A 57,671-nucleotide genomic window follows, 5' to 3' on the forward strand; every position below is an offset into this window, starting at 1 on the left:
GTCGCCTTTGGAGAGGAGTGGGCTAACTTCAGCCAATACAGCGTCTACCACGTTGTGAGGAACCATGATCCACAATACACGTGGGGATTCGAGCGAAGCCACCATCTCTGCGTAAGAAGATACGCCTTCAGCTCCGTATTCTTTCATTTCATTTACTGCTTCAGCATTCAGGTCAAAAGCAACCACTTCGTGTTTGTGATCAATCAGGTTTCTACCCAGGTTCAATCCCATTTTTCCTAATCCGACAAGTCCAAGTTTCATTTCAAAATCCTCCTGTTATGAACAATGTTTAAATTTCATTTGCGTTCAAAATTAAAAATAAGTGCTTAACGTTTGGCGAAGTATCCGTTCCGGTCACGAATCGTTCTTTTGATCGCTGTTATCCCCAGATTTTTTGAATCTCCTATATAGGAGAAAATCCGGGGATAAAGGCGAACGCTTTGCTTCTACAGAATCGATTTCGTCCCCTACACTACATTCTCAGCGTTCAAGCCAACCGATTTTCAAAACTGAACCACTAATCTATATTCAAAAATTTTCACGGCCTTCCGGCAAACATAACCGGAAGGACTTATGCAAAATTGGAACGGTATGATTCGTAATAGTTACTGTATATATCAGTATTTTGCATCAATCCAAACTCGCTTAAGAGTACTAGCAGCTCTATGGGAATAAAACATTTCGTTTTATATCCTGTTGACTTGGAAAGGTTTGTTTGGATTTGTGCAAATGATTATTTGTGAGCAGAACGGATCGTACTGTTGTTTTTACTGTTTTGTTCTTTTATGCCCACTCTTTCGTTTCACTTACCACCAACGGTAGCCGTCTGCTGCTGTCAGGCGATCTGCTGACTCTGGTCCATGCGAACCTGCACTGTACGTATCCAGTGGCACGTTGCCAGCTTCGAATGCTTCCTGAATCGGTTGCACCCATTGCCATGCCAGCTCCACTTCGTTCCAGTGAGCGAAGAAGGTGGAATCTCCACGCATCGCATCAAAGATCAGATTCTCGTAGGCTTCAGGGATGTTACGTTTACCTGAGTTGAAGGTCATATGCATTGGTTCCACTTCACCATGGTTCAATGGATTTTTCGCATTTAATTGAAGGGAAATACTTTCTCCCGGACCAATTTCAATCGTAAGCAGGTTAGGTTCCGTTGTATTCTCGGATTCATGCCCCGTTTTGAGTGGAGACTTGAATTCAACAACGATTCTGGTGGATTTCTCAGCCAGGCGTTTACCTGTACGGATATAAAATGGAACCTCACTCCAGAATGGATCATCGATCCAAAGTCTTGCGGCAACATAGGTCTCGTTCTGAGATCCGGCTGGGATGCCAGGCTCGTCCAAATATCCAACAACCGAAGTCCCTTGCAGGTCACCTGCTGCATATTGCGCACGAACAACTTCAGAAGCAATATTTTCTTTTGTCAACGGACGAAGTGCTTCAGCAATTTTTTGCTTTTTGAATTGAATTTCTTCCGGTGTGCAGCGTTTTGGCAAATGCAAACCAATCATCATCAGCAACTGAAGCATATGGTTTTGGAACATGTCACGAAGGGCACCACTTTGGTCGTAATACGCGGCACGTTCTTCAACACCCACCGTCTCGCTTGCCGTAATCTGTACATTGGCAATATAACGGTTAGACCACAACGCCTGAATCACCGGATTTGCATAGGTGAGCGTCTCAATATTTTGAACCATCGGTTTTCCGAGGAAATGGTCAATGCGATAGATCTCTTCTTCTGCAAAGGTATTGCTCAGTTTTTCGTTCAGATCACGAGCCGATTGCAGGTCGTGTCCAAATGGTTTTTCGATAATCAGTTTTTTCCAGCCTTTGGTGTTACCCAGGCCACTTTCTTGAATGTTTAATGCGATTGGCTCAAAGAATTCCGGTGCCACCGACATGTAGAACATGCGGTTTTCGGGAATGTTAAGCTCTTGTTCACGCTGTTGAACCAACTCCAACAGTTTGGTGTAATCTTCAAGCTTCGTATTATTTAAAGAACAATAACGGAAAGCTCCAATGAAATCACGAACTTGAGATGCTTCTTCCGGCGTCTGACGTGAGAATTCATGCAGTGACTTTTCAACATTCGCCTGGAAGTCCGTATCTGACAACTCACGTCGTCCCAAACCAATAACGGAGAAGGATTTCGGCATTTTCTGATCCATGTACAAGTTATATAATGCAGGATAAATCTTGCGTTTGGCTAAATCGCCTGTTGCCCCGAACAGGACAAATGTCATTGCATCCATTGGAGTGCCTCCTGTGATCTGTGCAGTATAGTATATGATGTTGCAAAATGTTCAAATCCAAGCATGACAAAAGACGGAATAAGTGGGTATGGTCCCCGCCTTGCCTCCGTTTATATAACGCACCTGAATTCAACCATGGAACATACCTTCTCTCCACAACCTGTGTTTAGGTTATAAATTGTAACCATTTAAATTAACGTTACCCATATTACACCTGTCATCACAATTCGTCAACAATCGTGTCGAACCTGTGAACTCCAGTGTTTATAGGGTATTTATTTGATGATAACGCTTTATGTGGTAACATTAAGAACAATTGGTATGTGACATTTTACACATATGGCCTGTGGACAAGTAGGTTACAATAAGTATACTAATGATATTACAAGCAATACTAAATCAAAGGAGTACAATCATGAGCGATGATGAGAATGCCAAGCAAATATGCACAAAAGTGGAACAATCTTATCAGATCATTGGCCGAAAATGGGTAGCCCTCATTATCCATGCGTTGATGGAGGAGCCCAAACGCTTCAGTGAGATTCACGCTTATATCCCTGACTTGAGCAAACGTGTGTTAAATGAGCGAATGAAGGAATTGGAGGAAGAAGGACTTGTGGTTCGCCATGTGGTCACGGAACGTCCAGTTCGAACTGAATATATGTTGTCACGAAAAGGAACGGAACTGGGGAGAGCGCTAAGCGCCGTGGAACGCTGGGCTGATAAGTGGCTGTAACAACTTGAGAAATCCTAAAGGTTTATTTAGCATGAAGGTTACCGATGTGCAATCCCGGAGGTGGAGTATCGCATTTAGCAACTGGCTAGTGCAATCCGCATCCGGGATTTTTTTAATTCAAACGGTAAATACTAATTGTGTATATAGAGACGTAATAACGCTATTATTTTGCAAACTAAAATAATGCTTGCTGCACCGTTCAAATTGTTGCCGATAAATACATCGGGCTCGTCCCGGCAGATTTGCGAAATAACTGGATGAAATACATCCGTTTGGAGATCCAGTGCGTTTGCCAATCTCCTTCACCGCAAGTGTTGTTATCTCAAGGAGTAAGAAGTCCTGCCCAACCTTCGAGCTTTGACGTGTTCCGTAACGCTGCTACCTGTCTCTTGATGAAAACGCAGGAAGCATTCGATTTGGTTAAGTGAACATCTGCCGCCATCTGGTCCAATCTGATCTCATATTTGAAATGCTCTTCAATCCACTGTATCATCTTCTCCGAGGTCTCAGATGACGTGAATCCGCTAGCTGCGAAAGCGTTTCATCTACTCCCTCTTTCTGTTGATTATCGTCAAAGGGATTATTATCTGGAAGCGTTCTCGAAGATAATCGGATGAAGGTTCCGGGTTAATTGATTTTTGGAGTTGTAGACGCAACAAACGTAGCAAAAAGATGCCACCTCACTATTACGTGAGGTGGCATCTTTAGATACTCATAACAATGACTTTTTTTTTTGGATTAGATCATTATTTCAAGATTAAAACAAATTTTTATGTAAAAATAAAAATCTCAATATACTTTTAATAGCTTCCATCAGCATCCTTTATTCTCTTGATCGCATCTAACATTTCTTGTTTTTGTTTGAGGAGTAACTGTGTCCGAGTATCCAGCTGATAGAAGAATACTTCCACCTTGATTCTAAGTTTATCGGCTGATTGTCCCTTCCAGGTGTTCAACTTCCCATACAATACACGTGCTTCTCTCTCGTTTTCTCTCAATTCGTTAAGGATAAGATCCAACTCTTGTTCTGCCTGTAATAACTGATCCAAGTCCATGGCTATACTGCTTCCACTCATTACATTTTCCTGCCTTTCTACCCATGTTCGTTAAGCTACTGTTCCACTATCGGCCTGGATAAATAGATCCGCCTTGTTCTGAATATAATCTACAAGATCAGTGGTATGTTCCAGATGCCATTCATCTAACTGCTTAATACTCATCTGAAGATCCCATACAATCGGCACAAGCCGCTGACTATGACTGCTCTCGGTGTACTCAAAAAAGTTCCGTTGGATTCGCTCAACTTGAGATAGACCTAACGAGTCTTCTATTCCTTTAGAAATTTCCTTTTCCAATGGAAATCGGAGATCGTCAAATGCTCTATTGATCGTTGCTCCAATTTCAGGAAAACCTATATTTAGAACATCCGCTTTTAAATCAGGAGCTTTTCTATCCAAGGTACTGGAGCCTTCCGTTCCTCGGAAAGCAACGACCGCTTGTTTTGTATCAGGATTATAAAAGGTCACTGCATCCATGCCAGATGAATTGTGTTTTTGGTCGAGTACTTCCCAGCCCGTTAAACCTTCAATTTCAATTCCTTTCTCAAAATCGTTATAAGCTGCATCGGACATTCGTTGATAAACCTGATCGGTTATATTTCTATTGTTTAGATCATCCTTACTCATTTAATCTCCCTACCTCACATTTAACTGTAATATCAAAGATTATATCCTTTTACTAATAATGCTTTCTTAAATTCAGGACTATACGCAAACATCTCTTTCAAACCAGTTTCATAATTAATCGATATTATGAACGTTTGATCTTCGTTTCCCGTTATATAACCATATATTGATACACGTGACATTGCCATCTTAGGCTGCATTTGCCTCCTTGTGATGGTCACGTCTAAATCATAAGTTTCTTTTAGATAATCAATGGCAATGGTCTCCGAACGCTCTATAATTTCTTGATCCTTTTTGTCCACTCCAGAACATCCTCCTATTACTCCAACGATCATTATGGTAAATGTAATTATCTTTATTATCCGGGACACAGCCATCCCTCACTTTATCGATATAGGTGTAAAACAGAAGAAATCCTCTAGTAAAAGGATTTCTTCTATCCAGTAACTGATTGTAATACTTACATTTATTTCTTAATGCGGTACCTGCGCACTGAAATCATCCCGGCTGGAGCGATCTGCATGGTAAAAGACCACATCTCCGTCCCGCAACGTAAAGCTGTTTCCGTAGCTATCCTCTACCTCACGCTGGAATCCTTCTAGCAACCATTGATTCATCAGCGGGGCATGGATATACTGCAGATGCGGTGCTGCCAGATTTCCCTCTCGAATGGACTCAAAGTTTAAGTTCACCACGACATACCCATCCTTCAGGAAGATCGGCGATTTAGCATCCAATCCGCCATGCGTACGTCCATACTCAGCCAAGTTTGTTCCCGCTTGTACCACATAGGGCTCAGCAGGTAGACTGTATTCCCCGTACCATTGTTGAATGGCTGCATTCGCACGCAGGACATCTGCACTGGCGGTGGTGGGAATATTCGTTTTCGGACCGATAAATGTCCGCAACTGTTCTGGTATCAAGAGTAGGCTGTATCCGCCTACCGGAGTTTTCATTTTCGTGAACTTGTCTCGATAGTACTCTTGATACGCTCGTTCACTCATCATCCCCGGATGGATTTCACCATATCGGTTGTATTTGTACGTCGCTGTATCTCGTAGTTGTTCGGACGGAACTTGACGTAGCCGATCATTCAGAATCACAAATCGTTTCACTTGATCTTCTGTCGAACCGATGCGAATAAAGTTCCGTTGGTTGGTGGAGTAATACAGATCCACGGGCACACGCGTACTTCCATCCTTACTCACAAAATCAAAGGTTGGCGTGAGACGAATGCCATCTCGCGGGCCGAACATGTTGCCTTTTGTTTTAAAGTCAAACTTGAAGTGATATCCCGTCTTCACCGCCACATTCTGGTACCCTTGCAGCGGGTGACTGCCCGGACGAATTGGGACGGTAAACTGAGGTTTGTTCCCCCGCTTATCTCCGTCAATATCCTGCGTGCCGGTCCAGTAACTGATCCAGGTCGGCGCAAGGCTATTTTTGAAACGGCGGAAGACCAGCTCCCAATTATAATCGGCGATATCGGTAATCTCAAAGTCGTATAGTCGCCCAATGACCTCCACAGATACTTCGTCCGAAGCGGCGTGATAGTACAGGTCTGTGTTGGCATCGGGCTGGGCGTCGATCTTCGGCTGGGTGCTAAAATTCGACGGGGCATTTTCAGCGATATTCCGGAATTCCACTTGGTAGTCTCCTTCATCCACCCACACCGGCAGATAGAAGGTCGTATCCAGTACCGGGACCTGAACATCAATCCACGTATTTCGTGGATAAAATTGCGTTCGGTCGGCACTGTACACGTCAAAAGGAAACCGCACTTGTTTGATCCGATAATATTTAGCGTAATCCCGATCGCCATATCCCGGGTAGGATCCCGCATCCAGATGTTGTCCGCTGGTCGGGATGCGAACTGTGAACGGTCGCTCCAAAATGAGCGCAGACCGACTCATGTTCGGCACCGTTTTCTGGTTATGTGGCTGATCATCCGAGACAAGCGAGTAGTTCACAACCGGGGTATGGACGGTGACCATGTTAATGGAATTGATCGGAAAAGTCATTCCTTGGCTGCCTCCCAAGGTTGTAGGATGAAGCGCATACTCAATCTCCCCCGTCGACTCTGTATTCGCCCTGTTCAAGCGGTCCTGGGGGATTAACAGCTGATCTGCGTACAGCACCTGCTCTCCGGTGTTTTTATACGAACCGATCTTGGTCGGTGCTGGGATTTGCGCCGGATCCGGTCCGTTTTCAACGACAGTGCTGCCATCCATTACCTTCGTGGTTGAACCTTCCCACGTAAAGTCAAGTGCATCGTTCTTCACATCAGGCGGGCCCGTTTGACCCTCAGCTATGCCTTTAAGCAGTTCTGTATCATCCGGTACTTCAGGCGGCTCATATCCATCGCCTGCCACCACGTCGGGAACGAAGCTAATCTCCCCCGTTTCCTGCGGTATCACATGAATCTCCACCTCCTCATCATGCTCCATCTCCAGGTCGGGCGCTGTATACTCCTGAGGCCAGAGCGTGATCCGACCACCATCAGGGAGAGCATAATTCTCCATTTCGGCTTGCTCAATGGAATACAGTTCAACGTTATTGATCTTCCAGTAGCTGTAATTCCTCTCAAAGCTGAACTTGTACTGGTGTGGATATTCATCGGAACCTTGAGTATCTGGTTGCGGAATCGTTGTGCCATTAGGTCCCGGTAGGGCTGGTTGTTTAACCTTCCAAGTGCGGGCATAGGTAATATCGGCGGTACAATCATAGGTAATGGTACCTTTCTGTTTGCCAAAGGTATGCTGGAACAAATAGTTCATCGCCCAGGTGTTGGCATACAGATGCTCCGAGGTTGGTATCCCCAGCGTAGCATCAAAATGTATGTCGTTAGTTGGGTCATCCGCCAGAATATGCCCTTGAGCACCCGGATCCATATATTCTACTTGCGGTGAAGCTATCTCGTTCGGTGGATTAATGTTAGGTTTGCAGGCTGCCTTCCCGTCCGGGATAGGATCATCAGGAATAACTGTCGTTACTTTACGATATACACCTACTACATTCGTACCTCCAAGATAATTCGTAAAATTTCTTTCTGATAACTTTGCATTTCTCTCTGGATCACCCGTTTGTACAAAATTCTGCTCATTTAACTTCCGTTTAGACTGAACATACGACTTCACTAGCTTATAGGTATCACCTTGAAACGGATAAGTTTTATCTAACATTACTGTATCTACTGGTTTACCTACTGGCCAATTTTTATCTACATCTTCAATGTCGCTCTCTACTTTTGCAGAATACATCTCTATGCCTTCACTAGTTCGATATATCTTGGTAACTGGATAGTATCCATTCACTTTTACAGGAATATCATAGTACTGTCTGAACTTACTTGGGTCAGCCCAACTTTCAGCATTCTTTATACTCTGAAGAGTCACGAAATCCGTATTAGGTCTAGATCCGTTAATAACATGAAATATAGAGCTTAACCAAATCTGTCCACCATTGGTTATCTTCTCGAGTCCAGCAGCTTCTAAAGCATCATTCACTTGATTAACAGGAATATTGAAATATGTAGTAACCGTTCCATTGGTGTTATGTACTTCTCCTACCTGAGTAATTCTGACTACACCATGCGGCCCCCCTTGTTGAGGGGCACAATTGGTTGAGGTGCATCTTGCATTACGAGCTATTGTGAATCCGACCGTTTTATACCGAATGGATGTGGTTGCTCCTGTTGAGGTTGTACTAAATTTAATTGAACCTGACGGCTCAAATTGAATATCATCTGCAGCATATGCTGCAGGTTTGATACTGAACACAACCAGTAATTCTATTATTAATGAAACCATCAAAAAACATAAGACGAATCTCTTGAGAAGCTTCTTCATTTCACTTCACGTACTATAGAGTTGTCACTAAATAGTGTAGCCATGCCACTGACCTTCAAATCATACGTATTTGAATTCGTAGATAACGGAATATCTGCATATCCTGCATATTTTTTTCCTTTTTTAAAGGTATCAGCATCTATGAAACGTTCATCAAATATGATGTTTTCGTATTTAATGTAAGATTTGATCTCAAAACTAAACCTAGTTCGAATAAAATAACCAGCTAACTTATCCGCATCAGTCACCATAGAAGGTTCTGCTACCAAAGACCCTGTCATGATGATTTTGTTTTCCTTAACCCACTTCACATATCGTCTCATATCCGCAAGTACCACCCTGAAAGCCTGATTGTGATATGTAAATAATGTATTGGCCCATTCTTCATCAATTGTTCTGTAGTCTACGTTAAGCATCAAGTTATAGTAATTCTCCGTTGTTTGTTTCCATTGATCCATTAGAGCCTTATTGTTAAAGTTTCTATCCATCTTGGCTAGTTGGGCAGAAGTCGTATCTACAATAATATTGGGTTTCATCTCATACATCTCATTCGGATACTCTTCCAAAATATAAGGGAAATCTTTTGCATTTTTAGGCAAATTGGTGGTTCGAATAAGCCGCCCCCACGGATCCCGCTCCGCATTCTTCGCTTTTTCTGCATTCTTTAAAGCTACTGTATCTACTTTCAGTGTCTGTCCACTTCGCACTTTACCAATTCGGTCTACAACAGTTAACGCTTGAGCACGAGTGGTTGTACCCTCGGGATCAAGCTTTCCGTTTCCCGTACCCGAAAGTAACCCATTTTTTACAGCAAGATATAGAAAATCATAATCATCTGTACCAATCTTCCCAATGGCCCGTGCCGCCACGTGTACCATTTCCATGCGCGTCATGGGTTTAGACCAATCTGAGGATGGAAAATCGGATTCAACATACAATTTATTGACTTTGGCAGATGTGACATATGGATCATACCACTGCATATTGGTCTTTGTAGGCTCTGCCTCATGGCCCAGTGAACTAACTATGAGCTTTAGAAACTCTGCACGCGTTACTTTATTTTCTGGATAAAACATGCCATTGGGATAACCACTAACAATCCCTTTATCCACCGCTGCCTGAATACTGGATACTGCCCAATGCCCTTGAATATCCTTGAATGATTTTTTTTGTCCCGCGTCACGATCTGTATTTGAATTCATTGGCTTGCTATTTAAACTACCATCCAAGGAAATTGATGTTTCCGCATGAACCTGAACTGTCGCTGCTAAAAGAGCTATTATCGTACTCATGACGATTACTTTCTTTTTCATCTGTGTTGGCCTCATTTCAATAAGAATAGTTAATTTCTTTGTTATGTAAATTCTTGCTGTTTATATGTGTATAGTGATCAAACTTTAAAGCTACTAAGCTCCCACACCACTATCGGCCTGGATAAACAAATCGGCCTTGTTCTGGATATAATCTACAAGATCCGATGTATGTTCCAGATGCCATTCATCTAACTGCTTAATACTCATCTGAAGATCCCATACAATCGGCACAAGCCGCTGACTATGACTGCTCTCGGTGTACTCAAAAAAGTTCCGTTGGATTCGCTCAAAGGTACGGCTCATATCCTGTGCTTGGCGACTCCATTTCCCTGCAATCTCCTTCAGTTCCTCTGGCGTTAACTCAATGGTTCCTGCCGAGTACCCACCTACAACGTTAACCACCGACTTAAAACCTTTGGATAGGGTATCCCATGCTTCACGTGCATGATCCAGGATGTTATGATCCGAAGGTTTCCGCGGAGAGTAACTCACTCGTTCTCCCGTAATTTCATCATACAAGGTATTATCGATATACCCATCGTCATCGAAGCTATAATGCTTCATATCGTGATATGAAGGCCCTCCCAGTGTATCCTTTATTTTGTCCACAGCACCGTAACTAGCATTAAAATCGTCATAATTTTTATCAATCACGAGAGTTGAACCCACGTGCCTCTCATATCCTCCCAGCATACCACTTGCAATGAAATCCCCAGGATGAATGAAGTTGGTTACCTGACGATCGAAAGCACCTTCTTCTGCTTTCCTACGCATTTCTGGTGTTAACGATGCCACGACGGTAGGCGCACTAAACGTGACTGCATCCAGTCCTGTATACACCGCTGCATATTGTGCATTTGCCCCGCCTAATGAATGCCCCGTAAGTGTAAAGTCTGCATCGGGATATTTGCTCTGCATCTCCTTCACATAATCTTCAGCCTCATATAGCTGATTTTCAAAACGCAGCCCCTTGCTGATGTTTTTTTGAGTATCTCCTAGCCAATTCTCAACTTGAGATAGACCTAACGAGTCTTCTATTCCTTTAGAAATTTCCTTTTCCAATGGAAATCGGAGATCATCAAATGCTCTATTGATCGTTGCTCCAATTTCAGGAAAACCAATATTTAGAACATCCGCTTTTAAATCAGGAGCTTTTCTATCCAAGGTACTGGAGCCTTCCGTTCCTCGGAAAGCAACGACCGCTTGTTTTGTATCAGGATTATAAAAGGTCACTGCATCCATACCTGATGAATTATGTTTTTGGTCTATTATTTCCCAACCTGGGAGACTATCTATTTTATTAGTCTTAAAATCATTGTATGCTTCGCTCGACATTTTTTTATAGGTTAAATCACTAATGTCCCTATTTCCCACTATTTCCACCTCTATCTCTAATATATGGGTCATAGCCCTTATTAACTAAAAACTCTTCTAATTCTGTATTAAAACTGAAAGATTCCTTTTCATTCGACTCGTAATCAACTGACACACTGAAGATAAGATTCTCATGATCTGTTACATGTCCAGATACGGTAACCCAGCTCATCGCCATTTTAGGCAAAATTTTCTTTTCTATAATTGTCACATCCAAGTCATATGTTTCTTTCAAATACTGAATGGCAATGGCCTCCGAACGATCTATAATTTCTTGATCTTTATCTTTTGTATCCACTCTTGAACACCCTCCTAAAATGAAAACTATCATCATGATAAATGTAACTATCTTTATCATCCGGGACACAACCATCCCTCACTTTATTGTTCTATTTGTAAATAGATAGAAAAAATCCTCTTGTAAAAGGATTTTTTCTATCAGGGTCTAATCCTAAAACTAACTTGCTTTTTCTTTAATGCGGTACCTGCGCACTGAAATCATCCCGGCTGGAGCGGTCGGCATGGTAAAAGACCACATCTCCGTCCCGCAACGTAAAGCTGTTTCCGTAGCTATCCTCTACCTCACGCTGGAATCCTTCTAGCAACCATTGATTCATCAGCGGGGCATGGATATACTGCAGATGCGGTGCTGCCAGATTTCCCTCTCGAATGGACTCAAAGTTTAAGTTCACCACGACATACCCATCCTTCAGGAAGATCGGCGATTTAGCATCCAATCCGCCATGCGTACGTCCATACTCAGCCAAGTTTGTTCCCGCTTGTACCACATAGGGCTCAGCAGGTAGACTGTATTCCCCGTACCATTGTTGAATGGCTGCATTCGCACGCAGGACATCTGCACTGGCGGTGGTGGGAATATTCGTTTTCGGACCGATAAATGTCCGCAACTGTTCTGGTATCAAGAGTAGGCTGTATCCGCCTACCGGAGTTTTCATTTTCGTGAACTTGTCTCGATAGTACTCTTGATACGCTCGTTCACTCATCATCCCCGGATGGATTTCACCATATCGGTTGTATTTGTACGTCGCTGTATCTCGTAGTTGTTCGGACGGAACTTGACGTAGCCGATCATTCAGAATCACAAATCGTTTCACTTGATCTTCTGTCGAACCGATGCGAATAAAGTTCCGTTGGTTGGTGGAGTAATACAGATCCACGGGCACACGCGTACTTCCATCCTTACTCACAAAATCAAAGGTTGGCGTGAGACGAATGCCATCTCGCGGGCCGAACATGTTGCCTTTTGTTTTAAAGTCAAACTTGAAGTGATATCCCGTCTTCACCGCCACATTCTGGTACCCTTGCAGCGGGTGACTGCCCGGACGAATTGGGACGGTAAACTGAGGTTTGTTCCCCCGCTTATCTCCGTCAATATCCTGCGTGCCGGTCCAGTAACTGATCCAGGTCGGCGCAAGGCTATTTTTGAAACGGCGGAAGACCAGCTCCCAATTATAATCGGCGATATCGGTAATCTCAAAGTCGTATAGTCGCCCAATGACCTCCACAGATACTTCGTCCGAAGCGGCGTGATAGTACAGGTCTGTGTTGGCATCGGGCTGGGCGTCGATCTCCGGCTCGGTACTGAAATGCGACGGGGCATTTTCAGCAATATTCCGGAATTCCACCTGGTAGTCTCCTTCATCTACCCACACGGGCAGATAGAAGGTCGTATCCAGTACCGGTACTTGGATATCGATCCACGTATTTCGTGGATAAAATTGCGCTCGGTCAGCACTGTACACGTCAAATGGAAACCGGACTTGTTTGATCCGATAATATTTAGCGTAATCCCGATCGCCATATCCCGGGTAGGAACCCGCATCCAGATGTTGTCCGCTGGTCGGGATGCGAACCGTGAATGGTCGCTCCAAAATGAGCGCAGACCGGTTCATGTTCGGCACCGTTTTCTGGTTATGTGGCTGATCATCCGAAACGAGCGAGTAGTTCACGACTGGGGTATGGACGGTGACGGTGTTGATCGGATCGACTGGAAAGGTTTTTCCTCCACTACCTCCCAAGGTGGTTGGATGGAGGGCATATTGGATTTCCCCTGTGGACTCCGTATCCGCTTTATTCAAAAGTGTCCGGGGAATCAACAACCGATCTTCATACAGCACCTGCTCCCCGGTATTTTTATACGAGCCAATCTTCGTTGGTGCCGGGATTTGCGTCGGATCCGGTCCATTTTCAACGACGGTGCTGCCATCCATGACGTTTGTCGTTGAACCCTCCCAGGTAAAGTCCAGCGCATCATTTTTCACATCAGGCGGGCCCGTTTGGCCCTCCGCTATACCTTTCAGTAATCCTTCATCGTTCGGGATCGGTAGTGGGGCATAACCAGAGCTCGCCAGTACATCCGGAACGTAGCTGATTTCTCCCGTTTCCTGCGGCATGACATGAATCTCCACGTCTTCCTCATGCTCCATCTCCAGGTCGGGTGGTGTGTATCCCTGGGGCCAGAGTGTAATCCGGCTTCCGTCAGGAAGAGCATAATTCTCCATCTTCGCCTGTTCGATCGAATACAGTTCGACGTTATTAATTTTCCAGTAGCTATAGTTTCGGTCAAAGCTGAACGTGTACGTCACGTCGACCGTATCCGAATCCTCGGTATCGGGTTGCGGGATAGACGTACCATTCGGTCCTGGCAGGTTAGGCTGCTTCACTTTCCAGGTCCGGGCATAAGTAAGGTCCGCGGTACAATCATAGGTAATCGTGCCTTGCTGTTTGCCAAAGGTATGCTGGAACAGATAATTCATCGCCCACGTATTGGCATACAGATGCTCCGAAGTCGGGATCCCGCGCGTGGCATCAAAATGAATGCCGTTCGTTGGATCATCCGCCAGAATATGCCCTTGGGCACCAGGTTCCATAAACGCAGTTTCGGGTGCAGCTACCTCATTCGGTGGATTAATGGTATATGTACAGCCTGCGACTCCCCCTGGTGGGGCTGTCCCATCACCCACCGTGACTTTTAAGTAAGCTATAAGATCGTATTTATATGAATCGTCGCTTTTCCAACGAACAGAAATTGTAGCGGTTCCCGGGCTTACGCCTTTAATCTTTCCACTTGGGTTCACTTCAACGATACCTTCCTGATCTGATTTCCATTCCACACCCGAACGAGTGGAGATATCTACCCAGTTGCCAAATTGCTTAGCTCCATGACTCATCGTAGCCACTTCACCTTTGAGATTGGCTTCTTCATCTTTTTTTAGTCGCTGAGTACCTGTAAGTCGAATTTTTTTCTGCTCCGTCCACTTACTTCGCCATGTTATATTTAAAGGCGTTAAATATAAGGTACTGTACTTGATTTTTCCACTGGGATTTTTCCCATACTCTTTTGTGTATTCCTGTACATATAAATCCGAATCTTTTTTTCCTGTATCCGAAGTTAAGGTTACCACTGTTTTTGTAGGATCCAGTTCTAGTTTGGTAATAAGAGAATTTTTGCCTTGAGATCTCGTTGTCTCGACTTTTGCAATATGTGGACTTGGAATGAAGACATCTGAGGGCACTTGCTCTCCAGTTTGATCAATGTACTTATCTGGTACATATACCGGATTATCTGCCATCTGAATTTGATCTCGAACTGATGTTTTCACAGGTGCATACTTGTCTCCGTCCTCAACATAGTTCGCTGGAATATTTCCAAAAGACGTTTCTGCAATCCACTTGAGACTATCAATCTGGTACCAATACACCCCTGGATTAGCTTGTTTGACTCCTTCAAAGACTCTCACTACTTTTTGATAACCCGTTGGTCCTTCGGGAAGAGCCTTTATCGGGGAAGGAAACTCTTTTAATTCTTTTTGATCCTCGGGATCAGGACTCACAACAATTCTTTTTAAGTTCTGGGCTTCGTCATCATTCGCTGCATTTGTTATATTTTCCATTGTAAAGAGTAATAGGCTAATGAAGAAAAAGAAAAGTACACATTGTTTTAATCCTTTAATTACATGGTTCATGGAATTCTAAAGAACGTGCTGGTATCTTTATCAACTACAAATGCCACCATAGATTGGCTGACAGACGTACCTGCCGACCTATCCAATAAAAAATTCATCCAAAATGTGCGAGGCACTCCTTGTTTAAAAAATCCCGAATCAACGTACTCCTCTACCGGCAAGTTGCTTATTCCATATTTTCCAGTAGTTCCACTATTGAAATTGCTAACGGTTGTAAAAATATCTCCCACCGCTTGGACAAAGGCCAAATTCCTTAAATTATTTCCATTCGGAGTCACCGTTACTTCCATAAACACCTCATAATACGGCTCCCGTATAGGATTTGAATATTTTTCATCAATAAACAATTTCCCATATAAATTTCGAATCGCTGTCTTGGATTGAGCATCAGCTACAATCATACGATGGGCAGTTATAGTCCCTAGATTATTGCGTAGCTTCACTTTTTTTCCAATCACACGATCAAAGCTTTCTGGGGTCCCATCCTCTCTCGTAAAATATTCGTATAGTGAAGCTGTGGTCAGATTGCTTCCCGTCAGACCTACCTCACGCATTTCATTCAAATCTCTGTAAGAATCGGCCTTACTTTCTTGCACTTGATCGTAACGGGATAAGATCACAGCCGCCTCTGCTCGTGTCGTTGTTTTTCCTGGACCAAACGTTCCATCGGGGTACCCACTCATCAACCCAGTTCCTAATACGATCGAGACGTAAGGATATAATGCTTTCTTCAAGCCACCCTTGTAGAACTCAGCTACAGGCACCAACGTATTTTCTGTATCCTTTAACGCTTGCTTATAATCATCGTTTTGTGCTGCAAGCCCTGAACTGATCCACTTTGCCATTTCCTCTCGTGTCAAAGCCGTGCCTGGCTTAAACCCATTCGAATAATCCTTTACGTTAATAAATCCAAGAGATACTGCCCGATCCACTTCTTTTTGACTCCAGTGACCCGTCAAATCCTTAAACACATTAGCTTGCTCCGTTTCCGGCGTTCCTTTAGCCACTCGGGCTAGCAATGCTGCAAACTCCGCACGTGTTACTGTCGCCCCAGGCTTAAATGTACCATCACTATATCCTTTGAAATAACCTTTTGCTACCGCTGCATCGATCGATGCTTTCGCCCAATGGCTCGTAGACACATCTTTAAATGAGGTCACGGCTGCTTGACTGGTGTTTGCGGTGAAAGGGAACATTCCAATTACCAATGCACCGCTTAATATGAGTTGTGTTACTTTTTTCAAATCTTTCACGCTCCAATTTTTATTTTTTCTCTCTTGATCTCTTCATACTTATGTACATTTTTTAAGTCTGCTGTTTGATTCCGTTTATATTCGTTTTTCTTTAAGACCTTCGGTAGTTTCAAAATGTTATCCTATGCCTAGGTCATCCATAACCTAAGATCCAATCAAAAATGCCATTTATATGAATATTTTACCACTATAGACTCAAAAAATATAGGTCTATTGAATCAAATAAATCATTACTAACCCTAAGTAGGTTCTAATAAACGCTAAAATCAAAACAGAATTTTCATCATCTTACTTCGGTCATACGATAGATGGGTCTCATCTCCACTAGCACCGATTTAGCTCGTACTCCCGTACTCCCTATCCCATATCTAGCGATAGGTCACTTCATCTGCCCCTTCTTCTTGGCCTACTCGTAGTCAGGTTTCCGATAGACTGTACTTCTACTTGAACTTCTGTAAACGAATTCCCAGTAAGCTCGTATCCGTCAGGTTAAATAATTGGCTCACCTCGTCATACCCAGCTGTTCCTGACTGATTCAGATGTTGGAATGTGGTATTTTTTGAAAATTAGATGACAAAAAAACAGATTAATCATAGTAGAATTTAACTATGATCAACCTGCACGATGTAACGAGATAACTTAATTAAGAGCGAACAATGATAATTTGAATATTTATTTTTGTAATCGTAGAGTTACAATTAATTGCTCAATGCCCTCTGAAATTACTTCAAATGATTTTCGTTCGAAATCCTCAAGTTTGACTAACCCATTCTGATTATCAACCACAACAATAAGCACGTTACCCTCTATCCCTATAGGAATGTGCTCGAGTTTGTTATCGTGGTTGTGCTTGTATCCCACAAGTAAGTTGAAGTAAGATTCTATATCTGTTGTTTGCTGTAAGGACTCTAGTTTTATATAATGGTCAGTAATAAAACCATCTAAATCTGCAAACCAAAACGAATTGAAATACTCAATGACAGATACATGCATTCTAATGCCTAATTTTTCTTCTAGTGAGCTAAAATCATAAATTTCTTTTTTTTCGACAGGTCTCCAAGAGATATAATCATCCTCGTCAACTTTTCCATAATAAATAAGAGATTCTACGTCTTCATCAAATGGTGTTTTAAATAAAAAATCTAATCCTCCTTCAGCGAGGGACTTCCTTAATAAAAAATATTGATTCATCGCTTCTTTTATGGACACATATATCACCCTTTACTTATTTAAGAATCTTTCTAGCATTTCAGCATATTTGCTATCACCACCTCAAGCTAAAGCGTCTACCTCTCTCTCACTATCGCCACAGGGTAATCTAAAGTTGCGAGTAAATTGAATATAACGTATGAAGCAAACATAACAAAAAACAGGCCAATCATGGTGATCTCTTATCATAATCAACCTGTTCGTTATTTAGGTTTATAACATTAAAGCTTCTTTATGTGCGTACATCCGAAAGGGATGATGTATTTGTGTTATTCGGTGGATGATAAGTTCATTCGGCACTGGGTAGCCCCACCAATGAAAAAAACCTTGAAAGGCACGAAGTCAATCCAGGTTTTCATTAACATTAAGATTCAAATGTAGTTCTATCGGGGAAATGTCCATTTTTCCTAATGAAACAAACTGATAACCTTTGTGCTGCTCTGTCGAAATAAAATTTTGTTAAAAAGTTCAGGTCAGAAATCGGGCCTAATTCGGCAAACTTCCTCGTTATTTTATTTAATTCTCCCCATAACAATCTCATTCGGACCAAATTTATAAACAACCTTTTCCTCATCTTCCATTTCCTTAAGTAACAAAACGAATAAAGCCAATATATGTCGCCTCCTTATTATGTATTCCACGGACAACCTGATTCTAAAGTTTTATCTTGTGTCTCTTTTATTCGTATTGAGTATTCACCTAATATATAATCCATTTATCACCATTTAAACTGTTCGAAGACACGCATTAAATAAATTTAAGTTTACTTCATAATAATATTAAGAGGTAGAGTCAGTTTGCATCTAAACGAAGTTTTGTGAATGTTTTGCTCATTCCAATTACTCGCTGTGTCAATACTTAATCATATAAAGTACACGTAGGGGCACGTTTTCTTGAGAGTGTCCCCTACGTTTATGGATGTCCCTATACCAAGTTGATAATCCTAATTCGGAGATGGATCCCATACATTGTCTTGATAAGGCCATTCCCATAAATCTATATATAAACCTGTTTCCTTTATTTGATTTATTGCATCCTCACAGATTATTGAACTTCCTATATCCATATAATAATCATAGGTGAAATTCAGGAAGAACTCATTTCCGCATCTCAGTTGACAAGTAATATCTTCTCTCATACCCAATCTAACAATATGCTCAATTTGTTTACCTGAAAGAATAGCTCCATCTACTAGAGAATAATATAAACTTATTATTTCTGCAGAATAACATTCCGGATATTTCAGTGTATGTCCCAGGAAGAGCTCTTCTTTTAGTTTATTTATTAAATAAATCTCCAATTCATGAACCTGGATACTGCTAGTATAGATTTTCACCGCTTCAACATACTTATCTTCAGTAAATAAGTAATCCTCTGCTGTAAATTCTTTCCCCTCATAATACTGACCTATATCAATTATTGAGGTCCATGTAGGTATTTTTGATTTTTTCTCTTCCCCCTTTTTTATGGGAGGATATTTTCTAACTTGCCAATAATCCATTTTCAATCTCCAATACGATTTAAATTTTTGTCATAAGTCCCTGATCTAGTCTCTCTACTCATCAAGTCCTCTATCGTTTTAGCAACTTTCCATACACCACCATTATCAGTACTTCCTGTACTCTGCCTTGGAATATCTCTTGTTATATATACGCCCTTTTCTTTTGAATAGAAGACTGCTGCTTTTGCTCTGCCCCCAGTAGTTTTTTCAAAACCTAGAATATTGGCTGCAACTTCTGCTTCCTTATCAGTACGATAAGGTCCATTCGGTGGAGTTGTTTTTGCAGAAGGTGTCCAATCTCCTGTTTTATTATTGTAATCATTTGTTCTTTGAGCTTTACGCTCGTAGTATCCACCGTAGGGATCGGCAGTCTCACACTTCATCAACCCTAGCGGGTTGATATAACTCACCGGATTACCATTCACATACGCATAGCGGTTAAATGTCTGCCCATCCTGAATTTCTCCGCGAATTACGTCTCAATTCAGGAACCGCTTCAGCTTCGGATCATAGTACCGTGCTCGCATGTAATACAGTCCATTGGCATCGGTCATGACCCCATCTCGACCGTTATACGCAAACGGCTGCTGGGTTAATCCTTCATGTTGCTCCAGTTCCCCATATAGTCCGTACGTATAGCGATCCGTCACCTGGTTACGTTCATCCGTCAGCAACGTCGTACTGCCTCGCAGATCATAGTGGTAACTGAGATACGTTCCGTCGGCATCTTCACGTCCGATGAGTCCCAGACCATAGATGTAACGGGATTTCACATTCCCTTCCCCGTCCAGCTCCATCAGCACCCGGCTCAGTTCATGCGAATTGTAACAATCCTTCAGCTTACCCGCTTTCCCCAGACGACTGGGGGTATCGCATTCTCATTCAGTAGTGGTTCTGCCATCAGCCTCATACAACTTCCAGTGTGTTTATTCATGTGAATTATAAAAATGAAAAACCTTGAAAGGCCAAGCCAATCAAGGTTTTTAACACTAAGTAAACTGAACCCCTTTAATATTATTTCTTTCAAAGACTTCTTTAAGGTCATCAGATATAAGAACATGGGACTTATAATCTAGATTTCTAACTAGATGATGATTGTTAGGTAAACCGTCAAATTTATAAACTATCTTCTTAAAGTTTAATATGGAATCCGTTCCTTTAATTGTAGTAAATTCTGATTCAGTTTTATCTATTACCTCGATAGTACTTACTATATTCAAAAGATAGTAATCGGGGATTTTCTTTTCCCCTATGTAAACATTCGCCTCAAATATCTGTATATCTTCAGGACAAATTTCTTGTAAAATTTCCACTACCTTTTTTGAAACTATCAATAGAAGTCCACTATTCGGTAATACATCAGTTAGGGATTCTTCTAAACATTCAAATACAATTTTTGGGGAAACAATTTGACCAGTTAATTCTCTACCTTCTCTAAAAACAAATCTATCAGTACCACTACCCTTTACATATTCACCTATTCTTTTATTTGGGAAATTTTCAGGAACAGACCATATCCATAACAAGCATATCACCTCTTATTAATTAGCCCAAGGGCGCTTATATTTATTTAAAGCTCTGCTTCCATCTCTTAACAAGTGTCTCTCCCCACTGATTATACCAAGAAGATCATCATTATATTGTTGTTGAGTCCACCCACTTGCTCTACCATTACTCGAGAACTTCAACCATTTGATTTGCTAAATTTTAACTAACGCTATTAGGGTGTTGGGTCATCCGCCAGAATATGCCCTTGGGCACCAGGGTCCATAAACGCAGTTTCGGGTGCGTTACCCTCATTCGGTGGATTGATGGTATATGTACAGCCTGCTACTCCCCCTGGTGGGGTTGTCCCATCACCCACCGTGACTTCTAAGTAAGCTATAAGATCGTATTGATATGGATCGCCGCTTTTCCAACGTACAGAGATCGTAGCGGTTCCCGGGCTTATACCTTAGCTGACAACTCCTAATGTTGGCCAAGGTGCTTCAGGAGGACCAACGCTGTTAACAATCTCATCTCCTCGAGATGATCTAGCACCCCACTTTCCTCATCCCTTTGGACCCAATATACACCCGGATTAGCTGTCCGTCCCCCATCAACTTTTCTTACAACTTTTTGATAACCCGTTGGACCAACTGGAGATGCAAAAGAAGCAGTAAGTGGTTCCCTATCCTCTGGATTAGAACTCACAGCAATAACTTTAGTAGAATTACCCGGAGCAGAAAAAACCAACATCATCTGATAGTTACTACATACAATAAATACAGATAATATTACTATACATTTTCGCAGACCTCTAAATTTCATATGTACATCCTCTAATCAATTTGGTATATAAAATGACGTAAGGGAGTTACCGACCCTTATAGATGAACCGTTTAAAGTAACATCCTCCGAACGATATCGATTGATAGATTGGGCCATCCAATATCGCTTAGAAACCCCTTTTTTGAAAAAGCCAGATTTCACATAATCTACCCTTGGTAAGTTTATTATTCCATATTTTTTTATAGCTCCACTTGTAAAATTACTTGCTGCACCACTAGTTAAGCGATATCCAGTCGAGTTAGCTAAGGCAAGATTGCTAAGATTATTTCCATTAGGAGTAACTGTTACTTCCATAAAAACCATGTAGCGATCTTCATCAATGAATCTGTCAAAATCTTTATCGATAAACATTTTTCCATACATATTCTTCACAGTCGAAGCAGTGGGGGCGTCGGCTATGATCATTCGATGGACTATCATTTCTCCAAGATTGTTACGAAGTGAAAAAGGTTTCTCCGTTATCAAGTCAAAACTATTCAAATAGTTTGCGTTCTCATATTTACTGTAAACAAATGGCGTCGCAGAAGTCAGATTCGTTCCTGTTAGACCTACCTCGCGCATTTCATTCAGATCTCTATACGACGTTGCCTTGCTCTTCTGTACCTGTTCGTAACGGGATAAAATAACTGCTGCCTCTGCTCGTGTGGTTGTTTTCCCCGGACCAAACGTACCGTCTGGGTAACCGCCCATCAATCCAGTTCCCAATACCACCGACACATAGGGATAGGCTGCTTTCTTCAACCCGCCCTTGTAATATTCTGCCACAGGCACCAACGTATTTTCTGTATCCTTCAACGCTTGCTTGTAATCCTCATCCTGAGCTGCAAGTCCTGAGCTGAGCCAATTCGCCATTTCCTCTCGTGTCAAAGCCGTGCCTGGCTTAAACCCATTCGGATAATCCGAAGAATTCAGAAAACCGAGGGATAACGCACGATTCACTTCTACCTCACTCCAATGCCCCGTCAAATCCTTAAACACATTAGCTTGCTCCGTTTCCGTCGCCCCTTTAGCCACTCGGGCTAGCAATGCTGCAAATTCTGCGCGCGTCACTGTTGCTCCGGGCTTAAACGTGCCATCACTATATCCTTTGAAGTAGCCTTTTTCTACAGCTGCATCGATGGATGCTTTTGCCCAATGGGTCGTAGGTACATCTTTAAATGAGACAACGGCTGCTTGACTGGTGTTTCCGGTGAAAGGGAATATTCCAATTACCAATGCACCGCTTAATATGAGTTGTGTTACTTTTTTCAAATCTTTCACGCTCCATTTTGTTTTTTTGTGGAACCTTAATGCCTATGTACATTTTTTCTTGAATCTACATTTTGCTATCATCAAATATATAGGACTTATTCAAATATAATAGTTCAAAAAGCTAATCTCAACAGCGCACATCGATATTCATTCGGTTCGCGCTGTTTAAGATTAGCTTGAAATTATTTAGGGAGAATCGTTAAAGTCAATTGAAATGATGTCATTAATTTAATGACATCATAAAAGAAATCGGGTTCCATTCGTATACTATTATCACTCTGAATTTCAAAAGAAAAATTTTTCCATACAATCGAAAACGGAGAAACTATTCCAAAATTCCCAGAAAGGCAGTCCACCAAACTTGATAGGTTAAATCCATAGTATCCTCCAGGACCATGCATAGCTTCACCTAGTGCACAAAAAAAAGAGGTTGAATCTTCTACATACGTTCCATCCAGCTCATACACTCTCTCTTGATTAAGTGTTTCAATATCTCCCTTATACTCCTGATGTAATCGGGCCACTTCTAACCAACCAGCTCTCTCAGATGATGCAAGGTGGGCCCACTTGTTTTTTTTTATTGGTGGACATGTTCTCCACTTCTCCCATAATTCGAGTGCAGTTACGGATGGATGTTCTGAAAGTGTTCCAACTAATTCAATATTCTTATCTCCTGAAAGGAAGATTGATTTATGAGAAAACATAGGTTCATCAATAGTAAAGTAATATGACCCTATCGCATCTCCGTTCATATTCAGAATAATAAAATGCAAATTATTTACATAGACCTTTGTTTGTAAGCAGTATTGTTTAAATTCATCTGTTACTGTGAAATCTATTAATTTTGTCTTGCAGGTAAAGTTTTCTACATCATTCGCAATATTATCTCCGGGAAGATTAATAAGGTCTTTAAATTCACCAATAATCATATCACTCTCATCATCTTTTATTTGGAATTTGGCTACCACATTATCACCTCATATTCATCTACTTTTTCCCACCATCTGGATACCAAGGACTTGGAAACAACCTTGGCTTGGTGTAATCATGTTTCAAAACATAACCGCTCTTCCCATCTGGTCGTAGAAGAATTCTATTATTTGTACCAGGCACATCAAATTCTAATGACCCTATCCACGCGCGACCTTGTCCTTCTCTACCTTCAAATACTGTCTGCTTACCCGTACGCGGGTCAACTCTCGGTACACCTTTGTTAAGAATTATCTCCTCATATTGATCTCTTATAACTTTAGGGACAGGATTAGGATCAAGGATGAAGCGCATACTCAATTTCCCCCGTCGACTCTGTATTCGCCCTGTTCAAGCGGTCCTGGGGGATTAACAGCTGATCTGCGTACAGCACCTGCTCTCCGGTGTTTTTATACGAACCGATCTTGGTCGGTGCTGGGATTTGCGTCGGGTCCGGTCCATTTTCAACGACAGTGCTGCCATCCATGACGTTTGTCGTTGAACCCTCCCAGGTAAAGTCCAGCGCATCGTTCTTCACATCAGGCGGGCCCGTTTGACCCTCCGCTATACCTTTCAGTAATCCTTCATCGTTCGGGATCGGTAGCGGGGCATAACCAGAGCTCGCCAGTACATCCGGAACGTAGCTGATTTCTCCCGTTTCCTGTGGCATGACATGAATCTCCACGTCTTCGTCATGCTCCATCTCCAGATCGGGCGGTGTATACCCCTGAGGCCAGAGTGTAATCCGGCTTCCGTCAGGAAGAGCATAATTCTCCATTTCGGCTTGCTCAATGGAATACAGTTCAACGTTATTGATGTTCCAATAGCTATAGTTTCGGTCAAAGCTGAACCTGTACGTCACATCAACCGTATCCGAATCCTCGGTATCCGGTTGCGGGATAGACGTGCCATTCGGTCCCGGCAGGTCAGGCTGCTTCACTTTCCAGGTCCGGGCATACGTAAGGTCCGCGGTACAATCATAGGTAATCGTGCCTTGCTGTTTGCCAAAGGTATGCTGGAACAGATAATTCATCGCCCACGTATTGGCATACAGGTGCTCCGACGTCGGAATCCCGCGCGTGGCATCAAAATGAATGCCGTTCGTTGGATCATCCGCCAGAATATGCCCCTGTGCCCCTGGATCCATAAATGCAGTTTGTGGTGAGGCTACTTCATTGGGTGGATTGATGGTATATGTACAGCCTGCGACTCCCCCTGGTGGGGCTGTCCCATCACCCACCGTGACTTTTAAGTAAGCTATAAGATCGTATTTATATGAATCGTCGCTTTTCCAACGTACAGAAATTGTAGCGGTTCCCGGGCTTACGCCTTTAATCTTTCCACTTGGGTTCACTTCAACGATACCTTCCTGATCTGATTTCCATTCCACACCCGAACGAGTGGAGATATCTACCCAGTTGCCAAATTGCTTAGCTCCATGACTCATCGTAGCCACTTCACCTTTGAGATTGGCTTCTTCATCTTTTTTTAGTCGCTGAGTACCTGTAAGTCGAATTTTTTTCTGCTCCGTCCACTTACTTCGCCATGTTATATTTAAAGGCGTTAAATATAAGGTACTGTACTTATTTTCATTTTTGGGATTTTTCCCATAAAACTTTGTATAATCCTGAACGTAAAGCTCCGAATTTTTCTTTCCTGTGTCAGAGGTTAATGTTACTGTTGTTTTAGCTGGGTTTAATTCTAGCTTAGTGATTAGCGAATTTGTTCCTTGTGCCTCTGTAGTTTCAGCTTTAATGATATATGGTTTAGGCACCTTATCGGGGCTTACAGTTACTCCAGTTTGGTCTCGATATTCGTCTGGAAAATAAGCACTGTTATCAGCCATAAGAATTCTATCCTTTACAGACTTCACTTTTGGGGCAGATTCCCCTTGGTAAATAACATTATCTGCTTTTACATTGCCACCACTTAAAGTAGTTTCTGCAATCCAATCTAAACTGTCTATTTGGTACCAATACACCCCTGGATTAGCCTCTTTTATTCCTTCAAACACTCTGAGTACTTTTTGGTATCCTGTCGGACCACTAGGAGAGGCTAAAGGATCTTCAAATTCATTTATTTTTTTGGAATCTTCGGGATCTGGACTGACAACTACTACTTTACTACTTGCTGCACTAGCATGATAAACGCCTGTAACAATGAGAACCATCACAAGTCCAATAGCAAGGATTGAAGGTGCAATTAATTTCTTTCTTCTCGTAACATTCATCTTAGTGGAAGACTAAATGACGCTTTTGTATTATTATCAATGAAAAAAGTTTTCCAACTGTCTGATGAGGATCCGTCAGAAATTCTGCCCAATCCAAATCTCATCCAAAACGTTCGATCCACTTTTTCTTTAAAAAATCCAGAGCTTACATAGTCGTCAACGGGAAGATTATTTATCCCGTATTTATCCACTGTTCCACTATTGAAGTTGTTTACCGTTGTAAATACGTTAGCAACCTCCTGGTAAAATGTTAAATTCCTTAAATTATTACTACTAGGGGTTACGGTCACTTCAATGAAAACCTCATAATATCCTTCTTTAATGGGGTATCTATAATCTTTATCAATAAACATCCTACCATAAATATTGTTAATATTTGTCTTTGATTGTGCATCGGCAACAATCATCCGATGTGGGGTCATTGTACCTAAATTGTTACGAAGTTTTACTGTCTTGCCCACTATACGATCAAAACTCGAACTAATACCCTCTTCGGATTTTAGATATATGTATGGTGTTGCAGAAGTCAGATTCGTTCCTGTCAGACCTACCTCCCGCATTTCATTCAGATCTCTATACGAAGTTGCCTTAATCTTCTGTACCTGTTCGTAACGGGATAAAATAACTGCCGCCTCTGCTCGTGTCGTTGTTTTACTTGGACCAAACGTACCGTCTGGGTACCCGCCCATCAATCCAGTTCCCAACACCACCGACACATAGGGATATGCTGCTTTCTTCAACCCGCTCTTGTAATATTCTGCCACAGGCACTAGTGTATTCTCTGTATCCTTCAGCGCTTGCTTGTAATCTTCATCCTGAGCCGCAAGTCCTGAGCTGAGCCACTTCGCCATTTCCTCTCGTGTCAAAGCCGTGCCTGGCTTAAACCCATTCGGATAATCCGATGACTTCAGAAAACCAAAGGATACCGCACGATTAACTTCTGCCTCACTCCAATGCCCCGTCAAATCCTTAAACACATTAGCTCGCTCTGTTTCCGGCGTCCCTTTAGCCACTCGGGCTAGCAATGCTGCAAATTCCGCACGTGTTACTGTCGCCCCAGGCTTAAATGTACCGTCACTATATCCTTTGAAATAACCTTTTGCTACCGCTGCATCGATCGATGCTTTCGCCCAGTGGCTCGTAGGCACATCTTTAAATGAGGTAACGGCTGCTTGACTGGTGTTTCCGGTAAAAGGAAGCATTCCAATTACCAATGCACCGCTTAATATGAGTTGTGTTACTTTTTTCAAATCGTTCACGCTCCATTTTTATTGTTTTCTGTGGAACCTTTATGCCTATGTATCTTTTTTCTTGAATCTACTATTTTGCTATTATCAAATATATAGGACTTACTTAAATAAAATAGTTTACTAAGGAATATATCCCATTCCAGTTCCATGAATATTTTACCATAACACGATGCCTATTCATAGGTATTAAGACTTATTCTCCCTTGTGTAAATCCCCCTGAATCCAGATATAATGCTTCCCATCTGTCTAGCATTTTTGATATATCTCCGTGGGAGTACATTAACTTTTTATGAATACATTCAGCTTCACTTTTCAGGAGTTAACATACCTGCTCGCTCTCCCCGATTTACTTGAATACCCAAAGCTTTTATATGCTTGCCTCTCTCATCATCATAATGTAAGAAACCTTTGAATGGCTTATAAACATCATTCAAAGGTTTCTTAGTTTTGATTCTATTATTTAATTTTGATACTTTTATATTTATTAAAACTTCCCATTGCGACTAGGACTACTCAGACTTTTATTAATTGTTGAGAGACAAAGGCTAACCATGGTTCGTCTCACCAAAGGTTTGCATAGCTTCTAAGGCAGTAAAACAAAAGATTTCATTACTTTTACTCTAATAGCTTAAACTATATTTCGAGGTATTTAGTATATATTGATTTAATGGAACACAATAATTAGGTTCAATTTCTATGGTGACTCCCCCTCCAGCAACAATGGACAAAGAGCTACTACCAAAAGGCCAATCAATAGCCGAAAAAATTTCATAGTTATACCCATCACGGCCACTACTTATATTCCAATTTTTATGAATTTTGCATTTGGATCCATCTTTCTGGTGAATATGTTCATGGGGCTTAGTCTTTGTAAGAAGCTCTACTTCAATATCAATAGCTTCCACACCTTCAAATCGAATAGTTGAAAAACCAGATATATATATATTGTCATTAAACGAAAACTGGTCCTTACTTAGTCCATACTGTTCTATACTAAACATTTTTAAAGGTATTATTATGCCCCAGACATCCAAAGACAAGTTATCGGAATTTTTTAAAGGACCCATGAATTGAATAACTGACTCCGTAAAATCATAAAGCTCAAATTGATCTTCGGAAATATCCAACTTTATCATCTAATATTTCCTCCTTAATATAACTTCAAATTGTCTTTCTAATGATTTGTCTGAGAAAATTTTACCGTCAGTTGTTTTCTGTACTCCAAACATCAAATCACCAGAAGCCTTTCCTCTGCTAACTAATTCAAAACCAAATTGCTCAAAATATTTAGCATCTGCGCTCACCATATTTTTAAGAACGGATTCTTCTCACCTCCTACAACTTTAAGAATGCCTCCGTTCTCTAGTATTCTTGGCACATCGCTCTTCAAAATGTCATAGCCATGTGGATTTTGAGCAATAACTTCTGAGAAAGAACGTGTGCTGAATGGTAAATGATTTGCACTCGCTACAACATCTATCCCGTTGACTTTTCTTATATCAACATTGAGTGCTCCCTGTAAAGGATTATCACCGGAACCTAAGTTCATAGTTTTGCTTTCATTACCATATGGTAATGCCAAGTTCGTTTCAAACTTCGTCAATCCCAGTGGATCAATGTAACTCACTGGATTCCCGTTCACATACGCATACCGGTCAAACGTTTGCCCATCCTGGATCTCCCCACGGATCACATCTCGGTTCAGGAACCGTTTCAACTTCGGATCATAGTACCGTGCCCGCATGTAATACAATCCGTTGACATCCGTCATGACCCCATCTCGACCATTATATGCAAACGGCTGCTGGGTTAATCCTTCATGCTGATCCAGCTCCCCATATAATCCATACGTGTAACGGTCCGTCACCCGGTTCGCTCGTCCGTTAGCAACGTCGTACTGCCTCGCAGGTCATAATGGTAACTCCGATACGTTCCGTCGGCATCTTCGCGTCCGATTAGACCCAGACCATAGATGTAACGGGATTTCACATTCCCTTCCCCGTCCATCTCCATCAGCACCCGGCTCAGTTCATGCGCATCGTCAATGACATAGCGGGTCACTTGCCCTCGCTGGGCGAGTTAATCCCACATCCCAATACACATCGAGATCCGCACTTCAATAGGTTCCATCCGTCTGATGGGCAAATCGGTTGTGACGTCCCGCTGTCCAGTAGACATCAACGAAAGGCGCGCATTCAACTTAAGGTTTTTGTTAGTAGCATAAAGTCCTACTACATGATCTACTTGATTTTAGGCATGCAAAAAGCTCATTCTTCCTCGTTATCCGAGTTGGAATAAGCTTTTGAATTAAAATCGTCCAGTAAAAGTAACGCCATAGGAGTTAATTCGCAGGTTAATATACAATAGAACTATCAAATCTCATGCTTTCTTGTTGACTGTATTGATAACATCAAGTAAATTGTTTTTTAAATCATCAAGCATATCTTCCACATACTGAAAGTACCCGTCTACCCCTCTATGAATTATTGCATTCATTACAGGATGGTAATCTTTACTTGTCGCTTTAATCAAATCCTCGGCAAAGTCTACTGCTTGCTTTTCACTATATTTAAACTCGTTAATTAGTAATGCAATTATCAGAGCATGTGCCTGTGGTTGATTAAAATTTCCCTTCTGAACAATAGCATTTAAAGCACCAAAACAAAATGCAGAAATAACTTGTCTCTCAACCTCTGATGTATCTTCGAACCGAATACCAATTATTTTAAATAGTTTAGATGAAAACAGTCGTAATTCGTTTGCAGCATCACTTACTTCTATCTCATCAAATTTCGAGTTTAAAAAGTCAGTCATTATTTATCCCCTTTCGCGTGTATTCTAAATAAGAATTTAGTAAATAAATAGCGTGCCTTTAGGCCATCTTCCACTCCATCCACATGGACAGTGACCGAGTTTAAACACTTCTAATAATTCACTGAAAAATTGCGGACAACCTTTAAACTCAGCAAATGTACGTTCAATACCTGCATTAAGCAACAACCAACTTAATGTACCCCCAAATTCTTCTTTAACCTGTCTATCCTCTATAACATCGATAAGATTAGCAATAGCAGTTTTATACTCAGGGGACTCTCTTACTGCAATAACAGTTGAATTGAATTCTCTAACACTATAACCTAATTTTCTCATAATAAATTCTGACAGTTGATTTCTACTATTCGAAATCACATCCTCCCATTCATCCTTCTCATCATATTCTTCTGCTTTTTCCCATCCATCAACTTGTTCTACCGAACAAACTAAATCAATTTCAATTGGTTTACCACAATTTGAAAGCCATTGAATACTTACAATCTCGTTTAATAATTCCTGACTAACTTTAATCTCTTTCATTGATCATCAGTCCTACTTTCCAATAATATTGTTAAAACTCATGGTTTATAATCTCTATAAACACCATAAATTCTACCCGGAATCTTAGGTGATCCATCTTTTCCAATCTTTAAAGGAGCGTCCATTCCACCAAGTAAACCATACTTTACTCTTTGATGAATTGCTTCTTGCAAAGTTTTCTTCACCTGATTAGGGGATAGACCAGCTGCCTCTAAGGATCTTTTTAATGCTCTAGTATATTCTAAATTTGTTGGGATTTCACCAACACGTGCACCTGCGGAATATTTTTTGGTAGCTGGTCTAAATTGATCCCAGAATTTTTCCATTTCTTGGTGAGCCTTGTAGTGTGGAGTACCGATAGGTCCACTAATGATGTTACCCTCAAGTTCAATAGTCACACCTCTATCAGTTGGAATTGATGAACCGTATGCTGCATCCTGGTTTAGATGATGCTTCTGACTTCCAGATCGATCGTTCTTCCATTCTCCATACTCTTTAACCACAATATCATCTGAACTACCTGTACTCTCAGAATTCGTTTCCTTCTTATACAATCCCAGCGGATCAATGTAACTCACCGGGTTCCCGTTCACATACGCATATCGGTTAAACGTCTGCCCGTCCTGAATCTCTCCACGAATCACGTCTCGGTTCAGGAACCGCTTCAGCTTCGGATCATAGTACCGCGCCCGCATGTAATACAGTCCGTTAGCATCCGTCATGACCCCATCTCGACCATTATACGCAAACGGCTGCTGGGTTAATCCTTCATGTTGCTCCAGTTCGCCATATAATCCATACGTATAGCGGTCCGTCACCCGGTTCTGCTCGTCCGTTAGCAACGTCGTACTGCCGCGCAGGTCGTAGTGGTAGCTCAGATACGTTCCGTCGGCATCTTCGCGTCCGATTAGACCCAGACCATAGATGTAACGGGATTTCACATTCCCTCCCCCGTCTATCTCCATCAGCACCCGGCTCAGTTCATGCGCATCGTCAATGACATAACGGGTCACTTGCCCTCGCTGCGCGAGTTCAATCCGGTCTCCCTGCGGGTTGTAGCGATATTTCAGCTTGCCTGCCTTCACCAGACGGTTTCGGGCATCGTATTCGTAAGCGGAAGCGGTGTTACCATCCGTTGCATACAGCAGATTACCGTTGGCATCAATCTCCACCGGATAGTCCCCTATCCGCTGAAGCCGGTTATCCCAGGTGTAGTGCAGATGCTGCGTGGGCGAAACACTCGTGGATTCCGTTTCAGATGTTCCTACCTGTTCGGTTGTCAGGTTCCCGGATGGGTCATACGTGTAGTGTACAACACGGCCTGGCTCAGCGCCACTGCGTAGGCGCTTCAAGGTATCGTACGTATACTGTTTGTTCTCTTCCTTCAGCAGCAAGCCGCTTGGGCTGTATTCGTACTTGAATTGCTGTAAACGAATGCCTTGTCCGCTCGTATCCGTGAGGCGAGTCAGTTGGCCTGCGGCATCGTATTCCCGCTGCTCCTGGCTGCCGTTCGGGCGCCGGGTGTCGATGAGCTTCCCGCTTGCATCATAGCGGTACCGGGTCAGGCGACCGTTCCAGTCCTTCACTTCTGCCAGCTCACCCGTGGCTTGGTAGCGATACTGCACCACTTTGCCATCCGGATAGGTCAGCGCCGTCATCCGGCCTGCCGCATCATACGCATATTGCAGTAGATGACCAAATCCATCGTTTCGGGTGAGCAATCGTCCCGCCGCATCGTAGGTTCGTTCCTCATGCTGCTCGGCTTCCAGCACACGGGTCACCTGTCCATCCGGCGTGTAGCTCAGCACGATTTCGCCCGCTTCATCGGTTGCCCGGATCAGGCGGCCCGCGGCATCATACGTGTAGCGGGTTTCCTGTCCCTTGGCATCCAGCTTGGTACTTAACCAACCGCGGTCATCATAGGTGTACGCCGTCCGTGCACCTGCGGCATTCATTTCCTGCAGCAAGCGACCACTGCGGTCATACGTTAGACGGGTCTCGTTTCCACTGGCATCGGTGTAGCTCGTATTACGATCTTCCCCATCCCATGTCTGGCGATAGGTCACTTCATCTGCGCCTTCGCCTTGAATAACTTCGGTCAGACGGTGCGCGGCATCGTAGCGATAATGACGGGTATGCCCATCCGCGTCAATATCTTCGACGCGTTGATGGAGGGCATTGAACCGTAGCCGCGTCATGTGGCCGAGTCCATCCTGCCATGCCACGGGACGACCAGCCGCATCATAGGTCAGTTGCTGGACCGTCCGACCTTCGCCATCGATGACGGAGACCAGACGACCTGCACCATCATAGTGATACTTCGTGATGTGTCCTAACGCATCGGTCACGGTCTGCAATCGACCTCCGGCGTCATAAGATAACTGCGTGGTTTCGCCGAGGGCATTCGTTTCGGCGATCAGACGGTTTTCGGCATCATAGGTATACTGCCGGATGTGACCGAGTGCATCGGTGATAGTGGCGACTTCCCCGTTCGGCGTATACGTATACTGCATAGAGGCTCCAGACGGACGGGTCTCTCGAATGCGCTGCCCACTGGCATCATACTCAGTCTGCCACGTGAGGCCTAGCGGGTCGGTGACGGATGTCAGGCGATCTGCACCATCGTAGCTCCGGCGACTTACACTTCCTGCGGCATCCTTCAGTTCGACCAGTCGGCCTGCTTCATCCAAGCCGACTTCCACACGCCGACCTTCGGGATCCAGCGTATACTGCAGCTCACCTGTCTCGCTATAGGCATAGGTCCAGATGGCTCCCGTGAAGTCCTGGTACGTGGCCGTTTGTCCTGTTTCGGTGTAGGTCCACTTGCCTGTACTGCCATCTGGACGGGTCACTTCGGCCAGACGTTGTTGATCATCGTACTGGTAGCGGGTTACGCCACCTTCGGCATCCGTTTCACGCGCGACTTGGTGGTGTGAGGTATAGTGATATTCCGTTTCATGACCCAGTGGGTCGATTTCGCGGATCAGATGCCCATCCTCATCATAGACATACGTCGTGGTTTCGCCCAGCGGATTCGTCGCACTGGCCATCTGTCCTCGTGGCGTGTAGGTATAACGAGTCATACCGCCATCTTCGGCATGCACTTCGAGAAGCTGTAAGGCGTCATCATGCACGAGGATGCGCGCCTGACCCAGCCGATTGGTCACGGTAGTCCACGTCTGACCCGGATGACTCTCGGTATCATACGCCATCTGCCCTGCTACACCGGATGGGTCGGTTTGCGCAATGATTCGGTACTTCTCGTCATAGGTATTGGTAAACTGAACAACGCCAGCTTCGCTCAGCGACATCAGACGCCCTTCGCCGTCATGGGTCATTTCCGTGATCGTACCGTCCGGTTCGGTTAGACGCACCAGGAATCCTGCGCTATCATAGCCAAATGTCGCTTCACGCAAGGCATCCCTGACTGCGGCAAGGTTTCCTTCCGCGGTGTAGTCCAGTGTCAGCGCACGTCCCGTGACCCGGTCCTGCAACTGCTGGAGTTTTCCTTCTTCATCATAGACCAGATCGAGTGACAATCCGTCCTTGTTGATGTGGCGAAGTAGTACGCCATTGAGATCGAATTGGTACGTTTCACGCGGACTACGGGCTGTATAGAGCCAACCCTGCTCGGTGTAGATCAGCTCGTCATGGTTCACATCCAGGTCATCACTGCGGTAACGGCCGTCCCCTTGGTGCGTAAATCGGTTTTTCCGTCCCGGCGTCCAGCAGACATCCACGATGGGTTGGAATGCATTACTAGCTTCGGCTTCGCTCTGAGAATCCTTCGGAGTGATGTCTAACCGCAGACCATATTGATGTGTCCAAGCCGGGCCTAGCTCTCCCCGCTGCAACAGTCCCGAATGGTAGATCAGGGTGAAGGGCCACTCGGCTGCTCCGTGCAGCGTCAGTAGACGGTGATTCATAAACTGATGACCGGTCGCTGCGTGAATCGGATCCTCCACTTTACTTTCTGCATGTGATTTCTGAGGGTTCTGCGTTTCGGTGTTTCGTCCCGTAGAGGGCACTTGCGACGAAGTTTCGATATCCTTCGACTTAGGCGTCGTGGTCGTTTCTACGCCTTTGGCGCCTCCAGTATTCGGTTTTTTGTCCAATATCTTGGCTGCAGCCGCACCCGTTGTACTTGCAACGCCAGCCATGCCTGCTTTCTCCCCATCGGTGAGTCCCGTATCATGGCGTGTGGACCCGGCATCGCTTGGCGCATCGTCTGCTTTGCCCGTTGGTTTGTTACTGGTCATCGGCGCGTCACCTGTATCCCTGGAGCCGGCGGGGGCTTCGCCTGCCTTGGTCGACTTCGGCGCCGCCCCTGCAATGTCCTCCCCGGCTTCACGAGTTGAGTTCCCGGGTACCCCCGTCTTGTTAGGGCTGGTTGGCACGGCATCGAACACTTCACCCGCGTTACGACCTACGGTTTTCGCTGCATCTGTGGCTTCATCCGCAAATTTGAGAAGGGAAGTAGCTTTGTTTAGACCCTTCCCCAGCGGCCCCAGAACGGAGAGTCCCCGCTCATACCAAGCCAATTTCTCTCCCGTGACCAGATCCCGGCCAGTTATAGCCTCAATAATACCTTTCACATTGCCGACTACGGGCGTAAAATCCAGCACCGTCCCCAGTGCAAAGGTGAGGAAACTAGCCAGCTTGCCCCAGTTGAATTTTTTGCCGTCCCTGTCCGCTTGTTCATATTCTTCTCGTTTGCGCCGGGTCAACTCCGACAGCAGTTCCAGCTTGCTCTGCAAGCCGTCCAGTTCCCGCATCAGGTGGGTGAACGTACTTTGGACCCCGCCTTGGCTGAGGGTTTTGTAGCTGAGGCTGTTCATCGAACGATTCAGGTCCGCACGCAGATCCCCCATCTCATCCGCGGCACCATTCAGACTTTTTGAGGTCCGCTTCAGGTCAGATAGGCTGACTTCCAATTTCACATTGCTTCCCCCTTATTTCTTCTTCGCAGCAGCAGTGGCTGCAGCGGCTGCTGCTCGTTGTCTTTCGCGCTCCTGACGCTCACGTTCCTGGCGTTCTCTCTCTCTACGCTCTTCTTCAAGGTCCTCTTGCCTGAACTGATTGGCTAAGGCTTCCAATCGGCGTGCGAATTGTTCCATATCATTCGCAGTTGTTCTCATCCGCTGAGTTGTATCCCTGAAATCATCCATAAAGTGTTGATATACTCTACCCTTCCAGATCATGGACTGGACATTACTATTGATACTGGAGCGTTCATTCTCCAGCTTATTGCTGTTGCTGCGTAATTTGGAGGCAATGCTCTGCAGTTTACCGACGTCAGGCCGAATTGGCATATGTACATCTCCTTACTTTACTTTAATGAATCTGCCTTACTGAATCTCTCCGAAATGGCTTTAAGCTCGTCCCCTACATCCTTTAGCACAGTAGATACACTCTCCAGTTGAGCATGTGCATCTTTGTAAGAGGAGTAGAAACGCTCTTGAGATTTCCCCTCCCATTCCCCCGTAATTCCATCGATCAATGACTTCAGTTCTCTGGACAAAGCAATACTTTCCTGACTGCTGGCTAGAAATCGTGTAGCGATTTCCTTTATACGTTCAGGCTCAATTTTGATACGGTCTGCCATTTATTTGACCCCTTTCCCATCCAGTTTTTCGATTTGATCCGCAAATCGTAATAACGCTTTTTTCAATATCGCCGGCTTGTATGGCTGGAATTGAAGTGTACCCTCCGTCAATTCAACCGCCAGATACAGTTTGTCTCCCCATTGCGCATAGTGGTAATCTTCCTGATGCCACATCAGTCTATGCCTCTTCATAAACATCATGGAACCTGAACGCTCCCCATTACTGAAGATGTCTAACGCAAGCTCTGCCTGTTCTTCCGTATGCCCTGCTTGAACCAGTCTATTACGCTGGTCTACTTCGGTAAGCTGATTCCATTGATCCCACGTGCAGTCTTTGATGACCGCCTTTTTGGCTGCACTCTTATATTGAAGTGTCAGCGGAAAGAACCCCTTCATAGCTTCCAACGTTAACTGGGCATCTGCCACAGGAACAAGGACGATACCTCCTAATTCATCTACTGTTTGTTCAACAACGATTCGAGGAGTGAAATAGTAAAGACCTTCGTATTTTCCAGTGCCTTCAATCTTCTTACTCACATGCATCACATCGGCAGTGCCGCATGCAGCAATGCAATAGCCGAGCATTTCATTCATATCATAGCCAGCCCCCTCTTGCTTCGGAACCAGATACCCTTTCTCCACAAATGTCTTTTCAATCACCTTATATTCCGCTTCCAATTCCTTAGCCAGATACCCGCGATAAGGATCATTAAAGTTAGCTATATGACGGACTCCTACCAACTGAGTCAAGAAGAAAAACTCTTCAGGAGAGAGTTGGAATGACCACTCTTCCGTTAATTCATTTTCCAAGATAAAGCACTCCTTCAAACACTATTTAAATAGACCAATAACATAAATAATCAGCGCAAAAATCAGTGCACCAACTGAACCACCTATAACATAGATCCACATACGGTCATAGGCAGACTGTTTATTCTGTTGGATCAGTTGATTCCAGCCTTTTTTTACCAGGGTCTGCTTAGGTTCAGGGTTAAAAACAGTCTGATCTATGCCTTCTTGCACCTGCTCCATGGCAATAAAGATTTCAACATGAAATGGCGAACGATCGTTAAATTGCTCAATCAGCTTGCCATATTCCCAGAAGGCCGATGTCAGATTCCCCTGACGTTCCAATTGACGAGCTCGAGACAATTGATTCTCTTGGGCGTGACTCAAAGCGTTAACAGCATACTCACTAGGCAAATGAATAGATTCCTCTGCTGATTGCTCCAACTCTATTTCCATTTCAGATGTTGAAATCACCTCTTGCTGCACGAATTGCTTCGCTGAAGCAAGTGCAATCTGCCACTCTCCAAAGGTTGGGCATTGCTGTAGTTGCTCTGCGTTCCACAACCGGTCTAGCAACGCTGCTACTTCAGGGCCATACTGCTGCTCGAGCGTCGCTTGAAGAAGTACATAGCGCTCACTATGTTGCTGGATTTCTTGTGGATCAAAATAACTATCTCCCCACGCTTGCTTACATATGTCTGTACTCGACCAAGCCAGCATCTCAGCAAGCAGGATTCCACCAGCAAATCGATCCGCAAGAGGACTCCAGTCCCCATACTCTCTAAGGAAAGTTGCGGTATATCCCGTTGCACCCTCTGGCAGATTATCGGGTTCCTCCAATTGCTTAGCGTACATTCCTTCCACATCAACTAATTCAACAGACATGTCCTCCGCCTCTTGATTAGAGTTGACGATCAGCAGATTAGAAGCTGACAAGTCGGCATGGGCTATGCCAGCTTGCTCCAATACAGCCATGGTAGATACCAGAACCATTGCCAGTTTCATTGATTGTTCCCGAGATAATGCTTCTCGGCCAAGCATTAATTCACTCCATGTCACACCATCAATCCATGGCATATGTGCACCGTAAAGTAATTCAGGATACTGTCCGAGCAACTCCATATCTTCTATCGGATTCAATATCGTTCGTGACCATACGCTCAGTCCCGAGTGGACTGTGAGGTCTGCCATGAGCTCTGTTAACTTCATGACAGAGGGCTGTCGGAAGGCTGGGCGGAACACCTTCAAGGCACTGTTTTCTCCCGAGCTGTTAATAAGCTTGTATACTGTGCCTTCCCTGCCCTCCTGACCATAAGGCATGCCTTCGAATTGAGGGTGCTGGACCAGTCTGTAAACTTGGTTTCTGATTCGTAGTTCTGTATTTATATCAGGTGGAAACACGATTCTTGCTCCCCTTTGCACAAAAAATGATTCGAAATTATATTGTTGAGAAGGAGCTAACCTGCTCAATGCGCAGATAGCTTCCATCCATTGCTTTTACATCCTCCAGAGACTGCTGAAGGTCCATGCTATTCCACTCGCTTCCATCACTGCTAAGATAGTAGCGATAGTTGGATGCTTGAAACGTAAGGGCCATACCTTCATTTAATCCTTTGAGCATGGGTTCAAGTAATTCATGCAGAGGTATCGTATTAGGAAGCTCTATATCTGTCTTTTTACCAGTAGCATCAATAATTAAAGTCAATAATGTTCGATCCATGTGTTCTCCTCCTTACGGTTACATCGGTGTGGAAGCAGACATTTGCAGCCCTAGTGAAATTAGGTCTTTACTTGTACCAGGCAACATCATAAGTGCACCCTTCTGAATCGAATATCCGGATTCCATCATCATTTCGCGATAGCTTTCGGGTACAACCGAAGACATTCGTTTTAACTTCTCCGAATAGGGGTCCACCACGAAGGAATCCGGCATCATACCTTTCCAAGCTCGTGTATCCCGAATCCGGCTAGTGGAAGCATCCTCTGTAATAAAAATATTTTCGACCAGCACTTGTCCATCAGGGACAGACATGGTTTTGATCCGTTCAACAATCGGTTCAGGATCTTCCCCTGTGTAAATGCCATCAGTCATATGACAGATCAGAGGGGCAGGACAGTGCTCCATGTTACGAAGCTCAGACTGAATAATCTTCTCCGCTTGTTTGAATGCCTTCGCCGTGTCTGTGAATCGTTTCGGGTATAGCGGTGGCAGACTTCCACGATTAGCAATACGATCAATAGATTTAACACCGTCTAGTAGATCGTATACTTCATCACTGTAGGCAAGAATCGCGATTCGATAACGAGGAGACACTTTTGATCCTTTCGTTGATCGGTAGACGATCTGGCGAATAATCGTCTGAAGTCCCTCGTTAACGATATCCATCCTCCGTTGCCCTTCAAGCTCAAGTGTCATTGAACCGCTAATATCAATTAAATAGATTAGTAGAGCGGGGGTGCTTCCCGTCGCATGTACTGAATAACTCATAGGAATAACCTCACCTTTTCATACTCAGGATATAGAAAAAGCCAGGTAAGTTCACCTGGCTTCTTATGTAACTATTTTGCTTCATCTGCAAGTCTAAAGTTTTCTGCAATCGTATGTAAATTTTGGGAAACTATATCTAGCATTACAATATACGACTCCATTGTTTTCTTGTGCTGATCATATTGTTGATAAAATCCTTGGGACTGCATACCTTCCCATTCTCCATGCAGAGTTTGCATTAAAGAATTTAACTGCTGATTGAGCTGTGAACTTTGTTGGTGAGCATCTTTAAACTTGTTAGATGCTTGATCCATCTCTTCAGGTGTAATTCTAATTTTTGCCATTCTTATCTTCCCCTTTATACCATTTTTATAATTTTTAACCATTTACTATTGTATACAATGGACTATACAATTGCCAAACATTTTTTGGGAAAAAAGACTCATTTATGAGTCTTTTTTCCTTCCAACCTTAATTTGCGACAAGATTCGAGTTTTCATTTCGTACTACTACTTGCTCTTCAATCTGTGCAACACCATTAGCAAATGCATGCACCGTTTTAACATTTACGAACTTACGTTTAACATAGAAGCCTTCTCCATCTGGTAGCAAACGGCTGCCAGAAACATAAGGAACTTTGATATTGAATAACTCGGCGTCATTAGACTCAGCTGTGCCTAATAACCAGCCAATCTGAGCAGATTTGATGTCTTTAAGCCAATCATCATAGTTACGATTGATCGCATTGGCTTGTCCGGATACAATGATATACACCCCATGCTCCCGTCCATTTCGGGTGATATATTCCAGATGCCCTGTGATTGTTCGAGAAATACGCTTCGCGATGAAATCAACATCGTCAATAATCAGCACCATTTTAGGAGCAAATTCATCCGGATCAGCAACTCGCTCTTCCAGTTTGGTACGGAGAGCTTCGATCATTTCCTCCATCGTGGCCTCATTGGTTGCAAATGCCACCGTATGATGAAGGTCTTTCAACACTCCCAGTCCTTGCGGCGTACGTCTAAAGTCACACAGATAGAGTTCGAGCTCTTCCTGTATATACTTCATAGCAGACATTATGCCAATCGTAACAAGTAGCGATGTCTTTCCAGATTCCATTCTCCCTGCCACCATGAAATATGGTCCATCTGCCTCCATATCCCAGCCGAGCATGTTCAAGCTATCAATATTCATGTGCACAGGTAAAACAGGACTAGAAGCCAGATCCAGATTACCTGTCGCTTCTGGAATTGTTATTATCTCGGGCAGCACTCGAATAGACTCCGGTTTAGGCGTCGTACAAGCAGCGTCAAGTACTGCAAACTGTTCACGCAATAACTTGGCACGGGAAGACTCATTCACCGCATTAATGGATAACGCCGTTTGGAACTCGTATGGGGGGATTACTCCCTTCACAAAGGCTCTTCCTTCCGGCATCTGTGTTGGTGCTTTGGTCAGCCTTCCTACGGCATAGTTATAGTCCGCTGCATCTGCAAGCATATATGAGACAGCATTTGGGAAGTTACTACGGATCCGTTCCAACATATCGGAGATCCGATTGATCGTAGCGACAAAGTAAATACCCAATCCTGGTCCTTCACGTAGAAGCGGATCCAACTTCTCATGAAGCTTCTCGAACTGTCCTCGGAAACTAACATAGCTATCGATAATAACAAGTATGGCTGGAAGCGTATTTCCGGTTTCGGCACAGTAAGACAGTCTGGATTTCACTCCTGTTTCAGCAAACAGTGTTTTCCGCTTACTAATGGTCTCTTCCAGATAATTGAACAATCGGTTCATCTTTTCTTCCTGATCATCCTGAATGACATCCGCTACATGAGGCAACAGTGTATAATCCTTCAGCATTCTTCCGAAATCGAGCGCATAGATATTCACATCATTAGGTGTCGTTTCCATTGCCAGTGAATATAGCAAGGTTTGGATAAATGTTGTTTTCCCCGTACCTGGCATACCATATATCAGCCAATGTCCTGATTCCAGATCGATCCGAAGTGGAAATTGTCTTTGGTTCACTACATCATCAATAAGTCCAACCTGTGGATTCAAAATTTTACCTGGTTCACTTGAACTAACAGCCAGATCTTCCAAGGTCAGATGATTAGGCAGCGGCTCCAGCCAAGGACCTGGTAGACGCTGAATACCTTCGCGTTCCGCTTTCATCGCGATATGCTCAATAAGAACGTTTAATTGTTTTTTACTGAGCGTCTTTTCTTCAGAAGGTTTTGTTTCCTGAATCAACTCCAGCTGGTCTCTTAACTTGGTCTTGCGGCCATCCAATTCATAAGCATACATATTGCGATCAGATTGCGTAATACTTTGATCTGGTCTATAGGGAGCACCGCTCCATGCAAATTGAACGGATTCAAATACTTCATTACTGCCGACCTGTAGAAAACCACGACCCGGGTTCGTAATATGAGCAGCATCCGGAATCCGGATCATCTCCCGACTATCACTTTCGTCCTGAACCCGAAGGCAAACTTTATAACGGGAGTTACTCCAGATTTTATCATCTACAACGCCGCCTGGTTTCTGGGTTGCCAAGAGCAGATGCACACCCAATGTCCGACCAATAGCCGCAATGGAAACGAGTTCACTCATGAACTCTGGTTGGTCTTTTTTCAGTTGTGCAAACTCATCGATGACAATGAATAGATGCGGGAGAGGATCCCGCTCTTTCCACTCTGTAAGATAATATTCGTCAATATGCTGTACATTACCAGCAGCAATGAATAACCGCTGTCTTCGTTTAAGCTCGGCTTTAAGAGAAACCTTAGAACGTTCAATTAACCCTTCTTCTTCCAGATTGGTTACTGTGGCAATAACGTGAGGCAATTCCTGGAACGTGTTGGACATGCCCCCACCTTTATAGTCAATCAGCATAAACGCCATATCATGGGGATGATATTCAACCGCCAGTGATGCAATAATGGATTGAATAACTTCACTTTTACCTGAACCGGTTGTTCCTGCCATAAGTCCATGAGGACCATGTCCTTTACGCTCGATCTTGTCGTGAAGGTTCAGCAGAACCGGCTTTTTCCCCCCTCTAACACCCACAGGGAAAGGCAGGGTATTGGGATAACGTGACTTCTGCCAATTGTTTTCCACCTGAAACTGTTCAATATTCTGTATTCCAAATAGTTCAAACAACGTCAGCACATTGACAATCTCATCCGCAGAATTCCGCTTGATCCGATACGGAGCGATCTGACGTGCAAATTGATCTGCTTGTTCCAGTGTCATCTGATCTGATTTGAAAGGTTGTACAAATGGAACCTCATCCTTAGGCTTAGCATAGGTAGCATCGCCAGCCGAACCACCCGTTACATTCGTTGAACGCATGACCCCTTCAGCCGAATGCAAATCAATAACAAGTTCACATTCCTTCGGAAGAACGTCTTTGCTCGGTGCAAGTACGATGCTGCAGACGCCAATGACCTCCGAGCTCTTCATCATCAAAGGAAGAATAGGCTCATGCTCCAGCATCTCAATGAACGGCAGGAAACACACGTAAAACGGGAGTGCTTTCTCCCCCTTGTTCAACCATTGGCGACGCTGTAACATCGTAAATAATTGCTCCATCAATTGAGGTTGATATCCACGTTCTTCGAACAGATATCTGCCCGAACGGGTGTCGTTCCACACATGCGGAATCCACCTCATCCAGTCCCAATTTTCTCGTTGCATCTTATTCATAAATACGGCCATTTTAAGCTCGTCAGGTGCATGATGTGCCGCAAGTTGGGTCACAACAGTACGACAGAACATATTTAGTTCTTCTTCGTTCCCAACAAGTCCGATAATGCGATATTTACTCAAGTCCAACAGGGCGGGAGCATTCGTAATTGTAGTGAATTTCTCCGTCATTTCCCTCGCTTTTTCAAGCATAGGATCCTTCTCGACTCCATTTTGCTTAGGTATCGTAATATCGAAGTTACTTGGCACGGTTCCAATGCCGACGCGGACTTTCAAGAAGTCAAAATCCTGCGGAATTCGCTCCCATACCGAAGAGCTTCGCTCCTTGACCGTATTGATACAAAATTGTGGATCCAAATGGGTTTGGTGCCAGTTCAAAATCAATTCGTTCTTCCAGTTCTGCAGCGTTTCCCTGTTCTCATTAATGTGATTGTCATATAAACGTTCACGATCTTTAATTTTCTTGCGATGCTTTGCTTTATTCTGGAAATGAACCAGTACAGGTACAAAATATGAAACAACCATCATACAGAGGGAAATCATCTGTACGGTTACAAATTGCCCATTCCCCCGACTTTGGTAAAAAGTCATCATTGCCGCCCCACCTGCAACTGTAACCATGATGGGAACCATAATCGAGATAATGTTCAATTGTGGTGGTTGAGGAAGTGAGGGCGGGGAGAAAATTTCCACTTCCTCTCCCGATGTTTCCTTAATAATCCTAGGCGATCTCTTATAGAAAAAATGGGACATGCTCAGTCTGCCTCCTCTTCAACGTATTTTTTAGCGATTCATGCAACCCTTCGGATAATAACCTGCTGCTGCTGCATCTCTTTCACTTGAGAAGGTCTCATCTTCCCGATAACCATAAGAACACGTACTAGGGTAATAATATTTAATACCGGTTGTCAGATCGACAGCGCCTTTAATCTCTGTTTTCTTGACCAGTCGGCCTCCACCAAGAGCATAGTTGTTATAGAATTGGTCCCCTATCGGAATTCCTTGGATAAATGCCATAATTCCAATGTCATCGATGGAGTTGATCCATTCTTCCTGTGAAATTTGTGGAAGGCTAAAGGTATAATGGACTCCGTACCGAGTCGCGTACTCATTATGTTTGTTTATATAATAAGCCAGATCCTGTTGAATACTTTTCACGATGACGCTCTTTCGCATCGCTTCAAAATTGGCTGCATTGTCTAATAAAGGAATGTTGGTTGTGCCCTCCAAATCTTCACGGAACCCTTCAACCCAAGCCTTTGCGTAAGAATCATACGCATATACATAACTGTCCAACGTGAAATTAATACTGTTTCCTCTGTCGTCCGAGTACGAATATGGTTTCTTCGGTCTCCACATATGCTTGAATACCCTTTCGCTATTGGCATCCCTGTACTCATCCACTGCGTACAAGTCATAGCCATCGTAATCAATGACGGCAACTGCTGGAATATATCCCGCAAGAGCTCCCTGTCTAACAGGGTCATTGACAACATCAAAATTCAAATAGAGTGTGCGAAAGAAAGTGTCCAGCGCTCTCTCTTTATTCGCAAAGAAGAATTTTCTCGACTGATAACCCGCCTCATATTCTTGGAGTACATTCATATTTAACATCTGAGAAGCATCCTGGACTGCAGTATGCAGTGAAGCTGAATATTGATCAGATAAGGCCTGAGCCGTTTTTTGGTCTCCTGTTCGAAAATCCATGACTAGATAAAAAGGGACAAAGATACAGATAAACAATATTGCCAGATTAGTAATCTTCATTGATTACCATTCCCCCGTAAGGAACATAGACCTTAACGTTGCCGTCCGTGATGCCTCCAGTAAAAACATCACTAAGGATTGTAGCCATAGTACGATTAACATTTTTCACTTTCACGGTGAAGAAGTCACCTACCGCCATGACATATCTACGATTCAGATCAGATGCTGAACTATTCGGAAACAATCTCTGCATAATTTCCTGATTATAATGACCATCGAAGTAGGTCGTGAAACTATCACGGAATGTAGCCGGATTAGCCGGATCGGTATATTCCGGATTATATTTCTTGTGTAAATGTTCCATCTGGATGTCATACTGATTCCCCGTAGCTCCGAGCTTTTGGTTAAACTCTAGATACATCTCAGGAGTGATATACCCCTTGGTTCTAGCAGAATCCACGAATGTAGTCACAGCTGAGTGGATAACGATCTGAGACAAATCATCTTGTCTTTGAGCCTGTTGGAACAACGGATACAAGAATAACAACACGATGGCAATGAAAATGCCTAATATTTTGGAGAAAGAGTTTTCCACACTAGCTCACCCTTTATGTAAAAACAATGGTTTGTACTTTGCCTTGACTGTCTCGAATATATGAAACAACATAGGTTCGATTGAGATCGACTCCTGATACATCAATACTTTCAATATCATCTGAACTATAGAAGTATTCATTAACTACACGAATATTGGCATCCAAGGTTTTCATTTGTCTTATGCTTTGAAGAACCTCTGCACCCGTATAGGTAACTTGCTCCGTAATTTCAAGACTTGTGAACAACCTTCGCTCTTCATTTACTGCGGATTTATGCGTAACGTTAACTGCCGCATCCTGAGACTGAATGCCTCCAAGAGCGAACATGCAAGCAACGATCAGAATGCTGATTTCAGCTGCGACCAGTATGAACTTTTCCATCGTTTCGCTCATTGGAGACCTCCTTCTTAATCTTTAAAATAATATTTCAAATTGAGTTATCTCACCTGTTCAAATTTGATCCCTCTGATCATATTGTTATCATCTCTTAGTATTGATGAGATAAACTTACCACTGGGATTGATATATTCTGGCTGGGATTGCTTTTCAGCATTACTTAAGATTGTGTTAGAATAACTATCCATAGTCTTAACTACACTGCCCTCAACATTAAATTTTTGACCATAAAACGTACCACTAGTCTTATTATCTGAAGCATATTGTTTACCAGTTATTACTTGAATTCCAAACTCATCTTGATTCATATATTGACGAACTGCATTAAGAACCTGACTTCCAGATAATGTTGTATTGTTATAAGTATTGTACTCCGTATCCGACAACTGCGTCGTAATCGCAGCCATCTTGGTCTGTCCTTGTTTCGCCGCATCCTGCGACGAGATCGTAATAATAACTACAATCGTAATCAACATAATGGTGAGGAATATCCCAGCTGCGACCCGTATTCCGACGCCTGTATTTTCTTCCATGAAAAAATCAATCCCCTCTTAAATGGTTTGTAATTGTGTTGATATATCACTTAGTTGTTTGAATGACATGTAAAGGAATGGGAAGACCAGATATAGTGCAATCAGCAGTGCACCTGGTGTCCAGCCAAATAACTTGCCATACGATGTTTTCTTTCGAATCAAACGCTCAAGGCGTTCCTTCTTCTGCTCAGCATAGTACTCTTGTTCCATCTCCAGATCGTCAAACGCTTCACGTAACGAAAGCTTATCTACCGCTTGCATTAGACGCTTCACGATTCTACCAAACGAATCGAACGGCGCATCCGATTTCAGCATTTTCAAGGCTTCCTCTGCACCACTATCATAATTGAGTAGACATTTTTGCAGTGCTGGTCTGAAAATGATACTGTATCGTTCCATCCACTCAAGTACGGTCTCCACAGATATCCGTTCAAATTCACACAGAATCGAGATAAGCACATGGAACTGGTCCACCTCATTTTGCATTTCCAATGCGCGTAACCGACGCTGAAATTGTAAAATCCATATGGTGATGTAATACCCTGTAAATCCAAAGCCTATAGCGATAAGGAGTTCCCACCATTTTAGATACTCGTTGTTCACAACAGTTACTTTACCGATAATCCGATTGACAGTATTATTCATAGCCACATCTGTTAATGGCTCATTTGAATGAGTTTCTATGGACTGAACAACCTGTTCTCGCGTCAAATCTTTATTTGTCCGAAGATCTTCGATAATTTGGTTGTCCATTGTCGTCACCTGATTAGCACGTTCCAATTCATCCGCATTCATATATCCAAGAATGTTCGTTGCTTCTGACGTCGGTTTGCTGAAGATATGGTGTACGCTGTTGTAATGTAAAAACACAGAGAACACAATTACACCAATAAACGCGGAGACAGAGATAACGATTCGGTGAATATACAACCATTCCAATGTTAGATGAGAGTTTGCCTCTTTGAGGAGCATGTTGGTTCGATGATGCTTCCTCGTATTTGGAGATGGGACCAAACGATCCACGATCCACTTAACCCAAGACCAAGAATATGCTTTCTTTTCCCACTCTTTTCGCGGACCTTTAGCTACATATTTGGCTTCATCATTCTCCGATAATTTACGAATTAGCAAGTAACAGATTACAGCTGAAGCGTATATGAACATTCGAACTAAAAAACCAATTCTGCTGTCATAGAACTCTGTCGTAATTGGAAAATAGTTTTCCGCCCAACGTTGCAACGGAAACGACAGCAGGATTGGAATAAGTGCAAGTAAGGTCAATCCGCCTAATTTGTAACGTAATTTTTGCCTTCTCATCAGGTCATATCTGATCTCTTGCACAAATTTATTAATGGCATTCAGATACATGGAGCCCTTTTGAACGTTGCGGTCACCGTACTCCATAATTAAATGAGACACTCCGGAAAAAACTTTTAAATAACGGTTAGGCGCAACCGCATAGTATTTTTCCAGCTCTCGAGCAGGATCCTTGGATGTTAATACTTCGTGAATCCTCTCCGTCTGGAGCTTAATGTCATGTGGTGACGATTGTGCAGCCTGGTACAAAGCCTCATCAACCATCCGCACTTCCTGATAATGATGACGATCATCCTCCAGAACGTTCGAGAACTGTTTTAACAGACGATCTTCAACCCGGTTCACAAAAATATCAATGCACAATTCGTTTATAACGATAGCTGCCAATGCTCCAAAGAATAATGCCATCCAACTTTTACTGATTATTGCCAGTACAATAAGACCAATAATGATAGATCCTAGCGTCAAATACGTAATTCGCATCGTTTCTTTACGCAATGAGTACTCATCGTAGGTGTTGATCGCAGTCAGACGTTTACGAATCTTCAGAATCTGTGACTTGACGATCGGAACCTTGATCAGTTGATGATATGATTTCTGGTAAAACACCAACAATTGTCGTGGTGTTTTACCTGTTACATTTTTAGAAGAAGGCCATACATTCTCACGATTCTTCTTCCGCTTGCGATCTTTGAGAATAAGATAAAGAAGTATTCCGCCCGAAATAAGCAGAGCACCGCCCGCAATGGCAAAAATCCATATCCATTTATTCATTGAGCCTGCCCCCAATGCGCATTCAGAAACTGCCCGAAGTTCTCACGATCTTCCTCGTTCATGTTAAACAACATTTTTTCGATTTTTTCAGGAGAGATTGGAGACACAGCAACGTATTCACCATTACGGTATTCAATGATATTTCGTGCATTCCATACTCTTCCGCTATTTCTTCTGTACACTTCTCTTTGAAGATTGACCAAAGCGTCCAACTTGCTCTCAATAGAATCATCTTTAGATAACACTTCTTCATGCTCCAAAGTATCCGATTCAAATCGAACAGGTGTAATCTCTGTGATTCGCTCAATATAACGTTTACCATTCATTTCCTTACGCATGTGAACGTCCCATTGCACCGCATTTGCCACCTGTTCTTCTGCAATGCGTTCATTTTGAAACACACCGGTTTTGAGCAAAGAGTTCCGCAAAGACCATACCAATTCACGTGCAGAGGTCGCATGATGTGTAAAGATCGTAAACAGACTTGCTACCTGCGACATCTGAATCATCCAAGCTGCCACGGGGTCGGTAGCGACCTCCCCCAGAATATTTACAGAACCATCCGTTTTCTTCTGAAGGTCTAGTCCAGCTTGTCCAGCAATATTCTCGGTTTCTCGCAATGCTAGTGAGTTACGTTGTGGATATAGTCTTCTTAGATGCAGCTCAAATGTCATCTCTTGAATCCTCAAAGTTAACGTAGCATATATGTATTTAACTGAGGCCATGACCAAAGATGTTTTTCCTGAACCCTGAGGTCCAGTAAATGCAGTAACCTGCGCACCTTTCATCAGGTACTTAATCATATCTCTAGCTAATTCAGCATTTACGGCATCTTTGGATGAGATCAGATGATCCAATTTCATATTAGGTAGATCAAACTTCCTAACAAAAAATGCCCAACTCTCTGCAAACGGCGGTCGAACAACCACGACCCTTGATCCATCTTTCATTTCATTGACTTTAAAACCGTTCGTCTCCGTTAGTTGACCTGGATTGTCATACTTATAGATGTTCTGACATACCCTTTTCAATTCTAGGTCAGTTTCAAAACTTAAAAACGATAAATGTATAGATTTACCTCGAAAGAAAATCCATACGCTCTGGTACCCTGGATACTTATATTGCTTCATTCCTTGCAGTAATGAAATCTCATCTTCCACAATCTGCATATTGGTAGGAACACCTGATACCCCACCAGATACGCCATCAATTGACATATCACGAATTTCGTCAATAACGCCAAACCCTTTATAATGCTGGTATACACGCTGCACAACGATAGCTAACTTATCATCAAACTCCAAACCACCACGTGCTTCTTTGACAAAAATGGAGTCAATCTCATCACCCGTAATTACATATGAATCTACCGTTCCATCTTCAATAACTTTTTTTGGTTGATCCAATTGATACTTATCGATTAACTTGGATAGACCTTGAAATCCGTGCTTCTTTTTATATAAATGAAGCAAAATATCAAATTTATCTTGTTGTGTTAATTGATCTTCATCCTCAAAAGGAATGATTCTATCGATATTATCATCGTTAAAACCATAATTACGTTCTAAAAGATCAGATATAAATTGCTTAAGATAAATCTTCTCTTGTATGTCACCTGAAGTCGCATTTTTCATGGCACTTCTTAGCTCAGCTACAACTCCCAGACGACGATTGTATTCCTCGCTTGTCATTCCCATATCCAACAAGTTACTGTTTACGTACTCATTAATCATGGTTTTAACGTATTCAAGAAGATAATCAAATTGGAACCGTTCTTCATTTTCATTTTTCTGACGTGTTCCAACCTGACCAGGTTTTCTGTTCAGCTTCAAGAATAAATACGCAATTAAAACAGCTACAATCAAAACAATTGCGAGGAAATTAATGGTGAAATTCAGTCCCATCTTAATTCCCTCTTTCAATTCGCTTCAGTTTGGTGTTAATCCCAATCTCATGCAGTATTGTTTTTGCAGCACGGCCAACTTCCTGTATGAAGTAATGATTTTCATGACTGCTGCCGACAAATCGATTTCTAGCAAAGAAACCTTTAATGTCACCATCATTTAAATGATCTTTGAAGCTTGTATTATAGGGAATTGTCAATATAGGAGCTTTGAGCTTGTACTTGTTGGCTATATTTTTGATCTTATATTTTGACATAGGATCATACTGCGTCATAAGAAGCAGATGTGGCTTTTCTTCAAGTACCTCTGGCCAATGCTTCCTTTGATTGTCAAAATATTTTTCTAGTACACTTATATTTTGATTCACACAGATAACCACCAAATCTGCATCCCTGATCAGGCTGTTAGAGACCTCGTTATCCTGCCCACTTCTAGCATCCAAAAGTGAAATGCCATAGTATTCTGCCGCCATACGAAATACCATATTCACAGCTTCGATCGAACCCTGTTGTGGTCGATTAAGACGTTCACTTCCCCAAAGAAGGTCCAAACGATTCCGCTCTACCATTAATGTATAATTTTTAACACTATTGCGTTCAAGCTTACTGCTCTTCGCAACACGCTCTAATGAGTCGAGCCCCAATCCACCAATGGCAAAAAATTGCCGATTATATTGATTAATTGTTTTATTGAAAAACCGCTCCATATCCCCGTCCGTCCGCTGCGGCTGAGATACTAAAGTTCTCACATCATACTCCAACCCGATAAATGCAGCCAAAGCAGCGGTTGCACTGGTTACGCCTAATCCATGCTGCATACCCCATAATGCAATTTTACCCATGTTAATTACTCCTTTCGGCCCGCTTCCATAATGCGTTAACTTTTGACGTTTCCAACCCAAGGATGAACTCTACCGCCTGTTTAATGACTAGTTTGTATGAACTGGACATACGTTTGACCATGACTGTATTTTTATATTGATTAATAATCTTCAGTGTCTGATCACGTTCATCAGGATAATAAACAAGACTCTCTTTCCACAATAAAGGTAGTTCATCCAGCAAACTATCCATATATTTTTCGTCCAGATGATTACTAACCTCATAAATAACTTTCGTTACCGGAAGGTTAACAGAAGATAACTTTTCTCCTTGGAAGTACGCGCGAATAAGGTTAACGTTTTTCTGAATAACGGGATTCTCATAGGAAGTCACAACATAAACAAAATCCACTTCTGGCCAATCAACCAACGAAGCCTCGTCATTACAATCTATGAGTACAAAATCATATTTCTGTTCTTCCAGATTATGCATCAGGTCCTCATATGAATGGACATCTTCCATAACATCAAATTGATCATGAGTGTTCATCGTGAGAGAATGATCAATTTTAGGGAATACGAACTCATAATCCTTATTTTGCGTTGCGTCTACAATCAGAACCCGATGATCCATTGACAACAATTTACCAAGGTACATCATAAAATCCGTTTTATCATAGTGGCCCATAACAAGTATTTGTTTCATCTTGGTCTCCTTATTTACTGTGCAGGTTCACGTGTATTGCTATCATTGAAAATACTACCTGAGTCTGAAGTTGAATTTGGTGTATTTCCAGTATTACTTTGCTGATTCATATCCTCTGAATTTTCATTCATCAGAGAATTATCTTGCTGGGATGTTGTTCCGTTCCCTTGTCCTTCTGTCTCAGTAATGTACTCCCTTGAGTTCATCTCCGTCGTATTCCGTCCACTGATATACTTTTGTCTATCTTCATCACTCATGGACTGAAGATCTTGTTCTAATTTTGCTCTTACTTGTCGTTCGAGAGCCGTTGTTGCCAATCCAACAATATTAGGATTAGATTCAATGAGATCCAATACTTTAGGATTAGATGGATAGTTGATGATTGCACCATCTTGCATGTAGGGATCAACATAACTTAATGCATAGATAGAGGCATCATTGATGTAAGCATCTACAATAGCACTTGACATCGTCAAAATTTCTTTTTCAGTCATTTTGTACCATATTGTTCCATTATTTAAATCTTCTACTTTTTTCTTAGAAAGTACTATGTAATCCTGACCTGTTGCAAAACGAATCCGAACATCTACAAATTCATCTTTTTTCAACTTTAAAGGAAGCTGTACTAGACTAAACTCTTGGTTTCTAAGGTCATTCGGTGTTATTCCATCTTCAAACAACATTGGTGTGGTGATAATAGAGTTTTTCTGAACATCAATCTTAATCCTTTTCCCTACAATCTCTGCTTGCTCTACTGTATTTTGGGGTACCGTACTAACCGGTACAACTAGAGAACTCACGTCATCTTCTGTAATTAAATCTCCGGCCTTATGATCATCATTCAGTACGATCACTTTCATCTTATCTTCATTCAACTTCTTCTGTGCATCTTGAAGTTGTTGCTCAATCTGAAGTGTTCGCTCAACATATCTTCCTTGAATATAGTCAATAATAAAATAGCCAGCGATAACACAAACAAATAAAATGATCGCCCCCCCAATGGAAGCGGACAGAAGCAACTGCTTCTGCCTAAAACGAATCTTAGACATAACGAACTCCTCTCAATCCAACATGATTAAACTTAATTATTCACGACCAATAATATAATCAAAACAATAATAATAACGATGCACAGTCCAAGGACACCATACAATAATGCTTTTGAAGATATCTTCTTAGAGTCCCCCATGTAGCTTTTCATCAACTTGTTTAATACCGAGTCTGTATCTCCTTGGTGTTTATAGGGATCAGCATGTGGTGGAATTCGATATACGAGATTCCCTGGAAGATCTTTTCGAATATCTTGGATACTGAGATTTTCAACAAATGGTACACAATAAACCCAATTAGACTGATCCATTTTTTTATGTAAATCTCTAAATCTTCTAATTTTCCCTTGTCGCCACTCGCTACCCGCACCCAGCACAATGTTTACACTCGCTCTGTAGAACTCTTTACTCCAGTCACTCTCTTCAAAGCTCCCGATATCTAAAATTAAGTAGTCATGTCCTGCTGTAATCAGATGGTTAATATCCAATTTGTTATTATTCTTGTAATACTCCACGCCCTCTATAGAGAAGTGAATGTTATTGCTTTTGAAATCCTGTGTTCCTTCATATGCGTTCTCAATACTTGTAAAGTCACTTGAACTATTTGCCTCTACTAAACCTACTGAGTAGCCTTTACGTTTTAAATAGTTTGCAATTAATATACTCTGATGAGTTGAACCGACTTTAGATTCAACGCCCATAACTGCTACTAAAATGGTTCCGATGATCCGATCTTTAAGAATGATTCTTTCTTGAATCGGTACATCTGGAAGTTCCAAATCCATGACATCTGATGAGTCAAAACTGCCTGCAGAGGTTAATTTCGCTGTATATCGATAAATGCGATCCTTTATCTTTTCAAGATCAGAATCTGTTGATTCCCAATCCTCTTGTCCATTTCCAGTTACCTCGCTTTGATTTGGCAATAAATTGCGCAGTGCTGGAATAATGGACTTTGGCTTCGTTCCTGGCGAGGTTGTAACAACGTTGATCCCCATGTCTGCCAATTCATGAACGACTCCGTCATCCTCATAACGATCAAGAGCAATGACAATAATCCGAGTATTTGAACGCACTGTTCGATATTGACTAATTCCACGTAGAAAAGTATTTGAATCGGTGCAGTCTAGATCAGTTATAAATGCATTGATGTTAATTCTAGCTACAGCTTCGCAAAATTCGATAAACTGGCCACTCTCAAAGCGACCTACTTTTTCAAAACTAACATCTGTATTCCCTATGGCTTCATGTACTAGCGTAGAAGCTTTACTGGAAATGATAACCGCATTCACTATGTTTGCCTCCATTAATCCGCTAAAATTTTACTTTGGTCTAGATCAAAGATTCTATTAAGCCCACTTTGCTTCGTTCGAATAGCGCCTTCTTTCGCCTCACGGATATGATCATCCAGTGTAAATTCAGGCTTAGTGTCAATATACCCAATCAGTACAGTACTTGAGGCTTCAACATCAATTTTCATCCTTATGGAGTTAGCCAGCTCTGCTAATGGTAAATTAGAACTTGTTATAAGAGCTACAATGACATCACTTTGGTAACGTCCAGCAAATCCACTACCTTCCAAAGCCCTGCCCACGGCTCTTCCCGCTCTCTTAAAGGACTCTTCCTCCGAAATGTGGGTTGGATTCTGAATTTCTATGTATAATACCCCTACTGTCTTCCCTTTGGATAAAGCTTGATTAGCTTGATGAATAAAATGTTTTTGTGTGAACAAACCTGTTACTTCATCCCGTGTTGATGTGTATGTCGCTGCTTGCATAACCCCAATAATCTTTTCAAAAATCAACGTGAACACTATGAAGCTAACAAAAACACTCAAAATCAAACTAAGTTCTGCCAATAGTTCATAACCTGTAAATGCGCCCGAGAGATGCAACAATAGCTGCATTGCAAAAAGGATCGTTACCATAAAATACTGTGGATTTAGCCCGACATCCGGAAAAATCTTGATGAGTGTATACAATGTCACACCTACTACAGAGAGAAACACTAAAAAGGAACTCATTTGTACGGGTAAGAACAAAGACATTGCGGCAGTAATCAAAGTAACCGCAGTTCCGCCTAAATGTACATAAAGTTTGTCTGTTCGTTTGTTGTAGTAAAGTCGAAATATCCCGATTTGAGCAATTATCATTCCAGCTGCATAGAGTGATATGAAAAACATATATGCAGACATGAGCTTATGAGGCATCAGAGCCATACCCGCATTTGCGAATAACATTAAAGAAAAAGCTCCCAAAAACTTTAAGTATGTTGGGTTTCGCCATTTCCTGTACATTAAAAATCCAATGATAAATAAAACAATATTAATAGACAACATAGAACCGATTGTTAACTTCCCAAAATCCCCCATGTAGTTCCTTTAACCCACTTTCTTGAAATTTATGTAATTTCATGAATTTTACAATTCCAATTTTCCATTCATTTTTCCCATTTTAAATATAATCAAATTCTTATCTAATTTGGTTCTTAGTACCTAGCATTTGGATAAATAAGTAACAGTAGATTAAATAATAGACCCATTTCAGCAATTTTACAACATATTTTTGTTATATATGACCAATTGTACCTAAGAATATAGTCCTTTATTTTCACAACAGTCCTAGACATTGTTTAGTTCAGATCCGAAATTCCCTTTTTCATTTCCAATTAAATTGAGAGGTAATGAAAAACAAGAAAATTTCCAAGTATGTAGCCAACCAGAAAAAACTGCCAAATCAATTGATCTAACAGCGTTTTCTTGGATATATCACCCACTTGTTCTATAGTTTTTCATATTGCTCTTATCACAAAAAAAATGATTAAATAGTCTAAAAAATACTAGAAATTTGCATTAAAAATCCAACTTGCTCCCAAGCGTAATACTCGAATCCTCGAAGTTCTCCACTGTCGTCTTTTTTTCATAAAAGTGTACGGCATGTTGCATAATTCCTTCTCTTGTGTAAAACTCGTCTTCCGCCCCTATTGGAAAAATAACCTTTTCTCCCGTGCTTGCCGACTTATAGATACCCACAATCAATTCAAGCGTATTTCGACCACTTTGGCCATCCACCAGAAGGGGTGATCCTGTCTCAATAGCGTTTAACACATTCTCAACTTGCCCAGCGTGACCGACATGAGTAACATCCGGTAATTCGTCAGCGAGCTTCTGAAGCTGGTGTTCCAACTCTCGATTCGGTTCCGGAAATCCGTTATTCCGCGCGGTAGAAGCAACGACTTTCCAAGGTGCAGATACCCGGGCTTCTTTGCCCTGAAAAGTTAACTGTTGCTCCTCTCCGTGATGTACGACGGAACTGGTAATCATGCCAAGCGCCCCTTCCTGAAAGCGAAGCATTGCCATGGATATATCCTCAACTTCGGCATTATCATGTGCCGTATTTGCCATCATCGCCTGTAGTTCCACTGGAGGTCCCATCATCCAGAGCATGGCATCAATATGATGCACCGCATGATTAAGGGTACAGCCTCCGCCTTCTTTTTCCCATGTCCCGCGCCACCACAGATCATAATAATTGTGGCCCCGCCACCAGAACGAATCAACCTGCACATGTACAATCGGTCCCATCCGTTTACTGTCCAGCACACCTTTTAGCTTCATCATTGGTGTTGTAAAACGATTCTGTGCTACTACGGATAGCAACTTGCCACTTGCTTGCGCTGCTCTCAACATCAGATCCGCTTCCTCCAGGGAAGATGCCATCGGTTTTTCGACCAACACATGCGCACCTGCTTGCATGAAATCACACGCAATGGGAGCATGCGTATACGGTGGTGTACAGATTGATACCAGATCAATGTTTTGGGCAAGTAACTCTGTGTAATCCGTGACAGCTTGTGCACCTTCCAGACCATATTCATTAATTCGCTTCTGTGCTTTTTCCACGTAGATATCGACCACAGCAACAATCTGACATCGCTTAGGGAACGCCAAATATGCTGAGATATGTGCTCCACTAATTGCACCTGCTCCGATAATCGCCACTTTTAACATCGTTGCATACCTCCCTTATTCCCTTCACAATACACAATAATAAAGCGCTTTTATGCGTTCATCTTGTGCTAAAATAAAACTATCTTGCGCATGATAAGGGAGGCATTCATGAAGTCCATCTTTCTGGGAGAACAATTTAATCTGGTCTGTCGTCGTACATCCAACACTACGTCTCGCGAAGTGTTCCATGCTCATTCGCAGCTGGAGATAACCTATATTCACGAAGGATATGGGCAGTTGATAACGGAAGGTCAGGTTTTCTCCCTTGAACCCGGTATGCTCATGATTTTTCGACCTTTTCAATTGCATCACATCCAGATTCATGTATCCAGACAGCAGCCTTTCATTCGAAATGTACTCATGGTTGAACTTGATCTACTGAAGGCACATTGGGCCCAATTTATCGTTACTCACGACTTCATACAGGACCTGCTGGAAGAACAATTCCCCATTCAGCCCATCCGACTTGCTGCCACATCCCCACTCGTTCAACGAATGGAACAATATGCAGATACGTATCCAGGTCTGTCTCCCCACGAAGTAGAGGAGGATACACGGCTCTTTTTATTGGAACTGCTCGCACAACTTCGCTACCTGTGGCAAGACGGGCAGCAACGCCGCTCCCAAGATGTACTCTCGTCCAGTGCAAACGTTCTTCACCCTCATGCCGAAGCCATCATGCAATGGATTGAGCAGCATTACC

General features: G+C 42.7%; 48 protein-coding genes and 1 pseudogene (2 of these 49 running past the window's edge). 2 read left to right on the top strand and 47 right to left on the bottom strand.

The features are described 5' to 3' along the window. Together gnd and zwf are read right to left on the bottom strand one after the other, a co-directional pair. Positions 1-261: the beginning of a phosphogluconate dehydrogenase (NAD(+)-dependent, decarboxylating) gene (gnd, locus tag MHI12_RS25120; protein ID WP_017692367.1), read on the bottom strand. 633 nt of this gene lie to the left of the window's left edge; only the first 261 of its 894 coding nucleotides appear in the window; its start codon is at positions 259-261; its stop codon lies beyond the left edge, outside the window. A 545-nt stretch (positions 262-806) separates the two neighbouring features. Next, positions 807-2,261 carry a glucose-6-phosphate dehydrogenase gene (zwf, locus tag MHI12_RS25125; protein WP_405170639.1) on the bottom strand — a complete coding sequence of 485 codons (1,455 nt, stop codon included), beginning with the start codon at positions 2,259-2,261 and terminating at the stop codon, positions 807-809. A gap of 415 nt (positions 2,262-2,676) precedes the next feature. Between zwf and MHI12_RS25130 the strand changes: the two genes are divergently transcribed. Next, positions 2,677-2,997 carry a helix-turn-helix domain-containing protein gene (locus MHI12_RS25130; RefSeq protein WP_036605715.1) on the top strand — a complete coding sequence of 107 codons (321 nt, stop codon included), beginning with the start codon at positions 2,677-2,679 and terminating at the stop codon, positions 2,995-2,997. A gap of 800 nt (positions 2,998-3,797) precedes the next feature. On the opposite strand, the gene MHI12_RS25135 is transcribed toward MHI12_RS25130, so the two are convergent. From MHI12_RS25135 to MHI12_RS25355, 45 genes and pseudogenes are all read right to left on the bottom strand, one after another. Next, entirely contained in the window at positions 3,798-4,073 is a 276-nt protein-coding gene (locus MHI12_RS25135) for a hypothetical protein (protein ID WP_405170640.1), read from the bottom strand. 30 nt (positions 4,074-4,103) lie between these two features. Then, positions 4,104-4,682, bottom strand: coding sequence for a hypothetical protein (locus tag MHI12_RS25140; protein ID WP_405170641.1), 579 nt, complete (start codon positions 4,680-4,682; stop codon positions 4,104-4,106). A 32-nt stretch (positions 4,683-4,714) separates the two neighbouring features. Beyond that, entirely contained in the window at positions 4,715-4,984 is a 270-nt protein-coding gene (locus MHI12_RS25145) for a hypothetical protein (RefSeq protein ID WP_017692361.1), read from the bottom strand. A gap of 171 nt (positions 4,985-5,155) precedes the next feature. Next, positions 5,156-8,461, bottom strand: coding sequence for a DUF5704 domain-containing protein (locus tag MHI12_RS25150; RefSeq protein WP_405170642.1), 3,306 nt, complete (start codon positions 8,459-8,461; stop codon positions 5,156-5,158). 65 nt (positions 8,462-8,526) lie between these two features. Beyond that, entirely contained in the window at positions 8,527-9,843 is a 1,317-nt protein-coding gene (locus MHI12_RS25155) for an S-layer homology domain-containing protein (RefSeq protein WP_340913017.1), read from the bottom strand. Positions 9,844-9,936: 93 nt separating this feature from the next. Continuing rightward, positions 9,937-11,250 carry a lipase family protein gene (locus MHI12_RS25160; RefSeq protein ID WP_405170643.1) on the bottom strand — a complete coding sequence of 438 codons (1,314 nt, stop codon included), beginning with the start codon at positions 11,248-11,250 and terminating at the stop codon, positions 9,937-9,939. Further along, positions 11,207-11,515 carry a hypothetical protein gene (locus MHI12_RS25165; RefSeq protein ID WP_340913014.1) on the bottom strand — a complete coding sequence of 103 codons (309 nt, stop codon included), beginning with the start codon at positions 11,513-11,515 and terminating at the stop codon, positions 11,207-11,209. Before MHI12_RS25165 ends, MHI12_RS25160 begins: the two co-directional genes overlap by 44 nt. Before the next feature lie 175 nt (positions 11,516-11,690). After that, complete coding sequence (locus tag MHI12_RS25170; RefSeq protein ID WP_405173050.1) at positions 11,691-14,939, bottom strand: DUF5704 domain-containing protein; 3,249 nt, start codon at positions 14,937-14,939, stop codon at positions 11,691-11,693. 260 nt (positions 14,940-15,199) lie between these two features. Then, positions 15,200-16,456 carry an S-layer homology domain-containing protein gene (locus tag MHI12_RS25175; RefSeq protein WP_405170644.1) on the bottom strand — a complete coding sequence of 419 codons (1,257 nt, stop codon included), beginning with the start codon at positions 16,454-16,456 and terminating at the stop codon, positions 15,200-15,202. A gap of 672 nt (positions 16,457-17,128) precedes the next feature. Next, positions 17,129-17,647 (bottom strand): SecY-interacting protein Syd, encoded by a 519-nt coding sequence (locus tag MHI12_RS25180; RefSeq protein ID WP_405173051.1) that lies wholly within the window; start codon positions 17,645-17,647, stop codon positions 17,129-17,131. A gap of 382 nt (positions 17,648-18,029) precedes the next feature. Beyond that, positions 18,030-18,276 (bottom strand): annotated as a pseudogene (locus tag MHI12_RS25185) (hypothetical protein). Positions 18,277-18,608: 332 nt separating this feature from the next. Beyond that, on the bottom strand, positions 18,609-19,166 hold the full coding sequence (locus MHI12_RS25190; protein WP_339257303.1) for a hypothetical protein: 558 nt from the start codon (positions 19,164-19,166) through the stop codon (positions 18,609-18,611). A gap of 2 nt (positions 19,167-19,168) precedes the next feature. After that, on the bottom strand, positions 19,169-19,576 hold the full coding sequence (locus tag MHI12_RS25195; protein ID WP_405170645.1) for a toxin C-terminal domain-containing protein: 408 nt from the start codon (positions 19,574-19,576) through the stop codon (positions 19,169-19,171). Positions 19,577-19,645: 69 nt separating this feature from the next. After that, positions 19,646-19,939, bottom strand: coding sequence for an RHS repeat-associated core domain-containing protein (locus tag MHI12_RS25200; protein ID WP_405170646.1), 294 nt, complete (start codon positions 19,937-19,939; stop codon positions 19,646-19,648). A gap of 216 nt (positions 19,940-20,155) precedes the next feature. Beyond that, positions 20,156-20,692: an imm11 family protein gene (locus tag MHI12_RS25205; protein ID WP_405170647.1), complete on the bottom strand. Its 537-nt coding sequence runs from the start codon at positions 20,690-20,692 to the stop codon at positions 20,156-20,158. A gap of 799 nt (positions 20,693-21,491) precedes the next feature. Next, positions 21,492-22,757 carry an S-layer homology domain-containing protein gene (locus MHI12_RS25210; RefSeq protein WP_405170648.1) on the bottom strand — a complete coding sequence of 422 codons (1,266 nt, stop codon included), beginning with the start codon at positions 22,755-22,757 and terminating at the stop codon, positions 21,492-21,494. Positions 22,758-22,930: 173 nt separating this feature from the next. After that, entirely contained in the window at positions 22,931-23,716 is a 786-nt protein-coding gene (locus MHI12_RS25215; protein ID WP_405170649.1) for a barstar family protein, read from the bottom strand. Between the two features lie 299 nt (positions 23,717-24,015). Next, entirely contained in the window at positions 24,016-25,563 is a 1,548-nt protein-coding gene (locus tag MHI12_RS25220) for a DUF5704 domain-containing protein (RefSeq protein ID WP_405170650.1), read from the bottom strand. A 380-nt stretch (positions 25,564-25,943) separates the two neighbouring features. Further along, on the bottom strand, positions 25,944-27,197 hold the full coding sequence (locus MHI12_RS25225) for an S-layer homology domain-containing protein (protein WP_405170651.1): 1,254 nt from the start codon (positions 27,195-27,197) through the stop codon (positions 25,944-25,946). A 621-nt stretch (positions 27,198-27,818) separates the two neighbouring features. Beyond that, positions 27,819-28,334: a hypothetical protein gene (locus MHI12_RS25230; protein ID WP_405170652.1), complete on the bottom strand. Its 516-nt coding sequence runs from the start codon at positions 28,332-28,334 to the stop codon at positions 27,819-27,821. Positions 28,335-28,498: 164 nt separating this feature from the next. Then, a complete protein-coding gene (locus MHI12_RS25235) occupies positions 28,499-29,065 on the bottom strand; it encodes an RHS repeat-associated core domain-containing protein (protein ID WP_405170653.1) in 567 nt (188 codons plus the stop codon). Next, positions 29,062-29,259 carry a hypothetical protein gene (locus MHI12_RS25240; RefSeq protein WP_405170654.1) on the bottom strand — a complete coding sequence of 66 codons (198 nt, stop codon included), beginning with the start codon at positions 29,257-29,259 and terminating at the stop codon, positions 29,062-29,064. The genes MHI12_RS25235 and MHI12_RS25240 overlap by 4 nt, the downstream gene beginning before the upstream one ends. A gap of 318 nt (positions 29,260-29,577) precedes the next feature. Further along, positions 29,578-30,012, bottom strand: coding sequence for an Imm48 family immunity protein (imm48, locus tag MHI12_RS25245; RefSeq protein WP_145153961.1), 435 nt, complete (start codon positions 30,010-30,012; stop codon positions 29,578-29,580). A gap of 36 nt (positions 30,013-30,048) precedes the next feature. Then, a complete protein-coding gene (locus MHI12_RS25250) occupies positions 30,049-30,552 on the bottom strand; it encodes a hypothetical protein (RefSeq protein ID WP_145153958.1) in 504 nt (167 codons plus the stop codon). Positions 30,553-30,590: 38 nt separating this feature from the next. After that, a complete protein-coding gene (locus MHI12_RS25255; protein WP_405170655.1) occupies positions 30,591-35,492 on the bottom strand; it encodes an RHS repeat-associated core domain-containing protein in 4,902 nt (1,633 codons plus the stop codon). Between the two features lie 12 nt (positions 35,493-35,504). Further along, a complete protein-coding gene (locus tag MHI12_RS25260) occupies positions 35,505-35,864 on the bottom strand; it encodes a WXG100 family type VII secretion target (protein ID WP_405170656.1) in 360 nt (119 codons plus the stop codon). Between the two features lie 17 nt (positions 35,865-35,881). Next, positions 35,882-36,157, bottom strand: a complete 276-nt coding sequence (locus MHI12_RS25265; protein WP_076210980.1) for a WXG100 family type VII secretion target — start codon at positions 36,155-36,157, stop codon at positions 35,882-35,884. Next, entirely contained in the window at positions 36,158-36,967 is an 810-nt protein-coding gene (locus MHI12_RS25270) for a hypothetical protein (protein ID WP_405170657.1), read from the bottom strand. 21 nt (positions 36,968-36,988) lie between these two features. Then, a complete protein-coding gene (locus tag MHI12_RS25275) occupies positions 36,989-38,347 on the bottom strand; it encodes a protein kinase domain-containing protein (RefSeq protein WP_405170658.1) in 1,359 nt (452 codons plus the stop codon). 37 nt (positions 38,348-38,384) lie between these two features. Next, entirely contained in the window at positions 38,385-38,666 is a 282-nt protein-coding gene (locus MHI12_RS25280) for an EsaB/YukD family protein (RefSeq protein WP_405170659.1), read from the bottom strand. A gap of 18 nt (positions 38,667-38,684) precedes the next feature. Continuing rightward, positions 38,685-39,434 carry a vWA domain-containing protein gene (locus MHI12_RS25285; protein WP_145153652.1) on the bottom strand — a complete coding sequence of 250 codons (750 nt, stop codon included), beginning with the start codon at positions 39,432-39,434 and terminating at the stop codon, positions 38,685-38,687. Positions 39,435-39,505: 71 nt separating this feature from the next. Further along, entirely contained in the window at positions 39,506-39,778 is a 273-nt protein-coding gene (locus tag MHI12_RS25290) for a WXG100 family type VII secretion target (protein ID WP_405170660.1), read from the bottom strand. Between the two features lie 127 nt (positions 39,779-39,905). Beyond that, positions 39,906-43,910: a type VII secretion protein EssC gene (essC, locus tag MHI12_RS25295; protein ID WP_405170661.1), complete on the bottom strand. Its 4,005-nt coding sequence runs from the start codon at positions 43,908-43,910 to the stop codon at positions 39,906-39,908. Positions 43,911-43,940: 30 nt separating this feature from the next. After that, positions 43,941-44,924 carry a hypothetical protein gene (locus MHI12_RS25300; RefSeq protein ID WP_145153658.1) on the bottom strand — a complete coding sequence of 328 codons (984 nt, stop codon included), beginning with the start codon at positions 44,922-44,924 and terminating at the stop codon, positions 43,941-43,943. After that, positions 44,911-45,459 (bottom strand): hypothetical protein, encoded by a 549-nt coding sequence (locus tag MHI12_RS25305; RefSeq protein ID WP_405170662.1) that lies wholly within the window; start codon positions 45,457-45,459, stop codon positions 44,911-44,913. The genes MHI12_RS25300 and MHI12_RS25305 overlap by 14 nt, the downstream gene beginning before the upstream one ends. A gap of 13 nt (positions 45,460-45,472) precedes the next feature. Then, complete coding sequence (locus tag MHI12_RS25310) at positions 45,473-45,853, bottom strand: hypothetical protein (RefSeq protein ID WP_405170663.1); 381 nt, start codon at positions 45,851-45,853, stop codon at positions 45,473-45,475. Between the two features lie 44 nt (positions 45,854-45,897). Further along, a complete protein-coding gene (locus MHI12_RS25315; protein WP_405170664.1) occupies positions 45,898-46,389 on the bottom strand; it encodes an ABC transporter permease in 492 nt (163 codons plus the stop codon). Positions 46,390-46,407: 18 nt separating this feature from the next. Further along, positions 46,408-48,480, bottom strand: a complete 2,073-nt coding sequence (locus MHI12_RS25320) for a hypothetical protein (RefSeq protein WP_405170665.1) — start codon at positions 48,478-48,480, stop codon at positions 46,408-46,410. Beyond that, positions 48,477-50,384 (bottom strand): ATPase, T2SS/T4P/T4SS family, encoded by a 1,908-nt coding sequence (locus MHI12_RS25325; RefSeq protein WP_076210954.1) that lies wholly within the window; start codon positions 50,382-50,384, stop codon positions 48,477-48,479. Before MHI12_RS25325 ends, MHI12_RS25320 begins: the two co-directional genes overlap by 4 nt. A 1-nt stretch (position 50,385) precedes the next feature. After that, positions 50,386-51,225, bottom strand: coding sequence for a hypothetical protein (locus tag MHI12_RS25330; protein ID WP_017692338.1), 840 nt, complete (start codon positions 51,223-51,225; stop codon positions 50,386-50,388). A 1-nt stretch (position 51,226) separates the two neighbouring features. After that, on the bottom strand, positions 51,227-51,910 hold the full coding sequence (locus tag MHI12_RS25335; RefSeq protein WP_405170666.1) for a hypothetical protein: 684 nt from the start codon (positions 51,908-51,910) through the stop codon (positions 51,227-51,229). Between the two features lie 14 nt (positions 51,911-51,924). Beyond that, positions 51,925-52,959 (bottom strand): SAF domain-containing protein, encoded by a 1,035-nt coding sequence (locus MHI12_RS25340; protein ID WP_353884242.1) that lies wholly within the window; start codon positions 52,957-52,959, stop codon positions 51,925-51,927. A gap of 32 nt (positions 52,960-52,991) precedes the next feature. Beyond that, on the bottom strand, positions 52,992-54,251 hold the full coding sequence (locus MHI12_RS25345; protein WP_405170667.1) for a hypothetical protein: 1,260 nt from the start codon (positions 54,249-54,251) through the stop codon (positions 52,992-52,994). A 14-nt stretch (positions 54,252-54,265) separates the two neighbouring features. After that, a complete protein-coding gene (locus MHI12_RS25350) occupies positions 54,266-55,330 on the bottom strand; it encodes a hypothetical protein (protein ID WP_405170668.1) in 1,065 nt (354 codons plus the stop codon). Positions 55,331-55,810: 480 nt separating this feature from the next. Continuing rightward, on the bottom strand, positions 55,811-56,968 hold the full coding sequence (locus MHI12_RS25355) for a Gfo/Idh/MocA family protein (protein ID WP_405170669.1): 1,158 nt from the start codon (positions 56,966-56,968) through the stop codon (positions 55,811-55,813). A gap of 108 nt (positions 56,969-57,076) precedes the next feature. On the opposite strand from MHI12_RS25355, the gene MHI12_RS25360 reads away from it, so the two are divergent. After that, positions 57,077-57,671, top strand: the 5' portion of a protein-coding gene (locus tag MHI12_RS25360; RefSeq protein ID WP_405170670.1) for an AraC family transcriptional regulator. It continues 281 nt past the right edge of the window; the window shows 595 of its 876 coding nt (coding positions 1-595); it begins with the start codon at positions 57,077-57,079; the stop codon falls past the right edge of the window.

The organism is Paenibacillus sp. FSL H8-0280, from assembly GCF_045040665.1.
Classification (GTDB): Bacteria; Bacillota; Bacilli; order Paenibacillales; family Paenibacillaceae; genus Paenibacillus; species Paenibacillus xylanexedens_A.

Excerpts from the sequence above, each read along its gene's own strand:
- MHI12_RS25230 (WP_405170652.1), bottom strand. The coding sequence starts at position 28,334 with ATGATAAAGTTGGATATTTCCGAAGATCAATTTGAGCTTTATGATTTT.
- MHI12_RS25140 (WP_405170641.1), bottom strand. The coding sequence starts at position 4,682 with ATGAGTAAGGATGATCTAAACAATAGAAATATAACCGATCAGGTTTAT.
- MHI12_RS25160 (WP_405170643.1), bottom strand. The coding sequence starts at position 11,250 with ATGACCCATATATTAGAGATAGAGGTGGAAATAGTGGGAAATAGGGAC.
- essC (WP_405170661.1), bottom strand. The coding sequence starts at position 43,910 with ATGTCCCATTTTTTCTATAAGAGATCGCCTAGGATTATTAAGGAAACA.
- MHI12_RS25330 (WP_017692338.1), bottom strand. The coding sequence starts at position 51,225 with ATGGGTAAAATTGCATTATGGGGTATGCAGCATGGATTAGGCGTAACC.
- MHI12_RS25320 (WP_405170665.1), bottom strand. The coding sequence starts at position 48,480 with ATGAATAAATGGATATGGATTTTTGCCATTGCGGGCGGTGCTCTGCTT.
- MHI12_RS25325 (WP_076210954.1), bottom strand. The coding sequence starts at position 50,384 with ATGGGACTGAATTTCACCATTAATTTCCTCGCAATTGTTTTGATTGTA.
- MHI12_RS25300 (WP_145153658.1), bottom strand. The coding sequence starts at position 44,924 with ATGAAGATTACTAATCTGGCAATATTGTTTATCTGTATCTTTGTCCCT.
- MHI12_RS25180 (WP_405173051.1), bottom strand. The coding sequence starts at position 17,647 with ATGAATCAATATTTTTTATTAAGGAAGTCCCTCGCTGAAGGAGGATTA.
- MHI12_RS25340 (WP_353884242.1), bottom strand. The coding sequence starts at position 52,959 with ATGTCTAAGATTCGTTTTAGGCAGAAGCAGTTGCTTCTGTCCGCTTCC.
- MHI12_RS25285 (WP_145153652.1), bottom strand. The coding sequence starts at position 39,434 with ATGAGTTATTCAGTACATGCGACGGGAAGCACCCCCGCTCTACTAATC.
- imm48 (WP_145153961.1), bottom strand. The coding sequence starts at position 30,012 with ATGACTGACTTTTTAAACTCGAAATTTGATGAGATAGAAGTAAGTGAT.
- MHI12_RS25260 (WP_405170656.1), bottom strand. The coding sequence starts at position 35,864 with ATGCCAATTCGGCCTGACGTCGGTAAACTGCAGAGCATTGCCTCCAAA.
- MHI12_RS25335 (WP_405170666.1), bottom strand. The coding sequence starts at position 51,910 with ATGAAACAAATACTTGTTATGGGCCACTATGATAAAACGGATTTTATG.
- MHI12_RS25135 (WP_405170640.1), bottom strand. The coding sequence starts at position 4,073 with ATGAGTGGAAGCAGTATAGCCATGGACTTGGATCAGTTATTACAGGCA.
- MHI12_RS25280 (WP_405170659.1), bottom strand. The coding sequence starts at position 38,666 with ATGGATCGAACATTATTGACTTTAATTATTGATGCTACTGGTAAAAAG.
- MHI12_RS25350 (WP_405170668.1), bottom strand. The coding sequence starts at position 55,330 with ATGGGGGATTTTGGGAAGTTAACAATCGGTTCTATGTTGTCTATTAAT.
- MHI12_RS25355 (WP_405170669.1), bottom strand. The coding sequence starts at position 56,968 with ATGTTAAAAGTGGCGATTATCGGAGCAGGTGCAATTAGTGGAGCACAT.
- MHI12_RS25130 (WP_036605715.1), top strand. The coding sequence starts at position 2,677 with ATGAGCGATGATGAGAATGCCAAGCAAATATGCACAAAAGTGGAACAA.
- MHI12_RS25290 (WP_405170660.1), bottom strand. The coding sequence starts at position 39,778 with ATGGCAAAAATTAGAATTACACCTGAAGAGATGGATCAAGCATCTAAC.
- MHI12_RS25220 (WP_405170650.1), bottom strand. The coding sequence starts at position 25,563 with ATGGCTGATAACAGTGCTTATTTTCCAGACGAATATCGAGACCAAACT.
- MHI12_RS25315 (WP_405170664.1), bottom strand. The coding sequence starts at position 46,389 with ATGGAAGAAAATACAGGCGTCGGAATACGGGTCGCAGCTGGGATATTC.
- MHI12_RS25310 (WP_405170663.1), bottom strand. The coding sequence starts at position 45,853 with ATGAGCGAAACGATGGAAAAGTTCATACTGGTCGCAGCTGAAATCAGC.
- MHI12_RS25190 (WP_339257303.1), bottom strand. The coding sequence starts at position 19,166 with ATGGATTATTGGCAAGTTAGAAAATATCCTCCCATAAAAAAGGGGGAA.
- zwf (WP_405170639.1), bottom strand. The coding sequence starts at position 2,261 with ATGGATGCAATGACATTTGTCCTGTTCGGGGCAACAGGCGATTTAGCC.
- MHI12_RS25265 (WP_076210980.1), bottom strand. The coding sequence starts at position 36,157 with ATGGCAGACCGTATCAAAATTGAGCCTGAACGTATAAAGGAAATCGCT.
- MHI12_RS25155 (WP_340913017.1), bottom strand. The coding sequence starts at position 9,843 with ATGAAAAAGAAAGTAATCGTCATGAGTACGATAATAGCTCTTTTAGCA.
- MHI12_RS25250 (WP_145153958.1), bottom strand. The coding sequence starts at position 30,552 with ATGAAAGAGATTAAAGTTAGTCAGGAATTATTAAACGAGATTGTAAGT.